Source organism: Cellulomonas sp. WB94 (assembly GCF_003115775.1).
Taxonomy (GTDB): domain Bacteria; phylum Actinomycetota; class Actinomycetes; order Actinomycetales; family Cellulomonadaceae; genus Cellulomonas_A.
This window is the reverse complement of record NZ_QEES01000003.1, coordinates 1-56,788: the sequence shown is the minus strand read 5'-3', so window position 1 is coordinate 56,788 and position 56,788 is coordinate 1. Positions and strand designations below refer to the sequence as shown.

At 73.1% G+C, this 56,788-nt stretch carries 53 protein-coding genes, 4 pseudogenes and 1 riboswitch (1 of these 58 cut by a window edge); of the genes and pseudogenes, 22 read left to right on the top strand and 35 right to left on the bottom strand.

What is annotated here, in order from left to right:
* Both DDP54_RS14195 and ligD read right to left on the bottom strand, forming a co-directional pair.
* On the bottom strand, positions 1–436 hold the 5' portion of the coding sequence (locus tag DDP54_RS14195; protein WP_109132658.1) for a DUF4126 domain-containing protein. It extends 230 nt beyond the left edge of the window; only the first 436 of its 666 coding nucleotides appear in the window; the start codon lies at positions 434–436; its stop codon lies off the left edge, out of view.
* Positions 437–510: 74 nt separating this feature from the next.
* On the bottom strand, positions 511–1,392 hold the full coding sequence (ligD, locus tag DDP54_RS14190) for a non-homologous end-joining DNA ligase (protein WP_109132657.1): 882 nt from the start codon (positions 1,390–1,392) through the stop codon (positions 511–513).
* Between the two features lie 220 nt (positions 1,393–1,612).
* On the opposite strand from ligD, the gene DDP54_RS14185 reads away from it, so the two are divergent.
* The 4 genes from DDP54_RS14185 to DDP54_RS14165 all read left to right on the top strand — a co-directional run bounded on the left by DDP54_RS14185 (position 1,613) and on the right by DDP54_RS14165 (position 4,705).
* Positions 1,613–2,611: a PHP domain-containing protein gene (locus tag DDP54_RS14185; RefSeq protein WP_242448496.1), complete on the top strand. Its 999-nt coding sequence runs from the start codon at positions 1,613–1,615 to the stop codon at positions 2,609–2,611.
* 173 nt (positions 2,612–2,784) lie between these two features.
* Positions 2,785–3,069 carry an HU family DNA-binding protein gene (locus DDP54_RS14180; protein ID WP_109132655.1) on the top strand — a complete coding sequence of 95 codons (285 nt, stop codon included), beginning with the start codon at positions 2,785–2,787 and terminating at the stop codon, positions 3,067–3,069.
* A gap of 123 nt (positions 3,070–3,192) precedes the next feature.
* Positions 3,193–3,603 carry a Fur family transcriptional regulator gene (locus DDP54_RS14170; RefSeq protein ID WP_109132654.1) on the top strand — a complete coding sequence of 137 codons (411 nt, stop codon included), beginning with the start codon at positions 3,193–3,195 and terminating at the stop codon, positions 3,601–3,603.
* Between the two features lie 55 nt (positions 3,604–3,658).
* On the top strand, positions 3,659–4,705 hold the full coding sequence (locus DDP54_RS14165) for a low specificity L-threonine aldolase (protein WP_242448480.1): 1,047 nt from the start codon (positions 3,659–3,661) through the stop codon (positions 4,703–4,705).
* 167 nt (positions 4,706–4,872) lie between these two features.
* Here DDP54_RS14165 and DDP54_RS14160 read toward each other — a convergent pair whose 3' ends face one another.
* A complete protein-coding gene (locus DDP54_RS14160; protein ID WP_242448495.1) occupies positions 4,873–6,708 on the bottom strand; it encodes a DEAD/DEAH box helicase in 1,836 nt (611 codons plus the stop codon).
* A gap of 213 nt (positions 6,709–6,921) precedes the next feature.
* On the bottom strand, positions 6,922–7,317 hold the full coding sequence (locus DDP54_RS14155) for a CoA-binding protein (protein WP_242448479.1): 396 nt from the start codon (positions 7,315–7,317) through the stop codon (positions 6,922–6,924).
* Positions 7,318–7,460: 143 nt separating this feature from the next.
* Here DDP54_RS14155 and DDP54_RS14150 point away from each other — a divergent pair, with 143 nt between their 5' ends.
* The 9 genes from DDP54_RS14150 to DDP54_RS14110 all read left to right on the top strand — a co-directional run bounded on the left by DDP54_RS14150 (position 7,461) and on the right by DDP54_RS14110 (position 14,864).
* Positions 7,461–8,888, top strand: coding sequence for an RNB domain-containing ribonuclease (locus DDP54_RS14150; protein WP_242448478.1), 1,428 nt, complete (start codon positions 7,461–7,463; stop codon positions 8,886–8,888).
* Positions 8,889–8,998: 110 nt separating this feature from the next.
* Complete coding sequence (locus DDP54_RS14145) at positions 8,999–9,586, top strand: CDP-alcohol phosphatidyltransferase family protein (RefSeq protein ID WP_109132650.1); 588 nt, start codon at positions 8,999–9,001, stop codon at positions 9,584–9,586.
* A gap of 47 nt (positions 9,587–9,633) precedes the next feature.
* Entirely contained in the window at positions 9,634–10,503 is an 870-nt protein-coding gene (locus tag DDP54_RS14140; RefSeq protein WP_158274536.1) for a DUF881 domain-containing protein, read from the top strand.
* 82 nt (positions 10,504–10,585) lie between these two features.
* Positions 10,586–10,918, top strand: coding sequence for a small basic family protein (locus DDP54_RS14135; RefSeq protein ID WP_109132648.1), 333 nt, complete (start codon positions 10,586–10,588; stop codon positions 10,916–10,918).
* Positions 10,915–11,994, top strand: coding sequence for a DUF881 domain-containing protein (locus DDP54_RS14130; protein ID WP_109132647.1), 1,080 nt, complete (start codon positions 10,915–10,917; stop codon positions 11,992–11,994). The genes DDP54_RS14135 and DDP54_RS14130 overlap by 4 nt, the downstream gene beginning before the upstream one ends.
* Positions 11,995–12,096: 102 nt before the next feature.
* Positions 12,097–12,633, top strand: coding sequence for an FHA domain-containing protein (locus DDP54_RS14125; RefSeq protein ID WP_109132646.1), 537 nt, complete (start codon positions 12,097–12,099; stop codon positions 12,631–12,633).
* Positions 12,630–13,448 (top strand): MerR family transcriptional regulator, encoded by an 819-nt coding sequence (locus DDP54_RS14120; protein ID WP_347338538.1) that lies wholly within the window; start codon positions 12,630–12,632, stop codon positions 13,446–13,448. The genes DDP54_RS14125 and DDP54_RS14120 overlap by 4 nt, the downstream gene beginning before the upstream one ends.
* Before the next feature lie 118 nt (positions 13,449–13,566).
* Positions 13,567–14,037, top strand: coding sequence for a bifunctional nuclease family protein (locus tag DDP54_RS14115; RefSeq protein ID WP_242448477.1), 471 nt, complete (start codon positions 13,567–13,569; stop codon positions 14,035–14,037).
* A gap of 236 nt (positions 14,038–14,273) precedes the next feature.
* Entirely contained in the window at positions 14,274–14,864 is a 591-nt protein-coding gene (locus tag DDP54_RS14110; RefSeq protein ID WP_109132645.1) for a MerR family transcriptional regulator, read from the top strand.
* Between the two features lie 119 nt (positions 14,865–14,983).
* Here the strand turns inward: DDP54_RS14110 and DDP54_RS14105 are convergent, their stop codons facing one another.
* Positions 14,984–15,760: a ParA family protein gene (locus DDP54_RS14105; protein ID WP_109132644.1), complete on the bottom strand. Its 777-nt coding sequence runs from the start codon at positions 15,758–15,760 to the stop codon at positions 14,984–14,986.
* A 225-nt stretch (positions 15,761–15,985) separates the two neighbouring features.
* On the opposite strand from DDP54_RS14105, the gene DDP54_RS14100 reads away from it, so the two are divergent.
* The 4 genes from DDP54_RS14100 to DDP54_RS14085 all read left to right on the top strand — a co-directional run bounded on the left by DDP54_RS14100 (position 15,986) and on the right by DDP54_RS14085 (position 21,030).
* The gene (locus DDP54_RS14100; RefSeq protein ID WP_109132643.1) at positions 15,986–19,387 is read left to right on the top strand and encodes a pyruvate carboxylase; all 3,402 of its coding nucleotides are present in this window, start codon (positions 15,986–15,988) and stop codon (positions 19,385–19,387) included.
* Positions 19,388–19,434: 47 nt separating this feature from the next.
* Complete coding sequence (locus DDP54_RS14095) at positions 19,435–20,088, top strand: MBL fold metallo-hydrolase (protein WP_109132642.1); 654 nt, start codon at positions 19,435–19,437, stop codon at positions 20,086–20,088.
* Positions 20,089–20,250: 162 nt separating this feature from the next.
* On the top strand, positions 20,251–20,469 hold the full coding sequence (locus tag DDP54_RS14090; RefSeq protein ID WP_109132641.1) for a hypothetical protein: 219 nt from the start codon (positions 20,251–20,253) through the stop codon (positions 20,467–20,469).
* Positions 20,470–20,532: 63 nt separating this feature from the next.
* Positions 20,533–21,030, top strand: a complete 498-nt coding sequence (locus DDP54_RS14085; RefSeq protein ID WP_242448476.1) for a GNAT family N-acetyltransferase — start codon at positions 20,533–20,535, stop codon at positions 21,028–21,030.
* 368 nt (positions 21,031–21,398) lie between these two features.
* Here the strand turns inward: DDP54_RS14085 and DDP54_RS14080 are convergent, their stop codons facing one another.
* A complete protein-coding gene (locus DDP54_RS14080) occupies positions 21,399–21,935 on the bottom strand; it encodes a MarR family transcriptional regulator (RefSeq protein ID WP_109132640.1) in 537 nt (178 codons plus the stop codon).
* An 84-nt stretch (positions 21,936–22,019) separates the two neighbouring features.
* On the opposite strand from DDP54_RS14080, the gene DDP54_RS14075 reads away from it, so the two are divergent.
* The 4 genes from DDP54_RS14075 to DDP54_RS14060 all read left to right on the top strand — a co-directional run bounded on the left by DDP54_RS14075 (position 22,020) and on the right by DDP54_RS14060 (position 26,394).
* Positions 22,020–23,090, top strand: a complete 1,071-nt coding sequence (locus DDP54_RS14075) for an FUSC family protein (RefSeq protein WP_109132639.1) — start codon at positions 22,020–22,022, stop codon at positions 23,088–23,090.
* 49 nt (positions 23,091–23,139) lie between these two features.
* Positions 23,140–25,167, top strand: coding sequence for an ABC transporter ATP-binding protein (locus DDP54_RS14070; protein WP_109132638.1), 2,028 nt, complete (start codon positions 23,140–23,142; stop codon positions 25,165–25,167).
* Positions 25,168–25,260: 93 nt separating this feature from the next.
* Positions 25,261–25,806 carry a hypothetical protein gene (locus tag DDP54_RS14065; RefSeq protein WP_146192441.1) on the top strand — a complete coding sequence of 182 codons (546 nt, stop codon included), beginning with the start codon at positions 25,261–25,263 and terminating at the stop codon, positions 25,804–25,806.
* A 243-nt stretch (positions 25,807–26,049) separates the two neighbouring features.
* Positions 26,050–26,394 (top strand): RNA polymerase-binding protein RbpA, encoded by a 345-nt coding sequence (locus tag DDP54_RS14060; RefSeq protein ID WP_109132731.1) that lies wholly within the window; start codon positions 26,050–26,052, stop codon positions 26,392–26,394.
* Between the two features lie 163 nt (positions 26,395–26,557).
* On the opposite strand, the gene DDP54_RS14055 is transcribed toward DDP54_RS14060, so the two are convergent.
* The 10 genes and pseudogenes from DDP54_RS14055 to DDP54_RS14010 all read right to left on the bottom strand — a co-directional run bounded on the left by DDP54_RS14055 (position 26,558) and on the right by DDP54_RS14010 (position 38,358).
* Positions 26,558–27,346: a polyprenol monophosphomannose synthase gene (locus DDP54_RS14055; protein WP_109132636.1), complete on the bottom strand. Its 789-nt coding sequence runs from the start codon at positions 27,344–27,346 to the stop codon at positions 26,558–26,560.
* Positions 27,343–28,920, bottom strand: coding sequence for an apolipoprotein N-acyltransferase (gene lnt / locus DDP54_RS14050; RefSeq protein WP_109132635.1), 1,578 nt, complete (start codon positions 28,918–28,920; stop codon positions 27,343–27,345). Before lnt ends, DDP54_RS14055 begins: the two co-directional genes overlap by 4 nt.
* A gap of 391 nt (positions 28,921–29,311) precedes the next feature.
* Positions 29,312–30,964 (bottom strand): amidohydrolase family protein, encoded by a 1,653-nt coding sequence (locus DDP54_RS14045; RefSeq protein ID WP_109132634.1) that lies wholly within the window; start codon positions 30,962–30,964, stop codon positions 29,312–29,314.
* A gap of 54 nt (positions 30,965–31,018) precedes the next feature.
* Positions 31,019–33,885 (bottom strand): annotated as a pseudogene (locus tag DDP54_RS18855) (DEAD/DEAH box helicase).
* A gap of 37 nt (positions 33,886–33,922) precedes the next feature.
* Positions 33,923–34,840 (bottom strand): diacylglycerol kinase family protein, encoded by a 918-nt coding sequence (locus DDP54_RS14035; protein WP_109132633.1) that lies wholly within the window; start codon positions 34,838–34,840, stop codon positions 33,923–33,925.
* Positions 34,837–35,610, bottom strand: coding sequence for a twin-arginine translocase subunit TatC (tatC, locus tag DDP54_RS14030; RefSeq protein ID WP_109132632.1), 774 nt, complete (start codon positions 35,608–35,610; stop codon positions 34,837–34,839). The genes DDP54_RS14035 and tatC overlap by 4 nt, the downstream gene beginning before the upstream one ends.
* A gap of 45 nt (positions 35,611–35,655) precedes the next feature.
* Entirely contained in the window at positions 35,656–35,946 is a 291-nt protein-coding gene (tatA, locus tag DDP54_RS14025) for a Sec-independent protein translocase subunit TatA (protein ID WP_109132631.1), read from the bottom strand.
* Between the two features lie 86 nt (positions 35,947–36,032).
* Positions 36,033–36,356: a hypothetical protein gene (locus DDP54_RS14020; protein ID WP_109132630.1), complete on the bottom strand. Its 324-nt coding sequence runs from the start codon at positions 36,354–36,356 to the stop codon at positions 36,033–36,035.
* A gap of 9 nt (positions 36,357–36,365) precedes the next feature.
* Entirely contained in the window at positions 36,366–37,346 is a 981-nt protein-coding gene (locus DDP54_RS14015; RefSeq protein WP_109132629.1) for a WYL domain-containing protein, read from the bottom strand.
* On the bottom strand, positions 37,339–38,358 hold the full coding sequence (locus DDP54_RS14010) for a WYL domain-containing protein (protein ID WP_109132628.1): 1,020 nt from the start codon (positions 38,356–38,358) through the stop codon (positions 37,339–37,341). Before DDP54_RS14010 ends, DDP54_RS14015 begins: the two co-directional genes overlap by 8 nt.
* Before the next feature lie 33 nt (positions 38,359–38,391).
* On the opposite strand from DDP54_RS14010, the gene DDP54_RS14005 reads away from it, so the two are divergent.
* Positions 38,392–39,594, top strand: coding sequence for a DUF3866 family protein (locus DDP54_RS14005; protein WP_109132627.1), 1,203 nt, complete (start codon positions 38,392–38,394; stop codon positions 39,592–39,594).
* Between the two features lie 37 nt (positions 39,595–39,631).
* Here DDP54_RS14005 and DDP54_RS14000 read toward each other — a convergent pair whose 3' ends face one another.
* From DDP54_RS14000 to carB, 19 genes and pseudogenes are all read right to left on the bottom strand, one after another.
* Positions 39,632–40,120, bottom strand: coding sequence for a PH domain-containing protein (locus tag DDP54_RS14000; RefSeq protein ID WP_242448475.1), 489 nt, complete (start codon positions 40,118–40,120; stop codon positions 39,632–39,634).
* 15 nt (positions 40,121–40,135) lie between these two features.
* Positions 40,136–40,981: an ATP phosphoribosyltransferase gene (gene hisG, locus DDP54_RS13995; RefSeq protein ID WP_109132626.1), complete on the bottom strand. Its 846-nt coding sequence runs from the start codon at positions 40,979–40,981 to the stop codon at positions 40,136–40,138.
* Between the two features lie 73 nt (positions 40,982–41,054).
* Positions 41,055–41,318, bottom strand: coding sequence for a phosphoribosyl-ATP diphosphatase (locus tag DDP54_RS13990; RefSeq protein ID WP_109132625.1), 264 nt, complete (start codon positions 41,316–41,318; stop codon positions 41,055–41,057).
* Positions 41,315–41,794, bottom strand: a complete 480-nt coding sequence (ribH, locus tag DDP54_RS13985) for a 6,7-dimethyl-8-ribityllumazine synthase (RefSeq protein WP_109132624.1) — start codon at positions 41,792–41,794, stop codon at positions 41,315–41,317. Before ribH ends, DDP54_RS13990 begins: the two co-directional genes overlap by 4 nt.
* Positions 41,791–43,206, bottom strand: a complete 1,416-nt coding sequence (gene ribB / locus DDP54_RS13980) for a 3,4-dihydroxy-2-butanone-4-phosphate synthase (RefSeq protein WP_109132623.1) — start codon at positions 43,204–43,206, stop codon at positions 41,791–41,793. The genes ribH and ribB overlap by 4 nt, the downstream gene beginning before the upstream one ends.
* Positions 43,203–43,835, bottom strand: coding sequence for a riboflavin synthase (locus DDP54_RS13975; protein WP_109132622.1), 633 nt, complete (start codon positions 43,833–43,835; stop codon positions 43,203–43,205). The genes ribB and DDP54_RS13975 overlap by 4 nt, the downstream gene beginning before the upstream one ends.
* Positions 43,835–44,971: a bifunctional diaminohydroxyphosphoribosylaminopyrimidine deaminase/5-amino-6-(5-phosphoribosylamino)uracil reductase RibD gene (gene ribD, locus DDP54_RS13970; protein ID WP_109132729.1), complete on the bottom strand. Its 1,137-nt coding sequence runs from the start codon at positions 44,969–44,971 to the stop codon at positions 43,835–43,837. Before ribD ends, DDP54_RS13975 begins: the two co-directional genes overlap by 1 nt.
* A gap of 133 nt (positions 44,972–45,104) precedes the next feature.
* Positions 45,105–45,240: riboswitch (FMN riboswitch) on the bottom strand.
* Between the two features lie 77 nt (positions 45,241–45,317).
* Positions 45,318–45,998 (bottom strand): ribulose-phosphate 3-epimerase, encoded by a 681-nt coding sequence (gene rpe / locus DDP54_RS13965; RefSeq protein ID WP_109132621.1) that lies wholly within the window; start codon positions 45,996–45,998, stop codon positions 45,318–45,320.
* An 18-nt stretch (positions 45,999–46,016) separates the two neighbouring features.
* Entirely contained in the window at positions 46,017–47,543 is a 1,527-nt protein-coding gene (locus DDP54_RS13960; protein WP_242448492.1) for a transcription antitermination factor NusB, read from the bottom strand.
* 32 nt (positions 47,544–47,575) lie between these two features.
* Complete coding sequence (fmt, locus tag DDP54_RS13955) at positions 47,576–48,526, bottom strand: methionyl-tRNA formyltransferase (RefSeq protein WP_109132619.1); 951 nt, start codon at positions 48,524–48,526, stop codon at positions 47,576–47,578.
* Between the two features lie 10 nt (positions 48,527–48,536).
* A complete protein-coding gene (locus DDP54_RS13950; protein ID WP_109132618.1) occupies positions 48,537–49,151 on the bottom strand; it encodes an HAD-IA family hydrolase in 615 nt (204 codons plus the stop codon).
* A 49-nt stretch (positions 49,152–49,200) separates the two neighbouring features.
* The gene (locus DDP54_RS13945) at positions 49,201–51,417 is read right to left on the bottom strand and encodes a primosomal protein N' (protein ID WP_242448474.1); all 2,217 of its coding nucleotides are present in this window, start codon (positions 51,415–51,417) and stop codon (positions 49,201–49,203) included.
* 88 nt (positions 51,418–51,505) lie between these two features.
* Positions 51,506–52,708, bottom strand: coding sequence for a methionine adenosyltransferase (gene metK, locus DDP54_RS13940; RefSeq protein ID WP_109132617.1), 1,203 nt, complete (start codon positions 52,706–52,708; stop codon positions 51,506–51,508).
* A 41-nt stretch (positions 52,709–52,749) separates the two neighbouring features.
* Positions 52,750–53,951 (bottom strand): annotated as a pseudogene (gene coaBC, locus DDP54_RS13935) (bifunctional phosphopantothenoylcysteine decarboxylase/phosphopantothenate--cysteine ligase CoaBC).
* Positions 53,952–53,996: 45 nt separating this feature from the next.
* Positions 53,997–54,269: a DNA-directed RNA polymerase subunit omega gene (gene rpoZ / locus DDP54_RS13930; RefSeq protein WP_109132616.1), complete on the bottom strand. Its 273-nt coding sequence runs from the start codon at positions 54,267–54,269 to the stop codon at positions 53,997–53,999.
* A gap of 38 nt (positions 54,270–54,307) precedes the next feature.
* Positions 54,308–54,877 carry a guanylate kinase gene (gmk, locus tag DDP54_RS13925; protein ID WP_109132615.1) on the bottom strand — a complete coding sequence of 190 codons (570 nt, stop codon included), beginning with the start codon at positions 54,875–54,877 and terminating at the stop codon, positions 54,308–54,310.
* Between the two features lie 91 nt (positions 54,878–54,968).
* On the bottom strand, positions 54,969–55,280 hold the full coding sequence (gene mihF, locus DDP54_RS13920; protein WP_109132614.1) for an integration host factor, actinobacterial type: 312 nt from the start codon (positions 55,278–55,280) through the stop codon (positions 54,969–54,971).
* 79 nt (positions 55,281–55,359) lie between these two features.
* Positions 55,360–56,183, bottom strand: a pseudogene (gene pyrF, locus DDP54_RS13915) (orotidine-5'-phosphate decarboxylase).
* 65 nt (positions 56,184–56,248) lie between these two features.
* A pseudogene (carB, locus tag DDP54_RS13910) lies at positions 56,249–56,788 on the bottom strand (carbamoyl phosphate synthase large subunit); the annotation flags it as partial.

Genomic DNA, 56,788 nt, shown 5'->3' with positions numbered 1-56,788 from the left:
GTCCGCCGACCCCGAGCGTGGTCGCGGTGATGATCGGCCGCGAGGTCGCCTTCGCCCCGTGGACGACGAGCGCGAGCGCGATGCCGAGCACCACGGGCAACCACCGGCCGGACGCCGCGAAGGCCCCGGGGTCGCTGACCAGTGCCGTCTGCGACCCCGACCCCGCACCGAACGCGATGCCGCCGGCCGCCGGCCGGACGACCGTCTGCACGACGTCGTTGACCGAGTCCACGACGGGGACCTTGTCCGCCACGACCTCCACCACCAGGAGAACGGCGAGGATCACGAGCACCCAACCGTTCGTCAGCCACTCCCATCCCGTGGGCGGGGTGATCACGTCGGTCCACCTTGCGAGCGCGCCGAGGACGAGCAAGGGCACGTAGGCGTTCAGCCCGGCGGCTGTCGCGAGGCCGGTCCCCGTCAGGATCTCGAGCATGCGGCGATCATGGCATCCCTCATCCGGCCCTGACACTCGAGCGCTCGGCGGGCGGCGAGGCCCGACCGCGGAGCTCAGCGCAGCGGGTCGCCGGTGTCGTCGAGCCGGTGCAGCACCTCGGCGGGTGACAGCTGGACGAGCCCAGGGCCGAGCTCGTCCCAGTAGCGGGGCGCCGCGACGGCCGGTTGCTCCCGGCCGCGCAGCGAGTACGGGGTGATGGTCGTCTTCGCCGGGTGGTTCTGCGACCAGTCGAGCAGCACCTTGCCGCCGCGCAGATCCTTGCGCTGCAGCGCGACGAAGACGTCGGGGTGGCGGTCGGCGAGCTCGTAGGCGAGCGCCCGCGCGTAGGCGCGGACCTCCATGGCCGTGCTCGTGCCGGGCAGCGGGGCGTACAGCTGCAGCCCTTTGCTGCCCGACGTCACGGGGACGGTCTCCAGCCCGTCCTCGCGCAGCCGGTCCGCCACGAGGTGCGCCGCGCTCGCGCACTCGGCCAGCCCCGCCGGGGCGCCGGGGTCGAGGTCGATCACGAGCCGGTCCGGGTTGTGCACGGTGCCGTCCGGGTCGACGCGCCACTGGGGCGTGTGCAGCTCGAGGGCGCCCTGGTTTGCGGCCCACACGAGCGACGGCAGGTCGTCGAGGAACGGGAAGGTCACGTCCTTGCCCTGGTCGGTAGCGCCGGGCGCCGCGGGCATCGTCATCCGACGCACCCAGTCGGGTGCTCCGGCGGGCGTGTTCTTCTCGAAGAACCGTTCGCCGCCGAGACCCTCGGGGAACCGGATCCGCGTCACAGGACGGTTGTGGAGCTGGTGCAGGAGCGCGGGGGAGACGCGGGTGACGTAGTCGATGACCTCGGCCTTCGTCATCCCGTTCGCCGGGTACATCACCCGGTCGAGGTGGCTGAGGCGGACCTGACGGTCGCCGATCGTCACGAGCTGGGGGTCGTCCTTCGGGTTCATGGGTCCTCCTGGTCGCGCATCGGCCCGAGACCTGCTCGCGACGCCTCCCGGTGGCGAGGGCGCCGTCACCGGTCCATCCTGCCCAGAGAGTCCCGGTTCGTCGCGCGCTGAGCGGGTTCGAGCGAGGAGGTGGTCGTCGGTGCCAGAGCGGGACAGCCGGGCCGGAGCGCGGCCGCACGGTGACCGCGCCGCGCCGTCCCCCACCGAGGCTGCGGTCGGCGTGCTGCACAGGGTGGCGTTCCTGCTCGAGCGCGCGCAGGCGGACGAGCACCGCAGCGCGGCCTTCCGGGGAGCCGCGCGCGTGGTCGACGACCTGCCCACGGATGAGCTCGTGGCCCGCGTGGCGGCGCAGACCCTCACCGACCTGCCGGGGATCGGCGCGCGTACCGCCGAGGTCGTCACCGCGGCCGTCCGGGACGAGCGCGTCGAGTATCTCGACCGGCTCGAGCGCGAGGCCGAGCCGGCGCCGGAGGTGGGGTCGTCCCTGCGCCGCCAGCTGCGCGGCGACCTGCACTCGCACACGGACGCGAGCGACGGCCGCACCCCGCTGCGCGACATGGTGCTGGCCGCCGCCGAGCTCGGGCACGAGTACCTCGCGATCACCGACCACTCGCCGCGGCTCACCGTCGCGAACGGGCTGAGCCCCGCGCGGCTCCGGACGCAGCTGTCGCAGATCGCGGGGCTGCGCGCCGGCGGAGGTCCGTTCCGGGTGCTCAGCGGCATCGAGGTGGACATCCTCGACGACGGCTCCCTCGACCAGGACGTCGAGCTCCTGGACGAGCTCGACGTGGTCGTCGCCTCGGTGCACTCGAAGCTGCGCATGGATCGCCCCGCGATGACCCGGCGGCTGGTCGCTGCCGTGTCCGACCCGCGCGTCGATGTGCTCGGCCACTGCACGGGACGCCAGATCACCGGCAAGCTGCGCCCGCCCAGCGAGTTCGACGCCGTCGCGGTCTTCGAGGCGTGCGCCGAGCACGGCACCGCGGTCGAGATCAACTCCCGGCCGGACCGGCTGGACCCTCCGCACGCCCTCCTCGAGCTGGCGGTCGCGGCCGGCTGCGTCTTCTCCATCGACTCCGACGCGCACGCGCCCGGGCAGCTCGACTGGCAGGTCGCCGGGTGCGCGCGCGCGGCTGAGCACGGCCTGCAGGCCGACCGCGTCGTCGACACCTGGCCGGTCGAGCAGCTGCTCGACTGGACGCGCACCGGCTCGACATGACCGCAATTGCGCGTGGCGATGCGCAAACACGGGCTTGCGGAGGTTAGTGTCGTCCGCGACGGACCTGGGTCCACGGGCGCGCCGACTGGGCGCCCGGACCAGGGGTGCTGTCTGTCACCCGTCCGGGCCGGTCGTCCGGGCACGTTCGAACCGACCAACTAGGAGTACATCCCGTGAGCGTGAACCGCACCGAGCTCGTCCAGGCCATCGCTGCCAAGGCGGGCCTGACCAACACCGCCGCTGACGCGGCTCTGAAGGCCTTCCAGGAGGTTCTGGTCGAGCAGCTCTCCGCTGGCGAGAGCGTCACCATCCCCGGCCTGCTCGCGATCTCCCGTGCCGAGCGGTCCGCCCGCACCGGCATCAACCCGCAGACCGGCGAGAAGCTGGAGATCCCCGCGGGCTTCCGCGTCAAGCTCTCCGCGGGCAGCGCCCTCAAGCGCGCCGTCGCCGCCAAGTAGCACGCCGGCGCCGGCAGGTCCGGCGCCACGACGCACGACGACCTCGGGCTCGGCCGCACTCCGGCCGGGCCCGACGTCGTGACGTACCTGTCCCACCTCGGTCACCGAGGAGAGGAGCCCGGCATGACAACGGCGCCACGCCCGACCCGCCAGCGTTCTGAGGTCCTCGCGCTGCTCGACGGGCTCGACGAGTTCAGGAGCGCGCAGCAGCTGCACGAGCTCCTGCGCTCGCGTGGGTCGACGATCGGGCTGGCGACGGTGTACCGCGCCGTCCAGCTGCTCAGCGAGAGCGGCGAGGTCGACGTCCTGAGGACAGAGGACGGCGAGGCCGTCTACCGCAGGTGCGAACGGCGCAGCCACCACCACCACCTGGTCTGTCGGTACTGCGGGCGCACCGTCGAGATCGACGGGCCCGTCGCGGAGTCGTGGGCCGCCCAGATGGCCTCGGCGCACGACTTCACCGATGTCGAGCACACGATCGAGCTCGTCGGGACCTGCTCCGAGTGCCGAGCGGCGCGCGCCGACCGCGACTGACCTCGGGCCGCGGGTCCTGCCGGGAGAAGCGCCCGGGTGGGAGAGACTGGTCGCCGTGAACCGACTGCATGACCCCGACCGCCGCCACTTCGCCTCCGACAACTACGCGGGGGTGCACCCCGAGGTGCTGGCCGCGCTCGCCGAGGCGAACGGCGGCCACGAGAAGGCCTACGGCTACGACACGTACACCGCGCGGCTCCAGGAGGTGCTCGCCGGCCACTTCGGGGAGCAGGCGCACGCCTATCCCGTGCTCAACGGCACCGGGGCGAACGTCCTGGCGCTGCAGGCGCTGCTGCCCCGCTGGGGCGGCGTGGTGTGTGCCGAGACCGCGCACATCAACACCGACGAGAACGGTGCTCCCGAGCGTGTCGGCGGGCTGAAGCTCCTCACCGTCGCGACCCCCGACGGCAAGCTCACCCCGGAGCTCGTCGACCGGCAGGCGTGGGGGTGGGGCGACGAGCACCGCGCCCAGCCCGGGGTCGTGTCGATCACGCAGACGACCGAGCTGGGCACCGCCTACTCGGTGGCGGAGATCCGCGCGCTGGCCGACCATGCCCACGGTCTGGGCATGACCGTCCATCTCGACGGGGCGCGGATCGCCAACGCGGCCGCCTACCTCGGCGTCCCGTTGCGCGCCCTGACGACGGACGCGGGCGTTGACGTGCTCTCGCTCGGCGCGACGAAGAACGGTGTCATGTTCGGGGAGGCGGTCGTCGTCCTGCGGCCTGACGTCGCGCCCGGCGTGCAGTACCTGCGCAAGGTCGACATGCAGCTCGCGTCGAAGCTGCGGTTCGTCTCGGCGCAGCTCCTCGCGCTGTTCGAGACCGACCTGTGGCTCCGGTCGGCGCAGCACGCCAACGCGATGGCCGTCCGTCTCCGGGCGGGGGTCGAGGGCATCGACGGTGTGCGCATCACCCAGCCGACCCAGTCGAACGCGGTGTTCGCGGCGCTCGCACCAGGTGCGGCGGACCTGCTGCGGGAGTCCTACCAGTTCTACGACTGGATCGAGGGTGAGGTCCGGTGGATGTGCGCGTTCGACACGACTCCGGCCGATGTCGACGGGTTCGTCGCCGCGCTCGCTGCCGCGGCCAGGGCGGCCTGAGGTCGTCGGTCGACCGAGAACCGCGGGTGCCTGCCCGCACCCGGTCGTGCGCGGAGGCGCAGCCGGCTGACCGGGGAGCCTCCGCGCAGCGTTGACGGCAACGGCAACGGCAACGGCTCCGACCCGCGAAGCGGACCGGAGCCGTCAGTGCCGGCGACTCTCGTCGCTCAGCGGGCCGTGCTGTGCCGGGGGAAGCGGTCGCGTGAGTCGCTGCGGGGCTCGGGGCGACGATCGCTGCGCGGGGTGGCGCCGGGACCGGTCGGTCGCGAGGCACCGTGCCCGGTCCGGGGCGCGGGTCCCTCGTCGACGCGGATCCGCAGCGGACGCCCGGCGACCCGCGCCCGCCCGATCCGGTCGAACGCGTCGGGCGTGAGCCCGCCGGGGATCTCGACGATGGAGAAGCTCGGGAAGATGTCGATCTTGCCGAGGTCCTTGCCCGTCAGCCCGCCCTCGTTCGTCAGCGCACCGACGATGGCACCCGGCTGGGCGCCGTCGTTGTGGCCGACGGCGACCCGGTAGCGCATGCCACCGTCGGGGCGGTGCGACGTGCGGCGCGGGCCCTCCGAGCGCGGTCCACGATCGTTGTGGTCACCGCCGCGGTCGGGAGCCAGCGTCGCGCGGCTCAGCGCGTCGTCCAGGTCGTCGCCATGGGTCGTGCGCGGCGCGGGTCCCCGGTCGCCCACGGCGAGGGCGGCGACGACGGCGAGCAGCTCGAGCGGGTCGAGGTCCGGGTTGGCGGCGAGGTGCTCGGCGATGGCCGTGCGGTACAGGTCGAGGCGACCCAGCTCGGCGCGGGCGGCGACATCCGTCAGGAGGCGCTCGACCCGGTGGGCCGAGACGTCCGCAGGCGACGGGATCGCGATCTCTTCGATCTTCTGGCGCGTGAGCCGCTCGATGGAGCGCAGGCGGTGCTGCTCGCTCGGCGTGACGAACGTGAGCGCCTCGCCCGACCGTCCGGCGCGACCGGTGCGGCCGATGCGGTGCACGTAGGCCTCGGGCTCGGTCGGCACGTCGAAGTTCACGACGAGACCGATGCGGTCGACGTCGAGGCCACGAGCGGCGACCTCGGTGGCGACGAGCACGTCGAGCGCACCGCTGCGCAGCCGCTCCACGATCTTCTCCCGGTCACCCTGGGCGACGTCACCCGAGATGAACGCGGCGGAGATGCCGCGCTCGATGAGCGCGCTGCCGACCTCCTCGGCCGCACCGCGGGTACGCACGAAGACGATGGCGGCGTCGGCGTCCGAGACGGCGAGCACCCGCGCCAGCGCGCCGGCCTTGTGCCGGAACGGCACCACGGCGTACGTCTGGCGCACGCTCGTGACCGTCGACGACTGCCGCGAGACGGCGATCTCGACCGGGTCGGTCAGGTGCTGCGCGGCGACGCGACGGATCCCGGGGGGCATGGTCGCGGAGAAGAGGGCGACCTGTCGCTTCGCGGGCGCTGCGCCGAAGATCTTGTCGACGTCCTCGGCGAAGCCCATGCGGAGCATCTCGTCCGCCTCGTCGAGCACCAGGAACTTGACGGCGTCCAGGTGGAGCGTGTGGCGCTCGAGGTGGTCGATGACGCGGCCAGGCGTGCCGACGACGACCTGGGCGCCGCGCGTCAGGGCGCGCTGCTGGGGGAGGAACGGCGAACCGCCGTACACCGCGATGACCTCGAGGCCGGGGATGTGCGCCGCGAACGACTCGATCGCCTCGGCGACCTGCATCGCGAGCTCGCGGGTCGGCGTCAGCACGAGAGCCTGGACCGCGCGGAGCTGCGGGTCGATCGACGCGAGCAGCGGGAGGCCGAAGGCGGCCGTCTTGCCGGTCCCGGTCTGGGCGACGCCGGTGATGTCGCGACCCGAGAGCAGGGCTGGGATGGCCTCGGTCTGGATCGCGGTCGGGATCTCGAAGCCGAGGTCGGCGACGATGCGCTCGAGCGTCTCGGGCAGGCCCAGGTCGGCGAAGGTGAGCGCTTGTCGCGACGTCTCGGTCGTGGGCGCACTGGAAGAAGGCATGGTCGTCATGGGGGCACCGTTCGGGTTGCGGGAGTCACGTGCGGCACGGCCAGGGGGGCCGTTCCGGAGGTCGCATTCCCGAACACATCACCAGCGGTGACACCGGTACACATACACGAGGGACGCGCGACGAACTCCAGGTTCACCAGCCAGTGTACCCGGACGACCGTCGGGACCCGGGGCCCGCCCCAGGTGATCTCGCGCACACGGGTCTCAGCCCAGGCCGAGCCGGGGCCCTTCGATCGCCGGACAGGCATCCATGACCACGTCGAGTCCCGCCGCCCGAGCACGGTTCGCGGCCGCGTCGTCGATGACGCCGAGCTGGAGCCACACCGCGCGTGCGCCGATCGCGATGGCCTCGTCGACCACCGCACCGGCCAGCCGCGCGTTGACGAACACGTCGACGACGTCGACCGGTCCGACGATGTCGGCGAGCCGGGTCACGCCCTCCGCGCCGTGCACCGTCTCGCCGTGCGGGTGCACGGGGACGATCTCGTGCCCGAGCGAGTCCTTGAGGTAGGCGGCCACACCCCACGCGGCGCGAGCGGTGTTCGTCGAGAGGCCGACGACGGCCCACCGACCGGGCGTCGCGAGCAGCCGTCGGATCACGGCGGGGTCGTTCGGTGTCCGGTCGTTCGGTGCTGGGTCGTTCGGTGCTGGGTCGCTCGCGGTTCGGTCGTTCGCTGTGGTCACCGGGCAAGCCAAGCACAGCTGCCCGAGCGGCACGGTGCCCGCCCGCTTATCGTGAGGGCGTGCCGACCCGCAAGCTGATCCTGCCGTCCGACGGCGCCGAGCTGCGGGCAGGTTTCGCCGCCGTCCGCACCGCGCTCGACGTCCCGGTGACCTTCGATCTCGCGGCCCTCGCGGAGGCTCGCACCGCGGCACGTCACCCGGCGACCGTGCGCGACCGCAGGGACCTGCGCGACATCGCCTTCGTGACGATCGACCCCCCAGGTTCGACGGATCTCGACCAGGCGGTCGAGCTCGAGCGACGGGGGACCGGCTACCGCGTCCGGTACGCGATCGCCGACGTGGCGTCGTTCGTCGCGCCCGGCGGGCCGCTCGACGCGGCGAGCCACAGCCGGGGAACGACCGTCTACTGCCCGGACACCCGCGTGCCGTTGCACCCGGTCGAGCTGAGCGAGGGCGCGGCGTCGCTCCTGCCGGGCCAGGACCGTCCCGCGATCGTGTGGACCATCGACCTGGACGCGGACGGTGGCGTCGACGGCGTCGAGGTCGAGCGGTCGCTGATCCGCAGCCGCGCGCAGCTCGACTACCCGGGCGTGCAGCGGGAGCTCGACGCCGGCACCCCGTCGTCCGATGCGGACGAGCTGCCCCAGCTCCTCGCCCGGATCGGCACCCTGCGAGCCGAGCAGGAGCGCGCCCGCGGCGGTCTGTCGCTCGGCCGGCCCGAGCAGGAGGTCGTGCCCGACGGGGACGGCTGGCGCCTGACGTTCCGCGCGCCGCTCCCGGTCGAGGACCACAACGCGCAGATCTCGCTGCTCACGGGCATGGCCGCGGCTCGGATCATGCTCGACGGGGGGATCGGGATCCTGCGCACGATGCCCGCCGCCGCCGACGACGCCCTCCGCCGCCTGCGTCACCAGGCTCGCGCTCTCGGCGTCGACTGGCCGACCGGCGCGACCTACGGCGACGTGCTGGCGCGCCTCGACCGCTCGCAGCCACGCGCCGCGGCGTTCCTGGCGGCGGCGACGTCGCTCTTCCGTGGCGCGGCGTGGACGCCGTTCGTCGGTACCCCGCCCGAGCAGCCGAGCCACGGCGCAGTCGGTGCGCCGTACGCGCACGTCACCGCGCCCCTGCGTCGGCTCGTCGACCGGTACGGTCTCGAGATCGCGGTCGCGCTCCACGCCGGCCGCGACGTGCCGGACTGGGTGCGGTCCGCGCTCCCGGCCCTGGGGGACGACATGGCGTCGGCGGCGCGACGTGCCGCTGCGGTCGACCGGGCGTGCACCGACCTCGTCGAGGCCACGGTCCTCGCGCACCGCGTCGGCGAGGTGTTCGAGGGTGTCGCGCTCGACCGGGACACCGTCCAGCTCCAGGACCCGGCGGTCGTCGCGGACTGTGACGGCGCTGACCTGCCCGAGGGTGAGGCGGTGCGCGTCCGTCTCGAGGTGGCCGACCCGACGACTCGAACCGTCCGGTTCGCGATCGCCACCTGAGGCTGCCACCTGCGAGAAGGCCGCGACGCTCCCACCTCGTGCGGCGATCGTCCGCCGACGCACCCCCTAGGATCGATACGTTTGGGGTGAGGTCGGCGACGGGGGAGGCAGTGAGCGAGCAGGACGCTGTCTCGGACCGTGTGCTCACGATCCCCAACGTCATCAGCCTGGCGCGGCTGATCATGGTCCCCGTCTTCGCGGTGCTGATCGTCTCCGGCCACGACGGCTGGGCGCTGATCGTGCTCGCGGTCTCGGGCGCGAGCGACTGGCTCGACGGCGTGCTCGCTCGGCGGCTCGGACAGGTCTCGCGCCTCGGCCAGATGCTCGACCCCGCCGCTGACCGCCTGTTCATCCTCGTGACGCTGCTCGGTCTCGCGTGGCGTGGATCGGTGCCGTGGTGGGTCGTCGGCGTGCTCGTGCTCCGCGACGCGCTCCTGCTCGGTCTGCTCGGTGTGCTGGCACGCCACAGCTACGGACCGCTGCCGGTCCACCTCGCGGGCAAGGCGGGCACCTTCGCGCTGCTGTACGCCTTCCCGCTGCTCCTGCTCGCAGCGTGGCACGAGCCCATCGGCTCGGTCGCCTACGTCCTCGGCTGGGCGTTCGCCTGGTGGGGCATCGCGCTCTACTGGTTCGCCGGGGGGCTCTACGTCGTGCAGGCGCGGCGGCTGCTCGCCCGGGACGGTGCGGGCGCGGCATGACGTCGCGGCACGGAGACTCACCCACGGTGCGCGTGCCGGACGCGTCCATGAGCCTGCTCAACGACGTGGCCCGCATGCCCCTGGAGCCGGCCTACCGGATCGTGGCGGACCAGCGGGCTCGCGAGGGACGTCGTCGGGTGACCATGAGGCACCGGACCCTGAGCGCACTCCTGGCAGTGACGCTCGGTCTGGCCACCACCTCGGCGGCGCTCGCGCTGCGCGCGCCCCAGCCCGCCGTGCTCGCTGCTCGCGCGATCATCGAGAAGCAGATCGCCGAGCGGACGGCGGCCGTCGACAGCTTGCGGCTGCAGAACGCGGAGTCCGCTCAGCAGATCGCGGCGTTGCAGGCCACGGTGCTCGCCGCGCGGGACTCGCCGCTCGTCGACCAGCTCGCCGCGGACTCCGTGATCTCCGGTGCGAGCGCGCTGACAGGCCCGGGTCTGCGCATCACGTTGTCCGACGCGCCGGACGTGGGGGGTGTCGTCGACCCCGATCGGCGGGTCCAGGACGTCGACCTGCAGATCCTGGTCAACGGCCTGTGGGCCTCGGGTGCCGAGGCCATCGCCGTCAACGACCACCGCCTCACGACGACGACCGCGATCCGCAGCGCCGGCAGCGCGATCCTCGTCGACCTCAACCCCCTCGTCGGCCCGTACGTCGTCGAGGCGATCGGCGACGGGGCCGACCTCCAGACCCGGCTCGCGCGTGTGAGCGCCGGGCAGCACCTCGCGACTCTCCGCACGACCTACTCGATCGGGGTGGACGTGAGTGCGACCCGCTCGCTCGAGCTGCCCGCCGCGAGCCTGCCGGAGCTGCGGTTCGCGGCCGTGCCCGCGGGCGTGCCCCTCATCCAGGGATCCACCGGCACCGGGACCCCGACGGGCTCGGGCTCGCCGTCCGGGACGGGTGCGGGGTAGTGGGTCCCGATGGACGTGTCGGAGTCCAGGCGTGCGTGTGTGACAGTGTCGGCAGCGTCGTGGAAGAGATGAGGGATCGCACGTGATCGCAGTTCTCGGTCTGGTCATCGGGGTGGTCGCCGGTCTGGTGTTCGAGCCGACCGTGCCCGTCAGCCTCCAGCCGTACCTGCCGATCGCCGTCGTCGCCGCGCTCGACGCCCTGTTCGGTGGGCTGCGGGCGCTGCTCGACGGGATCTTCGACGACCGCGTGTTCCTCGTCTCGTTCCTGTCCAACGTCGTCGTCGCCGCGCTCATCGTGTTCCTCGGTGACCAGCTCGGTGTCGGGTCGCAGCTGTCGACCGGCGTCGTCGTCGTCCTCGGGATCCGCATCTTCTCGAATGCCGCAGCCATCCGCCGGCACCTGTTCAAGGCATGAGCATGTCGATCGACCCGGTCGAGCCCCCCGTTCCTGCCGGCCCGCGCGACGAGGTGGCGCAGCCCGACGGCACGGCGCAGCCCGACGACACGGCAGTCCTCGACGACACGTCAGCTCCCGAGTCCGACGTGCTCCCTGGCCACGCGGATCCGTCCGACGTCGCGGAGCCGACCGGCGACGAGGCATCGCCCGGCGACGCGGTGATCGCCGACGAACCAGAGGACTCCGGGCACCCGGTGCGCGACGACGAACCGGCGGCGACCGGCGTGCCTTCCCCGATCGGTGCGGACGTCGGCCACGAGTCGACGGAGCCGGTGACCTCGGACGCGCCCGTGCCACACCCGGCACCGCCCGGCGCATGGCACACCCTGGTGCGAGCCCTCCGGCCCCGGGGCACGCGCGCCCAGGTCCTCACCGCGGTGCTGTGCGGGCTGCTCGGGTTCGCGGTCGTCGCCCAGGTCCGGCTGACCCACGACACGAGCCTGTCGACCCTGCGGCAGTCGGACCTGGTCGAGATCCTCGACCAGGCGACCCGCCAGGCCGACGAGCTCCAACGTGAGGCCGCAGCGCTCGAGCAGACCCGGCAGGAGCTGGAGTCGGGCTCCAACAGTCGGCAGGCCGCCCTCGACGCTGCGACCCGGAGTGCTGCGACCCAGGGGATCCTGACCGGTCGGCTGCCCGCGGAGGGTCCGGGGATCGTCGTGACCCTCACCGAGCCGGACGGCTCGATCCGCGCTCTGACGCTGCTCAACTTCCTCGAAGAGCTGCGCAACTCGGGTGCGGAGGCGGTGCAGCTCAACGACCAGCGTCTGACGGCGAGCAGCTACTTCGTCGCGTCGACCGATGGTGACGGCGTCGTCGTCGACGGGAACACGCTGCACGCGCCGTACCGATGGACCGTCATCGGGGACGCAGACGTCATGGCCACGGCGCTCGACATCCCGGGCGGAGCGCTCGCGAGCGTCCGGAACGACGGCGGTCGGGGGTCCGTGCTGCGCAAGGAGCTCGTCTCGGTGACGGCGACCCGGAGCGTCCAGACCCCGGTCAACGCGACACCGGTTCCGCCGAAGGGCTGACGACGCTCCCGGGTGCTGCACGGGGGCCGTTCGTCCGCATAGGCTGTCCAGGACCCCCGCGACAGTGCTGCGGGTCTGCAGGAGCAGGGCACGGGAGGCAGCATGAGCGACGATCGGCAGCTACCGACGGACCGGCGCGAGGACGACCTTCGCGACGACCTGCGGGTGCAGGGGCGCGGCGCGTCCGACACGACCGTCAGCTTTGGCAGCCTCGGCGCCGCCGACCTGGACCTCGTGGCGCCGGCCGGACTGACGTCCGACGAGCTGGCCGCCGTCCAGGCGCTCCCGCCGACGTCCGCCCTCCTGATCATGCAGCGCGGGCCGAGCGTGGGTGCGCGCTTCCTGCTCGACGCGGAGCGCACCGTCGCGGGCCGCAGCCCGGATGCCGACATCTTCCTCGACGACGTGACCGTCTCGCGCAAGCACGCGGAGTTCGTCCGTGAGCTCGACGGATTCGTGGTCCGCGACATCGGCTCGCTCAACGGCACCTACGTGAACCGCACACGGATCGAGTCCGCGGTCCTGCGCCCGGGCGACGAGGTGCAGATCGGCAAGTACCGTCTGACGTTCCACCCGAGCCCGGGCCGCGACGCCGGTCGTCACGAGCGCCCCGACAGCCCGAGCGACTTCCGCCCATGAGCTCGCGCGAGCGAGCCTCAGGGCTCGCGACCGCGGCGCGCGAGCCACTCGACGGCATGCGGCGGGACGGTGCGGACGACGGTCGCAGCACGTCGCCGCACGCGGTCGAGCCCTGGCCCCGGGGCATCTCGCGGCAGGCCACGATGCGGATCTCCGACGTGCTGGCCTCGCTGCAGATCGAGTTCCCGGCGGTGACGAACTCCAAGCTCCGGTTCCTCGAGGAGCAGGGGCTCGTGGAGCCCGTGCGGACCGCCTCGGGCTACCGGCAGTACAGTCCCGCCGATGTCGAGCGGCTGCGCTACGTGCTGCGCCAGCAGCGGGACCGCTACATGCCGCTCAAGGTGATCGGTGCGCAGCTCGCGGCGCTCGACGCGGGCGAGGACGACGAGCCCCCGGCCCGCGCGCAGCTGGCGACGAGCGACGGGGTCCGCGCCGCGCCCGCGCTCGTGGGCCGCTACACGGCGGCAGCACTGGCGCGGGAGGCGGGCGTCGACGAGGCGGTCGTCGAGGACCTCGTGAGGTCGGGCGTGCTGCGCGCAACCTCCGCGGGGCACTTCGACGCCTGGGCGCGCGACGTCGTCGTGCTGGCGGCGGCGCTGGGGGAGCACGGCATCGACGCGCGGCATCTGCGCATGTTCCGCGCAGCTGCGGACCGCCAGGCCGACCTGGTCGACCAGGTCGTGGCTCCGTGGCGAGGTCATCACGCGGCGTCGTCCCGCGCCCGTGCCGGCACGCTCGCGGCCGAGGTCGGTGAGCTGTGCACCCAGCTGCACACCGCGATGATGCGTGCCGCGGTCGCCGAGCTCGCACCCTGACCCACACATCCGGGTCCGTCACGAACCGGTCGAGCTTCGAAGAGCCGCGCGGCGCGAGTGGTCGTACCGTGAGCGTGTGGGGGATGGCGAGGAGCTGGTGACGGTCGAGGTGGTTGGCGTGCGCCAGCACCTGGTCGATGACGAGATCGTCGTGCTCCTGCTCGACCCCGCGGCCGAGCTGTTCATCCCGATCCTGATCGGTCCTGCCGAGGCGAGTGCGATCGCGACGGCGCAGGCCGGTGTCGTGCCGCGGCGTCCGATGACTCATGACCTGCTGTGCGACGTCATCGCGGCCGTCGGCGAGTCGCTGAGCCAGGTGGAGATCACGAGCCTCGAGCACGGGGTCTTCCACGCCGCGCTGGTGCTGGGGAGCGGTGCGCGCGTCGACTCCCGGGCGTCGGACGCCGTGGCGCTCGCCGTGCGGGTCGGGTGCCCGGTGCTGTGCTCGGCAGAGGTCGTTGCCATCGCCGGGGTCGAGGCGTCGCCGGGACCCGCGGAGCAGGAGCTCGAGCGGTTCCGGGAGTTCCTCGACCAGGTGACCCCCGAGGACTTCGAGTCCGGTCAGGAGCCCGGCACCGGCTCGGGATGACACGGTCTCAGGTTGAGGTCGAACGTGAGACACGCCGGGGCAACACTCCGTTGCGGCGCGCCGGGCAGCGTCGTTGACGACCCCATGGCGGACGCCTAGCGTGACACGTAGACATCCGAAGCCCGAGGTCATGATGGTGGGACACTTCATTCAGGCAGATCTTGCCTGCAAGGTAGTCGTACCGACCACGACGGGCGCCGAGCACGGCGGATGCGTGGGCAGTGAGTGGAGGACTCGTGACCGGCAGCGGTGACAGCGTGGAAGCCGGCAGCGGCATTCCGCAGCGCGCGCAAGGTCTGCTGTTCGGCGACGAGCTGCCCGACCTGGACATCACCACCGGCTACCGCGGCCCGACGGCCTGCGGTGCTGCGGGGATCACCTACCGCCAGCTCGACTACTGGGCTCGGACGGGCCTCGTCGAGCCGACCATCCGGCCCGCGACCGGTTCAGGCACGCAGCGCCTCTACTCGTTCCGCGACATCCTCGTCCTGAAGGTCGTCAAGCGACTCCTCGACACCGGCGTGTCCCTGCAGCAGATCCGCACCGCGGTGTCCCACCTGCGTGAGCGTGGTGTCGAGGACCTCGCCCAGATCACCTTGATGTCCGACGGTGCGAGCGTGTACGAGTGCACGTCGGCCGACGAGGTCATCGACCTGGTCCAGGGCGGGCAGGGCGTGTTCGGCATCGCCGTCGGACGCGTGTGGCGCGAGGTCGAGGGCACCCTGGCCCAGCTGCCGACCGAGCGTGTCGACGACGATGCCCACGGGCAGTCCAGCACGCACCTCGACGAGCTCGCGGCCAGGCGTCAGGCGCGTACCGCGGGCTGATCCCGCTGATGTCGGGGACGTTCTGACCCGCGCGGTCAAGGAGCTGCTCTATCGCTTCGTTGTGCCCGTCAGCGAGTGGCGCCTGTCAGCGAAGGGTGCCCGTCAGCGAAGGGTGCTTGTCAGCGCGTGGCCGGCGCCCTGAGCGCACGATCCAACAGCTCGTCGAACACCCTGGCGAGCTCGGCGGCCGCCTGTCCGGGCCACGCGTGGACGGGCTGGGCGGCACCCTGGGCCTGCTGCAGAGCCGCCCGCTCCGGGATCTGCGGCGCGAGCACCAACGGGCCGTAGAGGCTGCGCAGCTCCTCGAGCCGGAACGCCTGCTCGACCGAACGAGCGCGGACCCGGTTGACGACGACCCCGAGCGGCTGCAGCGCCGTGGCGGGGCCGCGGCGGAGCTCGTCGATGGTGCGCATCGCACGCCCGACCGCCATGACCGAGAAGAGCCCCGGCTCCGTGACGACCACGGCGCGGTCGCTCGCGGTGAGCCCCTTGCGCGTCAGTCCACCGAGCGACGGCGGGCAGTCGATGAGGACGAGGTCGTAGCCGTTGACCCACGACAGCGCGAACCGGAGGCGGTCGACGTCGCGGCCCGCGTCGTCGATCGCGTCGTGACGCATCCCGGCGGCGGAGCCGACGAGGACGTCCAGGCCGCCGTCGGCCCAGCCGCTCGCCGCGATCGCCCCGAGCACGGTCTCGGCCCGGGGGTCGTCGAGGACGGCGGCAACATCGAGGGGGGTGCCGGGCGCGACGGCGAGGGCGAGCGTCGAGTCGCCCTGCGGATCGAGGTCCACGACGAGGGTCCGCAACCCCCGTTCGAGGGCGGCCGAGGCCAGCCCGAGCGTCACCGAGGTCTTGCCCACGCCACCTTTGAGACTGCACACACCCAGCACCAGCACGGCGCCAACGGTAGCCGCCCGCGCGCGGACCCGGAAACGCACGAGCAAGCAGGCGGACCTGCGGACAGAGCGCGCGCCGCGACCGAGGTCGGGCACCACGGGGAGAAGCGGTTCATGGGAGGATCGCGGACAGCGTCGCGATCTGCGTGATCGGCATGCGGGCGCGCACCGACCCCGCCGGGCATCACCAGTACCGTGCTGCCGGACCACAGGATGGAGTCACACGTGTTTTCTAAGGTCCTCGTCGCGAACCGGGCCGAGATCGCTGTTCGCGCCTTCCGCGCGGCGTACGAGCTGGGTGCCCGGACGGTCGCCGTCTTCCCGTACGAGGACCGGAACTCGGAGCACCGCCTCAAGGCCGACGAGGCGTACCCGATCGGCGAGCAGGGGCACCCTGTGCGTGCCTACCTCGACATCGCCGAGATGATCCGGGTCGCTCAGGAGTCCGGTGCCGACGCGATCTACCCGGGCTACGGGTTCCTGTCGGAGAACCCTGCGCTCGCGCGGGCTGCCGTGGCTGCCGGTCTGACCTTCGTCGGCCCGCCCGCGGAGGTGCTCGAGCTTGCCGGCAACAAGGTGCGAGCGCTGCAGTCGGCACGCGAGGCAGGTCTGCCGGTGCTGGCGTCCTCCGCCCCGTCCGCCGACATCGACGAGCTCCTTGCCGCCGCCGACGTGGTCGGGTTCCCGATCTTCGTCAAGGCCGTGGCCGGTGGCGGTGGTCGTGGCATGCGCCGGGTCGACACGCGCGACGACCTTCCCGAGGCCCTCGCGGCCGCGATGCGCGAGGCCGACGGGGCGTTCGGCGACCCGACTGTGTTCGTCGAGCGTGCTGTCCTGCGTCCGCGGCACATCGAGGTGCAGATCCTCGCGGACGGTGCGGGCAACGTCGTCCACCTGTTCGAGCGGGACTGCTCGCTCCAGCGGCGGCACCAGAAGGTCATCGAGATCGCCCCGGCCCCCAACCTCGATCCCACGATCCGCGACGCGATGTGCCGCGCGGCCGTCGCATTCGCCCGGCACATCCGGTACCAGAACGCGGGCACCGTCGAGTTCCTGCTCGAGACCGTCGGCGAGCACACGGGCGAGTTCGTCTTCATCGAGATGAACCCGCGCATCCAGGTCGAGCACACCGTGACCGAGGAGGTCACGGACATCGACCTCGTCTCGGCGCAGATGCGGATCGCGTCGGGGGAGACCCTCGCGGACCTCGGGATCAGCCAGGAGAAGGTCAGGATCAACGGCTCTGCGCTGCAGACCCGCATCACGACGGAGGACCCCGCGAACGGGTTCCGACCGGACACGGGACGCATCATCGCGTACCGGTCGCCCGGTGGCGCCGGGGTCCGGCTCGACGGTGCGACGGCGACGGCAGGCTCGGAGATCTCCGGGCACTTCGACTCGATGCTCGTCAAGCTCACGTGCCGCGGCCAGGACTTCCCGACGGCGGTCCGCCGTGCGCGTCGCGCGCTCGCCGAGTTCCGCATCCGTGGCATCCGGACGAACATCCCGTTCCTGCAGGCCGTGCTCGCCGACCCGGAGTTCGCTGCGGGTCAGGTCTCGACGTCGTTCATCGACGAGCGCCCCGAGCTCCTCGCGGCGCGCGAGAGCGCCGACCGCGGCACCCGGCTGCTCGCCTACCTGGCCGACGTGACCGTCAACAAGCCGCACGGCGTCCGCCCCCGTGACGTCATCGACCCCCGGCTCAAGCTGCCGCCGCTCGACCTGGCTGCCCCGGCGCCCGACGGGAGCCGTCAGCGGCTGCTCGCCCTTGGCCCCGAGGGCTTCGCTCGGGCCCTGCGCGAGCAGTCCGCGGTGGCCGTGACGGACACGACGTTCCGCGACGCGCACCAGTCGCTGCTCGCGACCCGGGTGCGCACGCACGACCTGCTGGCCGTCAGTGCGTCGGAGGCGCGCGCTCTCCCTGGGCTGCTCTCGGTGGAGGCATGGGGTGGCGCGACCTACGACGTGGCGCTGCGGTTCCTCGGGGAGGACCCGTGGGACAGGCTGGCCGGGTTGCGCGCCGCGATGCCGAACATCGCGCTCCAGATGCTCCTGCGCGGCCGCAACACCGTCGGGTACACGCCGTACCCCACCGAGGTCACGACGGCGTTCGTGCGCGAGGCCACCGACACCGGCATCGACATCTTCCGGATCTTCGACGCCCTGAACGACGTCTCGCAGATGAGGCCCGCGATCGACGCGGTGCGCGAGGCGGGCACACCGATCGCCGAGGTCGCGCTCTGCTACACGGGCAACCTGCTCAACCCGGCGGAGGACCTCTACACGCTCGACTACTACCTGCGCCTCGCCGACCAGATCGTCGCGGCGGGCGCGCACGTCCTCGCGATCAAGGACATGGCGGGCCTGCTGCGGCCCGCGGCTGCTGCGCGGCTCGTGACTGCCCTGCGGTCGCGGTTCGACCTCCCGGTCCACCTGCACACGCACGACACGACCGGCGGGCAGATGGCGACGCTGCTCGCGGCGGCCGACGCCGGCGTGGACGCGGTCGACGTGGCGAGCGCGGCGATGGCCGGCACGACGAGCCAGCCGCCCATGTCCGCCCTCGTGGCGGGCCTCGAGCACACTCCGCGCGACACCGGGCTGAGCCTGCGAGCGGTCTGCGACCTCGAGCCGTACTGGGAGGCGGTGCGCCGGCTGTACCGGCCGTTCGAGTCCGGACTGCCCGGCCCGACGGGACGCGTCTACGACCACGAGATCCCCGGCGGCCAGCTGTCCAACCTCCGCCAGCAGGCGATCGCCCTCGGGCTCGGCAGCCAGTTCGAGCAGATCGAGGAGACCTACGCCGCCGCGGACCGGATCCTCGGTCGGCTCGTCAAGGTGACACCCTCGTCGAAGGTCGTGGGCGACCTCGCGCTGCAGCTCGTGGCGCGTGGGGCCGACCCCGCGGACTTCGCCGCGAACCCGCAGAGCTACGACATCCCCGACTCCGTCATCGGCTTCCTGTCGGGTGAGCTCGGAGATCCGCCGGGGGGCTGGCCGGAGCCGTTCCGCACCAAGGCGCTCGCCGGGCGGGTCGTCCGAACCGCGACCGAGGCGCTCGGCGAGCAGGACCGGGCCGACCTTGCCGGCGACTCGGCGACCCGCCGCGACCGGCTCAACCACCTGCTCTTCCCCGGGCCGACGAAGGAGCTCGAGACCTTCCGGAGCACCTATGGCGACGTCAGCGTGCTCGACACGACCCGCTACCTGTACGGGATGACCAAGGGCGACGAGGCCGAGATCCTCATCGGCAAGGGTGTGCGCCTCCTCGTCGGTCTCGAGGCCGTCGGTGAGCCCGACGAGCGGGGTATGCGGACCGTCATGTTCACCCTCAACGGGCAGATCCGCCCGCTGCAGGTCCGCGACCGCACGGTCGAGGTCGACCTCGCGACGGCGGAGAAGGCGGACCCGGGCGCACCCGGTCAGATCGCCGCGCCGTTCGCCGGCGCGGTGACCCCGGTCGTCCAGGAGGGGCAGCGCGTCGAGGCCGGTCAGACGGTCGCGACGGTCGAGGCCATGAAGATGGAGGCGGCGATCACGACGCCGGTCGCTGGCAAGGTGCAGCGGCTCGCGATCGGGGCGGTGCAGCAGCTCGAGGGTGGCGACCTGGTGATGGTCATCGCCTGACGCGGCTCGGCCTCGCGCCGTCGGGCGGCGCGAGGCATGCTGCTCGGATGACGACTGTGACGTGCTGGGGCCATGCCTGCGTCCGGCTCGAGCGGGCCGGGGCTCGCCTCGTGATCGACCCCGGCACGTACAGCGACCTCTCGGTGCTGGACACGGCCGACGCCGTGCTGGTGACGCACGAGCATCCCGACCATGTGGCTGTGGAGCAGCTGAGGGACGCACTTGCGACTCGTTCTCATCTTGAGGTCTGGGCTCCGACAGCGGTCGTGGAGCGGCTCGACGCCCTGGGCATCGCTCCCGGGCGGGTGCACGCGGTCCGGTCCGGCGACGCCTTCACGGCCGCAGGGTTCGCCGTCGTGGTGGTGGGGGAGTGGCACGAGGTGGTCCATGCGGACGTGCCCAGGGTCGCGAACGTGGCGTACCTCGTCGACGGCGCCGTGCTGCACCCGGGCGACTCGTTCACGCTCCCGCCGGCGACGACGGGCGTCGACGTCCTGCTCGCCCCGGTGGGTGGGCCGTGGCTCCGGCTCGCTGAGGTCATCGACTACGTCCGGGCCGTGCGCCCGCACATCGTGGTGCCGATCCACGACGCCTCGCTCAGCGCCATCGGCACGGCGACGTCCGACCGGCTGGTGGCCTCGCTCGGCGGGTCTGGCGAGTATCGGCGGCTCGGACCCGGTGACGAGCTGACGCTCGGCTGACTGGTCGGCGGCGCGAACGCGGTCGGACGGTCACGTTCGACGGGGGAGTGCACGCGTAGGAGCGCGCGGGCGGGGGCGCGGAGGTGTGGCGACGATGCCGCGGTGCCGCGAGAGCCGTCCGGATCTACGGTGGGACCACGACCACGATCGAAAGGTGCCCGCATGTCGATCCCTACGCCCCAGGACCCCGACGCCGCGCCGGACCGGTTCGACGAGATCGGGCTGCTCGAGTTCGACGAGACCGTGCCGCCTCGACCGGAGGAGGAGGTGGCTGACGCGGCCCGCTCTGTCCCCGACCGCGCGGGTCACGGTGGGTCACCCGATGACACGGAGCGCGGCGACGCGGCCGAGTCCGGCACGACGGGATCCGCCGCGCCCTGACGGCGGTCGCCCGCCCGCGCGTCGATCGACGGCCAGATGCCGGCCCCGGGCATGCTGTGACCCGTGATCGACATCGAGCTGATCGGCGAGGACGACTGGCAGGTCGTGCGCGACGTCCGGCTGCGCGCCCTGCGCGACAGCCCGCTCGCCTTCGGATCGACGCTGGCGCGTGAAGAGGGCTTTCGCGAGCAGCACTGGCGGATGCGGCTGCGTTCGAGCCCGTGGTGGGTCGCCCGGCGGGTGCGGCCATCCGACGGCAGCGTCGTCGGGCTCGTCTCGATGATCTCCGAACCAGGATCGACGTCCGACGATCGCCACGTCGTCGGCCTGTGGGTCGAGCCCGACGCACGCCGTGAGGGCGTGGGAACTGCCCTCCTGGCAGCCGTCGTGGCCGCTGCACGGGCGGAGGAGGCGTGCACGGTCTCCCTGTGGGTGGCGGACGACAACGACGCCGCGACGGGGCTCTACGGTCGTCTCGGTTTCGTGCCGACGGGAGAGCGGCAGCCGTTGCCCAGCTCGCCGGGGCGCTCCGAGTCTCGTCACGAGATGCAGCTCGGCTGACGGCCTCGGCCCGGCAGGCAGCCCACGCACCTGCGGGGCGATTGCGTCGAGGCAGGAGCCGGATACTGGGCCCTACAGCCGGGGGTTCGAGACGCAGTTCCGCAAGGCAGGTGTCCGGGCCAGGCACGTCCACCGCGAGTACGTCGACCTGCGCTGACCGTCGCGACGTCGGTCACGTGCCTGCGACCATGAGGGTCATCGTGAGGCGAAGCTGCGGGGACGGGCTCCGGGCGCGGCGTGAGCGCCGACGCAGGGTTTCTTGGGCAGGATTGTCATAATGTCCATTATCGGCGTTAAGGAAGAGGGCTCCGGCCTGGCCCGAGTGGGCCCGATTGCCGACTGGCGGGCTTCGTGTCAGGTGCTCTGGGTCAGGCGTCCCAGTCGACGAGCAGCCGGCGCAGCGTCGCGGCCAGCACGGTGCGTTCGTCGTCGTCCAGCACGCCGACGAGTGACGCCTCGAGCCCGAGATAGCCAGGCAGCAGCTCGGCGAACCGGCGTGCACCGTCGTCGCTCGCGACGATCAGGAACCCGCGGGCGTCGTCAGGGTTGACGCTGCGGGCGATCCAGTCGGCGTGCTCCAGACGCCTCAGGCGCTTCGTGGTGGCCGGTCCGGTGAACATCAGCTGGCGCGTGAGGTCGCCGGGACTGATCGGTCCGTCGCTGCGGCACAGCGCCGAGACGATGTCGAACTCGGCGCGGCTGAGGTCGAACGGCTCGAGGTACGCCTCGCAACGCGCCATGACGAGCTGTGCAGCCCGCAGCAGTCGTCCCACGACGCCCAAGGGTGCGAGGTCGAGCTCTGGTCGAAGCTCGGCCCAGCGGGCCTGCGTGTGGTCGATCCAGTCGCGCGGCCCGTCGCCGAGACCGCCGACGTCGCCGGTTCCCCGCGGTGTGACGCTCGTCATCAGCCCTGTCGCTCCGATCGCAATAGTTTACTGGTAAACTATCAGAGTTCCCCCAACCTGTCCCCCCGTGGAGGTAGCCCCGCTGTGCCCCTTGTCGCCCATGCTCCCCGCCCCCGTGACCTCGTCCGGTTCGGACCGCACAACGAGAGCCACTGGGTCGCGCTGCGGGCGGGCGTGTCGGTGGGTCTCCCCCTCGTCCTGCTCACGGCGACGGGCCACCGGGGCTGGCTCGCGTACGCCGCGTTCGGCGCGTTCACCTCGCTGTACGGCCGGGGCGAAGGCTACCGCCGGCGCCTGCACACCCAGCTCGCCGCCGCCGTGACGCTCGTCTTCGCGGTGGGGCTCGGGACCGCGGTCTCGGCCGTCGTTCCGGACGGACAGCTTGCCCGGTGGGCGATCGTCGCGGCCTCGGTGCTGACGGCGATCCTCGGCTCGCTCGTCGGAGACGCCACCGGTTGGCGCCCCGCCGGTCCGCTGTTCTCGGTGTTCGCCGTCGCGACGTGCGCCGGCGTGCCCGCGGTGCCGGCCGATGTCCTCGCCGCTGTGGCCGTCGCGAGCGCCTCGGCCGGCCTCGCGCTCCTCGTCGGGCTCGGGGGCGCTCTGAGCCCGGCGCGGCGTGCCCGCGAGCGGGCCTCGTCGCCGCCGTTCGGGGTGCGACGGCTCGTCGAGGAGAGCACGCTGCGCCGCCACGCGCTGCGGTACGGGATCGCCGCGCTGGCCGCGGGCGGTGTCGCGACCATCGCCGGGATCGGCCACCCGGGATGGGCCATGGTCGCCGCCGTCGTGCCGCTCGCCGTGTCGGACACGCCAGGCCAGCTCCTGCGCGCGAGCCACCGTCTCGCCGGCACCGCCGTCGGGCTGGTCGTCGCCGCCGGTCTCTTCGCACTTCATCCGGCCGGCTGGGTGCTCGTGCTCGTCGTCGTGGCGCTCCAGACCGTGGCCGAGCTGTTCGTCGTGCGCAACTACGGGTTCGCGATGATCTTCATCACCCCGCTCGCCCTGCTCATGAACCTGCTTGTCGGCAGCGTGCCCGCCGACGTGCTGCTCCGGGACCGCGCCCTCGAGACACTCATCGGCGCGGTCATCGGGACCGGCGTCGCGCTCGTCTCGACGCGACGAGCCATCGCCGGTGGCGTTGTGACGCAGCTCGCCTGACCCGGCCCTGGGTTCGCGGCCGCGTGCGGGGACGGGTGAGACTGTCCGCATGACGCCGACCCCGACCGCCTCGGACGTGCCCGCGCGGGGCACGGCCCTGGCAGACCCGATCCTGCGCAGGATCTGGGCGCTCCTCTCGCCCTACCGCGGGGAGCTCCTCCTCGTCGCGGTCTCGATCGTCGTCGCGTCGCTGCTCGGCATCGTCACGCCGTTCCTCACCCAGCGCGTCTTCGACGATGCGCTGTTCCCGGCGGACGGCTCGGGGGTGCACCTGCGTCTGCTGGTGATCCTGGTCGCGGCGATGGTCGTCATCCCGCTGCTCAGCGCCGCGATCGGCGTCGGGCAGACGTTCCTGACGACGAAGGTCGGCAACCTCGCGATGGCCGACCTGCGGGGACGGCTGTTCGAGCACCTCGAACGCATGGAGCTCGCGTTCTTCACGGCGACGAAGACCGGCTCGATCCAGTCGAGGCTGGCGAACGACGTCGGCGGCGTCCGCTCGGTCCTGACGACGACAGCGTCGTCGATCCTCTCGAACACCGTGACCGTGCTCGCCTCCACCATCGCGATGCTGCTGCTCAGCTGGCAGCTGACGCTCGTCGCCGTGGCCCTGATGCCGCTCTTCATCGTCCTGCAGCGGCGGGTCGGCGCACGACGGCAGGCGATCGCGCGGGCCACGCAGGAGTCCTTGTCGGACATGACGGCGATCACCGAGGAGGCCCTCAGCGTCTCCGGGGTCCTGCTGACCAAGGTGTTCAACCGTTCCGATGCCGAGATCGCCCGTTACCGGGCGGAGAACGACCGCCAGGTCGACCTGCAGGTGCGGCAGGCGATGGCCGGTCAGGGCTTCTTCGGCGTCGTCACCGCGTTCATGGCCGTCACGCCGGCGCTCGTCTACCTCGTCGCCGGGTCGATGATGACAGGCTCGTTCGGGGGCGGGGTGCTCACGGCGGGGACGCTCGTCGCGTTCTCGACCCTCCAGGCCCGCCTGCTGATGCCGGTGATCTCGCTCATGCGGATCGCCCTCGATGTGCAGACGTCGCTCGCGCTGTTCCGGCGCATCTTCGAGTATCTCGACCTCACGCCCGCGATCACCGACCGGTCGGAGGCTGTGGCGCTGACCCACGCCGGCGAGGCCGGGCGGGTCGAGCTCCGGGACGTCTGGTTCCGCTACCCCGCTCCCCCACGGCTCGTCCAGCCGCCCCCGCTGCCGGGCCGGTGGAGCGGCAGGCACGGCGCGCCGCTCGGTGTCGCGACGCCGACGCGCCGCATCGAGCCGATGCCCGAACCCGAGCGGCCCGCTCGGGCGCGCTCGTGGGCGGTCCGTGGCGTCTCGCTCACCGTCGAGCCCGGCCAGCTCGCCGCGTTCGTGGGCCCGTCCGGCGCCGGCAAGACCACGCTGAGCTACCTCGTGCCCCGCCTGTACGAGATCGATGAGGGCGCCGTGCTCGTCGACGGCCACGACGTGCGTGACCTCACGCTGTCGAGCCTCGCCAACGCGATCGGGATGGTGACGCAGGACCCCTACCTGTTCCATGCGTCGATCGCCGACAACCTGCGGTACGCACGCCCCGACGCGACCGACGACGAGCTCGTCGAGGCCTGCCGAGCGGCGAACATCCACGACCGGATCGAGGCGTTCGAGAACGGCTACCGCACGCTGGTCGGCGAACGTGGCTATCGGCTCTCCGGCGGTGAGAAGCAGCGCATCGCGATCGCTCGGGTCCTGCTCAAGAACCCCCGGATCCTCATCCTCGACGAGGCGACGTCGGCGCTGGACTCGTCGTCCGAACGGCTCGTCCAGTCGGCGCTCGCGCGCGCGGTCGACCAGCGCACGACCCTCGCGATCGCCCATCGGCTCTCGACGATCCGCCACGCCGACGTGATCTTCGTCGTCGACGAGGGGCAGGTCGTCGAGCGCGGCACGCACGACGAGCTGGTCCAGGTGGCCGACGGGCTCTATGCGCGCCTGTACGCCGAGCAGTTCGGTGGCGGACGCGTCGAGGCGCGATTCAGCGACGGGATCATGTTCACGGACGGCGTCGTGCTGTCCCAGCCGAGCACCGCTGCCGGGTAACCGGGCCACCCACAGCCTCTCGACGCCTGAGCTGCGCCAGCGCTCAGCGCGTGCGCGCCGTCGGCGACACGGCGGGTGAGCCAGGGTCAGGTCATGACCGACGATGCGACGCGCCACCCGGTGGCGAACCACGAGCTGTTTCCGGGCACTGACGGGCACTGGGCCGCCGATCCCGACGACGACCTGGCGGACGTCCCCTGGCTCGACGGCGACACCGGGACCGACGACGACTCCCTGCCCGTGACCGGCCGTACCCTCGACGACGCGCGGGACGCCCTCGACGTGCTGATGCGTGTCGTCGGTCCCGAACGCGACGGACCCCCCGCGTTGTGGTTCCTGGTGCTCGATGCCGCCGACCAGGTCCTGCCGCTCGTCCTTCCGATCGCCGAGGTGCCCACCGTGCCGGACGCTGTCGTCGCGGCCAATCTCGTGCACGTCCTGGCCTCCGTCCTCGAGCATGACGCGCCGGGCGGATCTGTCGTCGTGGGCTACGTGCGGCGCGGTGGTGGCGACCTCGGCGCATTCGAGGCCGGATGGTCGTCGGCGCTGCACGTCGGTGCGCATCGGGAGGCCGTCCGGATCCGGGCCGAGGCGGCCATCGGGCGGGACCGCGCACGGATCCTGAGCACCTCGTGGTGAGCGTGCTCGCCCCGCGCGCTCCCCCGCTGCGACCATGCGCGGCCTCAGCTCGTCCCTCGCCCGACGCGCGTTCACGAGACCTTCACGCCACACTGGAACATTGAGGGCGGCCTGGTCGTTGAGCCTCCTGGAAGTCACTGCTCGGGAACCGCACGGCAGGCGGTTCGATGCGGGCGGTTCACACCGAGACGTCAGATGGCGGCGAACGACGCCCCACGGCACGGCAACGCACGGAGGTCCTACATGTCGAACCGGTCACTGCGCGGAATGCGCATCGGTTCCCACAGCATGGAGACGGAAGAGGGCGTCGAGTTCGCCCCTCGTCTTCAGGCTCACTACGACTGCCCCAACGGACACACGATCATCCTGCCGTTCTCTGTCGAGGCGGACGTTCCGGTCACCTGGGAGTGCCGCTGCGGCGAGGAGGCGCTCCTGCGGGACGCGTCCAAGCCGGAGCCCAAGGCGGGCAAGGCCCCGCGCACGCACTGGGACATGCTCCTGGAGCGTCGGACCGTCAAGGAGCTCGAGGAGCTCCTCGACGAGCGGCTCGACCTTCTCCGCGCCGGCAAGCTGCGCCGGAGCGCCTGAGATCCACCGACCGGCTCGCAGCTCTTGCGCCGCGAGCACGGCCCAGCAGAACGGCCGCCAGCCCTCACGGGACGGCGGCCGTTCTGCTGCGTCTCTGGCGGGTGGGAGGAACAGAAGCCGTTCCGGGGCGGTCAGCTGCGGCGCAGGTCAGCTACGGCGCAGGTCAGCGGCGGCGCAGTCGGCGCACGGCAGCGCCCAGCTGACGTGCGCGCTGCTCGACACCCCACACCGTGACGTTGGCGAGGGCCTCGACGACGATCGCGCGGCTCATCTTCGACCGGCCGAGCTCGCGCTCGACGAACGTGATGGGCACCTCCACGATGCGGCCGCCGGCCCGCTGCACGCGCCAGGCCATGTCGACCTGGAAGCAGTACCCGGCGGAGGCGACCTCGTCGAGCGCCATCGTCGCGAGGGTCTCGGCGCGGAACGCTCGGAAGCCTGCCGTCGCGTCCCGCAGCGGCAGCCCCAACGCGAGCCGGGTGTAGGTGTTGCCGCCGCGGGAGAGGAGCTGACGGCTGACCGGCCAGTTGACGACGCTCCCGCCGGGCACCCAGCGCGATCCGATCACGAGGTCGGCACCGGCGACCGCGTCCAGCAGGCGCGGCAGGTCCTCGGCGCGGTGCGAGCCGTCGGCGTCCATCTCGACGATCACGTCGTAGCCACGCTCGAGCGCCCACCGGAAGCCGGTGATGTAGGCGGTGCCGAGGCCGAGCTTGCCGGTGCGGTGCAGCACATAGATGGTGGTGCGGCCTGACGCCTCTTCGTCCTGTGCGGCGATCTTCTCGGCGAGCTCGCCGGTGCCGTCGGGCGAGCCGTCGTCCACGACCAGGAGGTCGGCGTCGGGCACGCTCGCGCGGAGCCGTTCGAGCGCCGTCGGGAGGTTCTCCCGCTCGTCGTACGTCGGGATGACGACGAGCACCCGGGGCTGGGTGTCGGCGTTGTCGGCGGTCATGAGACTCCTTCGGTGCGGTTCTCGCGGCGGATGCGCAGCGCACCAGCCATCCCGGTCACGACGACGCACAGGGCGAGTGCGTCGGCAATCCACGCAGGCCAGTCTCCGAGCCGGGCGGCAGGCGTGAGGGAATGGCGCAGCGGCAGCGTAGCCACCAGCTGGCCGGAAGTGAAAAGCGCTGTCTGGTGCGAGACGGCGCCGTTGGGCTCGATGATCGCGCTGACGCCGACAGTGGAGATCTGGACGGTCGCTCGACCGAGCTCGATCGCGCGCAGCCGGCTCATCGCCAGCTGCTGCGTGGACTCCGCGGTGAACCCGAACGAGGCGTTGTTCGTCTGGACGACCAGCAGCTCGGCCCCGGCCAGGACCGCCGCGCGAGGCAGAGCGTCGTAGGCCACCTCGAAGCAGATGACGTCCCCGATCCCGACGGTGCGCCCGAGTCGAGCGGACTCGAGCGGCACGAGCCCGACCTTGGTCCCGGCGATCATGTCCTGGGTGACGAGGTCGACGGCCGAGGAGAACGGACGCACCAGGGAGCGGAGCGGGATGTACTCGGCAAACGGCGCCGGATGCTGCTTGGAGTACTGCGCCACGACACCTTGTCCGGGAAGCCACAAGACTGCGGTGTTGTAGCGACCGCCGCTCGGCGGGTACTGGACGGTGCCGACAAGCATCGGTGCCTGCACGGCCCGTGCCGCGGCGTCGATCTCGTCGGCTGCTGCTCCGTCCGCCTGCGGGTCGACGTCCGTGCCGTTCTCGGGCCACAGGACCAGGTCGAGCTGCCCCGGCTCGACCTGGTCGAGAAGGGCGAGCGTCCCGGCCACGTGGTTGCCGAGCACGACGCGGGCCTGCGCGAAGGCGTCCAGACCGGCGTTCGGCACGTTGCCCTGCACGGCGCCCACCGCGAGCGTGCCGGCCTCGGCGCGCGTGTCGAGCGGCACGAACAGGCCCGCGACGAGCACGGCGCCGGCCAGTGCGAGCCGGACGAAGACCCGGGGGACGACGAGGCGCCGCGCAGCCGTCCACGCCTGGGCGAGGAGGATGCCGGCAAGGGCCACCGCCGCCGAGACGAGGGGCGCGCCGCCCAGCCAGGCCAGCGCCGAGACGGGCGAGTCGGCCTGGGAGAACGCCAGCCGTCCCCAGGGGAAGCCCCCGAACGGCCACGCGGAGCGGAGCTCCTCCATGGCGACCCAGAGGACGACGAACACGATCACCTGGAGCCACCTGTTGCGCCAGACGGCGTTGCCGCGCCGGGCCCAGGTCCACGCGGCACCGAAGAGGGCGACATACCCGGCCTCGAAGGCGGCAAGGGCGAACCACGGGACCCGCCCGACGGCGTAGTCCGCCCAGGTGATGTGAGGCAGGAAGAAGGTGAGGCCCCAGACGAGCCCGATCAGGGCGTTCCAGCGCGCGCTGTCGCGACGCAGGGCGAGGACGAGCAGCCCGACCCCAGGAGCTGCGGCTCCCCACCAGCCGAGGTCGGGGAACGATGCCCACGTGAGCGCTCCCCCGGCGACCGCGAGGGCCAAGGACGACCAACGGGCGGGCTCGCGGGTGGGCTCGCGGAATGGCACCGCTGAAGACTACGTCAGCGTGCCGGACCACGATGTCAGGGGCGCTGCGCGCCCCGTCGACCGGCCCGCGTGTCCTTCGTGCCGGACGTCGCCGTGAGGCGTCCCGTCCGTTTTCTACTGAACACGCGGGCCTAGCCGGGGTCCTCCCCTGCAGGCCGCACCCCGAGGATGAACCTCAGGTGACCGGTCATCCGCGGGGGCGGAACACTCAGTGAACCTACCGGGTCGGCAGAGAGTGTCAAGCGGCCATCGACGCAGGTCACACGAGTACGTGCAGGTCACCACTCCGGTGGTTGCTCCCGGTTCGCACGAATCGCCGCGGCGTGTCGTGCGGCGTGTCGGCGCCGCGCCGAGTGACCCACCCGTTCGAGTGAACTTCGTGCGACGGGCGTCAGCCGAGCTCGTCGTGCAGGACGACACCGGCCCGCACCGTGCGCACGCAGACGGGGGTGGCGGCCTGCGGATCCAGGTCCGGAAGGAGGGGGGTCCCAGCCCGCGCATCGGTGCTCCACCCCGAGGTGGCGCGACCGGCGCCCTGCACGGCGAGGTTCTCGGCCCGCCACACGGCGAGGTGCGCCGGGGCGCCGACCCGGAGCTCGCCGGCGCCCGTGTGGTCGAGATGGGCGGCGCGCCAGCCCCCGCGGGTGTGCGCCCGGAAGGCTGCGCGCGCGGAGATCCGCTGGTCGCGCTGGTGGTGACCGACCGCGGCCCGGACCGCGGCCCAGGGGTCGATGCGGGTGACGGGCGAGTCCGAGCCGAACGCGACGGGGATGCCGGCTGCGGCGACGTCCGCGAACGGGTTGAGCGAGGCCGCGCGACCGGCGCCCAGGCGGGCCGCGTACATCCCGTCCGGGCCACCCCAGGCCGCGTCGAACGCCGGCTGCATGCTCAGGTGCACCCCCAGCAGGACGAGACCGGCCAAGGTCATGGCATCGATCATCTCGGCGTGCTCGAGCCGGTGACCCGCACCGCGGATCGCGTCGATGCCCTCGACGTCCACGGCGGCCCGGAGCCCGAGCATGAACTCGTCCATCGCGCGGTCGCCGATCACGTGGAACCCGGCCTGGACCCCGGCGCGCGTGACAGCCGCCACGTGGTTGCAGATCTGCTCGGCGCTCAGGAACAGCGTCCCGCGGTCTCCGCCGGGCACATCGACGTACGGTGCGCGGAGCGCGGCCGAGTGCGAGCCCAACGAGCCGTCGACGAGGAGGTCGCCCCCGATGCCGGCGAGGCCGGGGATCGCTGCCATGATCTCGTGCGCGTCGTCGCTCGTGACGCACGCCTCGCCGCGGTACCCGACGACGTGCGTCAGACCGCTCTCGGCATCGGCCGTCATCGCCAGCAGCGCAGCGAGACCGTCGCGGGTGTCGGTCGACGGCGTGCTGTGCTCGTGCAGCGAGACGACGCCCGCCGCGGCAGCCGACCGCAGCGCGAGGCGGTAGAGCTCGTCGCGACGACCCGTGGGGACGTCACGCGCAACCTCGCGCGCCCGCGCATGGGCCGCGCCGTCGACCCGTCCGTCGTCGTGCCAGCCGGCCAGGCCACGCAGTCCGGCGACCTCCGCGAACGATGACGACACGACGCCCGAGTGGGCGTCCGCGCGAGCCAGGTACACCGGCGCCCCGCCGCCGGCTCGGTCCAGGTCGTCGACCGAGGGCGCCCGGCCCTCCGCCCACCCGTGGTCGTCCCAGCCGAACCCGAGCAGCGGCTGCGCCAACGCGTCGGGCGATCCGTGACGGGCGTCCTCGGCCGCACGGTGGACGGATGCCAGGACGTCGGTGAGCGACCCGCCGGCCGCACCGGGCGAGAGGTCGAGTCCCTCGATCGCGAGACCGGTTGCGAGGACGTGCGCGTGCGCATCGACGAAGCCGGGGGCTACGAGAGCGCCGTCGAGGTCGACCACCTCGTCCGCCCGGGCCGCCAGGCCGTCAGCCGTGTCGTCGGCGCCGATCCAGGCGATCGTGGCACCGTCGACGAGGATCGCCTCCGCGAACGGGTCGGCAGCCGAGTGGATGACGCCGCGGCGGTACAGGGTTGAGGTCACATCGGACAACCCTAATGACGACGGAACGCGCCCACCCGTCGAGCCGCCGTACGGTCACAAGGACGAGTACGCGACGACCCCCCGGCGGAGCGCCGAGACGGCCTGGTGGGCCGTGTGCGCGAGGGTCGGGTCGGGTGCCGCCTGCGACAGCTGGTCGAGCAGGTCGATGACCTGCTTGCACCACCGCACGAAGTCCCCGGCCGCGAGGTCGCTGCCCCGCAGCACGGCGTCGAGGCTGCGGCCCGCGGCCCAGCGGTGCACGGACTGGACGAGCCCCAGGTCGAGCGGGACGGTCGCCTCGAGCCGGTGCGCGGCCTCGAAGTCCTCGAGCTCCGACCAGATGCGCACCGTCTGCTCGAGGGCCCGACCGAGCTTGCCCTGCGGTCCACCGGGCACCGCCGGTTCCGACTCCCGGTCGTCGCGCCGCGAGGAGTACACGAGGGTCGAGACGGCCGCGGCGAGGGCCGGCGCGTCCAGATCGTCCCAGGCGCCGCGCCGCAGGCACTCCGCGAGCAGAAGGTCGTTCTCGGCATACAGGCGGCGTAGCCACTGACCCTCTGCGGTCACGACCATCCGGTCGCGCGCCTCGCCCGGCCCCTCGGGGACGACGAGGTAGCCGAGCTGCTGCAGCACGTCGCAGATCCGGTCGAACACCTTCGCGATCGAGCCCGTCCGGCCCTCGATGCGGTGCACGAGCGCGTCGTGCTCGGTGCGCAACCGGGCCCACCGCTCGGCCCACCGGGCGTGCTCCTCGCGATCGGGGCAGCCGTGGCACGGGTGGGCACGCAGGCGGCGGCGCAGGTCGGTCAGCACCGCGTCATCGGCCGAGCTCGCGCGGCGGTTCGCACGCCGTCCGGAGCCTCGGACGGGTGCGGCACCGTGGTGGCCGCCGTCGGGCACGGAGGCACGCAGCGCCGCGGCGAGGTCGCGGCGCGCTGCTGCGACGCGGGAGTTGAAGCCCCGAGGGACCCGCAGGTAGCCGACGGTGCGAGCACCGGTCCCCACATCGGCGACCGCCAGGCGCCGGATCTGCCGGTCGGTCGTCAGGACCGTCGGCCGAGGCCCCTCGAAGCCGCCGGGCGTGCCGGGGTCGAGGACGACGGCGTGCGCGGGCCGGCGCCCGGCGGGCAGCTCGAGCACGTCACCGACCCGGAGACCCTCCAGCGACCGCGCGACCTCGGCGGCCCGCGCCGCCGATGCCTGCCGGGTCAGCTCGCGCTCACGGTCGGTGATCGCGCGGCGCAGGCCGGCGTACTCGGCGAAGTCGCCGAGGTGGCACTGCATCGCCTTGGCGTACCCGTCGAGCGCCTCGGCATGGCCCTGCGCCTGGCGCGCCAGCCCGACGACGCCGCGGTCGGCCTGGAACTGCGCGAACGACGTCTCGAGGACCTCGCGTGCCCGGTCCCGGCCGACCTGGGCGACGAGGTTCACGGCCATGTTGTAGGTCGGGCGGAAGCTCGACCGGAGCGGGTACAAGCGCTTGGAGGCGAGCCCGGCGAGCGCGACCGGGTCCAGCCCGGGGTGGGCGACCACGACCGCGTGGCCCTCGATGTCGATCCCGCGCCGTCCCGCGCGCCCGGTCAGCTGCGTGTACTCCCCCGGGGTGATGTCGACGTGCGCCGACCCGTCCCACTTGACGAGCTTTTCGAGGACCACGGACCGCGCGGGCATGTTGATCCCCAGCGCGAGCGTCTCGGTCGCGAAGACGGCCCGCACGAGCCCGCGGGCGAAGAGGTCCTCGACGGTCTCCTTGAAGAGCGGGAGCATCCCGGCGTGATGGGCCGCGACGCCGCGCGCGAGCGCCTCGACGAAGGCCCAGTACCCGAGGACGTCGAGGTCCTCGTGCGGGATCGTCGCGCACCGCTCCTCGACGGTGTGCCGGATCTCGGCCTCCTGGGCCGGTGTCGTGAGGCGCACCCCCGCCGCGAGGCACTGCGAGACGGCGGCCTCGCAGCCGACGCGCGAGAAGATGAAGAAGATCGCGGGCAGCAGCTCGGCGTCCTCGAGCAGGTCGACGACGGCGAACCGCGGGGTGGGTCGGCCGAGGCCGGGCCCAGGCCCGCGGCCGTGACCGCGCGCCCCGTGTTCCCCACCACCGCGCCGGCCACGGTGCAGCGGCCCCTCCTCGCGCTCGACCCGGTGCAGCAGGTGCGCGACCTCAGGGTTGATCGGCGGGTGCACGCCCGGGTCGGTCGGGTCGACCGGACCGGCGTACAGGTCGTGGAGCCCGCCGCGGACGAGCACGTGCTGGCTCAGGGGCACCGGGCGGTGCTCGCTGACGACGACGGCGGTGTCGCCGCGCACCATCGTCAGCCAGTCGCCGAACTCCTCGGCGTTGGACACCGTCGCGGACAACGACACGAGCTGGACGTCGTCGGCCAGGTGAAGGATGACCTCCTCCCAGACGGGGCCGCGGTACCGGTCAGCGAGGTAGTGCACCTCGTCCATGACGACGAACCCGAGACCGTCGAGCGTCGGCGAGCCCGCGTAGAGCATGTTGCGCAGCACCTCGGTCGTCATGACGACGACGGGGCCTCGCCGTTGACGGTCGTGTCCCCCGTGAGCAGCCCGACGTTCGGTGCACCGTGGCGACGGACGAGGTCGCCGTACTTCTGGTTCGAGAGCGCCTTGATCGGCGTGGTGTAGAACGCCTTGCGCCCCGTCGCGAGCGCCAGGTGGACGGCGAACTCGCCGACGACGGTCTTGCCGGCTCCGGTCGGCGCTGCGACCAGCACCCCGCTGCCGCGCTCGACCGCCTCGCACGCCTCGACTTGGAACTCGTCGAGCTCGAACTCCAGGCTCGCGCGGAACGTCGCCAGCTCGGTGCGGGCGGCCGACTCGCGTCGCCGAGAGCTGGCGTACCGCTCCGCAGGTGACCCTTGGGCGGGGTCCGGTGCTTGCCTGCTCGTCGTGGGTGCCACGTCCTTCACCCTAGGTGACCGGGCGCACGCAGGGCCGTCAGGCGAGCACGTGGACGGCGCCCGGGTGCACCTGGGCGAGCAGCGGGACCGGGCCGAGCCGCTCCCCGTCGGCGAACGCATCCGGAGGTGTGCCCCCGAGCGCTCCGACCGGCTCGATCAGGACCGTCCGGGACCGGAACACCTGGACGGCCGGGTGGTGGACGTGGCGTCCGGAGTAGATGCTCGGGAAGATCTGGACGACACCACGCTTCGTGAACGGTCCGGCCACGACGACGTCGAGCAGGCCGTCGTCCGGGAGCGCGTCCGGGGCGATCTTCATGCCGCCACCGAACCACGGCGTGTTCGCGACGGCGACGAGCGTCCCGGCGGACTCCCACACCAGGTCGTCGAGGGTCAGTCGGTAGCCGTACGGGCGGAACCGGCCGAGCTCGGTGCCGAGCGCCCGCACGTAGCGGGCACCGCCGCGCGGCCAGGTCAGGGCGTTCGCCCGGGCATTGATCGCCGCGTCGATCCCGCAGGAGAGAACGCCCAGGTACCACTCGTGCGCCGAGTGGAGCGGGGGGCGGACGCTCACGGCGTCGATGGCGCGCGGCCCGTGCGTCAGGCCGTGCTCGATCGCGGTCACCGCGGCGTCGATGTCGCCGAGCGGGAGCCCCAGGGCGCGAGGCAGGTCGTTGCCCGTCCCCGCCGCGACGATCCCGAGCGGCAGGCCCGTGTCCGCGACGACGTTCGCCCCGAGGTGGACCATGCCGTCGCCGCCGACGACCACCAGCGCGTCCAGGCCGTCGACCGCCGCGTGCCGGGCCCGCGCGGTGGCCGCCTCGAGGTCAGGCGCCGAGAGGTCCTCGACCGTGTGACCGCGGCGCCGGAGCGTCTCGATCGCGTGCGCGCCCGCTCGGCGGCCGTGACCGCGGTCCGCCGTCGGGTTGACGACGACCCCCAGAGTCGTCGTCATCCGCCGTCCGGTCGTGTGCCGTCGAGCCGGGGCAGTCCGTCGGCGACGCGCTTCTTGTCGGTCCGCCGGTCGTGGATGAAGCAGACACCCAGCGCCGCGAAGTACAGCACGACGATGGGCAGTGCCATGGCGATCATCGTGATTGCGTCGGGGGTCGGCGTCATCACCGCCGCGAACACGAACGAGAGCAGGACTGCCCAGCGCCATCCCTTGGCCCACGAGCTGGCTCGGACCAGGCCGGCGAAGTTCACCGCGACCATCACGACGGGCAGCACGAACGCCAGGCCGAACGCGATGACGAACCGCATCACGAAGCTCAGGTACACCTGGGCGTCGATCAGGTTGGCGGCGCCTTCGGGGGTGAAGTCCGTGAGCACCCGGACGGCCGTCGGCAACGTCCACCAGGCGAGCCACGAGCCGGCGAGGAAGAGCGGCACCGCGGCGCCGAGGAACCCGATCGCGTAGGTCCGCTCACGCCGCGTCAGGCCCGGGGTGATGAACGCCCACAGCTGGTAGAGCCACCACGGGCTCGTCACGATCATCCCGAGGAAGAGCGAGACCTTGATCTTCATGTCGAAGGCCGTCGCGAGACCCGAGAAGTTCACCGAGATGAAGCCGTCGCGATGGGCGGCAGTGTCAAGGAGAGGCTGCTGCAGCGCCTTGAAGACCGGGTCGTACAGGATCCACCCAAGGACCGCGCCGACGGCCAGGCCGCACGCAGCGAGGAACAGCCGCTTGCGCAGCTCGCGCAGGTGCTCCCGCAACGGCATCCGACCGTCGAGATCTCCTCGACGGCTCTGGGGTGGCACCGGAGATCAGGTGCGTGGCGGGGTGCTGCCGTCGAAGCCCTCGTACGGCGGCGGCAACGTAGCCGGCGGTGCCGTGTCGGGAGCCGCAGCAGGAGGAGTGACAACGGGCGGCGTGGCGACGGGCGGCGTTGCCGGGGTCGACGGCTTGTCGTCCTCGGTCAGGTCCTTGAGCTCGCTCTTGAAGATCTTCAGGGACTCACCGACGCTCTTGGCGAGGTCCGGAAGCCGCTTCGCCCCGAACAGGAGCAGGACGACGACGAGCAGGACGATGACATGCCACGGCTTCAGTGCGTTCATGACGGTCTCTCCATCGGGATCGATTGGTGCTGCGGAGATAGTAACCGGGTCCAGCGCACGGTCCCGAATGCTCCGGGGTCAGGCGGTCAGCGACTGTAGGCGCGCCACCGCGCGAAGGTGGCGACATGACGCTCCGCCCGGAGCGCAGCACGCTCGCGGCGGGCCGCACGGAGCTCGTCGACCCGCAGCCGCAGCGCAGCGCGGTCGTCGAACAGCTGGGCGTGGATCGGCGGGACGCCGTCCGGGGTCGCTGCCTGCTCCGTCGCGTCGGCGAGCCGACCGAACGCGTCCGCCGCACGGCCCAGCTCGCTCAGGAGCGCCCCTGCCTTGCGCCACAGGTCACGCCCGAGGAAGAACGCGCCGAGGAGCGTCCCCACCACGAGGACGGTCCACACCGCGAACCAGAGCATCAGGGCAGCCTAGCCGCGGTCCGGCTCGGCGAACGGGCCGTACGCGGCGAGGGCCGAGCGGGCGACCGAGGCGACGTCGTGCGCGACGGACGCGGGCCGGACCTCGAGGACCTCCCCGGCTGCCTGGAGCAGGAGGTGGCGGAGCCAGGCCTGGTCGACGACCCGGAGGTCGACCTCGAAGGTGCCGTCAGCCAGGTTCCGCACGTCCTCCACGGGGACGCTCTCGGCAACCCAGCGGCCGCGGCTCGTCAGGTGCAGCGTGACGAGGCCCCCGGTCGGGTCGGGGTGGAACTCGACGGAGCGCGCACCTGAGGTGTGACCGGCGTCGACCAGGTCGTCGAGCACCTCGGCACCGAGGACCCGGTCGAGCCGGAACAGCCGCTCGGCGCCGGCCCGGTAGCACCAGCCGAGCAGGTAGGAGCGCTCGTCGTCCGTGATGAGCCGGATCGGGTCGACGTCGCGCTCGCTCGTCACGTCCGCGGCGTTGACATACCGCAGGCGCAGCCGGTGGCCGGCCTGCAGGGCCGTCCCGATCGCTGCCACGACGGCCGGCGAACCGTCCACCGCGAGCCGGACGTCGACCGCCGCCGCGGCCTCACCGGTCGCGGCCGTGAGCTTCTCGAGGGCCGAACCGAGGACCCGGGCGCGTTCGGGGTCGAGGCTCGGACCGAGCGCGGCGGCCATGGCCCGCAGCGCTGCGACGAGGACCACGGCCTCTCGCGTGCCCAGGCGCAGCGGTCGGGTCATGCCGCGGGACTCGGTCAGCCGGACGACGCCCTGCTCGTACGACGCGGCGTCGAAGTCGATGAGGTCGTGGGGGAAGTAGCCGGGGGTCCCCGTCATCCACAGGGTGTCGACGTCGCTCAGCACCTGTCCGGGCGTGACGGCGAAGTGCTCGGCGATCTGCTCGACCGGGACGCCGGCGTGCCGGTCGAGGTAGGTGATCATCCCCAGCATGCGCAGCAGCCGGTCGCTCGCCCGCTCAGCCATGCGTCCCCCCGTGTTCGTCGAGGGTCGCGGCGACGCGCAGCAGCCGGAGCACCGTCTCACGCACGGCGCGCGGTGCCAGCACGACGACGGCGTCGCCGTAGCCGACGACCTCCTCGGCGAGCTCCCACGCGGACGTGAACGGCACGTGCACGACGTCGCGGTCGGCGAACACCCGGGCGAGCCCCGGTTCAGTGAGGTCGAGCTCGTCGGCGGCGTCCACCGCCCGGGCTCGCAGGGCCTCGGCCCGCTCCGGTCGCACGGCGAGCGTGGCGACGCGCGACTCCCCCGCGCTCCACGACGCCAGGACGTCGGCCAGCGCTGCGGCGTCCGGCTCGCCGAAGGCGTCGGCGGGGCCGACCGTGCGGACCCTGCCCTCGATACGGCTGAGCCGGAACGACCGCGGCGCCTGCCGGTCGCGGTCGCGTCCGACGACGAACCACCCGCCGCGTCGGGCGAGCAGCTTCCAGGGTTCGACGACGCGCGTCAGGACCTCTCCGCTGCTCGCCGCGCGGTACCGGAACGTCACTGCCTGACGGGCCTGCACCGCGTCGAGCAGCGGCGCGAACGCGTCCCCGCCGGCGCTCACGCGCGGAGCGAGGCCGGCGACGAGGTCGGTCGCCTCGGGTGCCGCCCCCACGGCGCGTAGCTTGGTGATGGCGCGCGACGTGTCCGCGCGGGCCGACGAGTCCTGCCAGAACTGCGCCGCGAGGGACAGGACCCCGAGCTCGGCCGCCGTGAGGTCGATGGGCGGCAGCGCGTACGCCTCCTGGTCGATCCGGTAGCCGATGTCGTCGCCGTGGCCCGAGCCGGTGACCGTGAGGATCGGGATGCCGAGCTCACGCAAGGTGTCCTTGTCGCGCTCGAACATCCGCTCGAAGGCGTCGTCGGAGGCAGCGTCGGCGTAACCGGCGACGCTGCGACGGATCTGCTCCTTCGTCATGCGCGCCGACGTGTTGACGAGCGCGATGACCAGGTTGAGCAGCCGTTCTGCGGGATGGATCTGGTCGGGCATCGGGTCAACGGTAGTGGCCGGTAGCGTGGGCGCGTGATCACGTGGCGTGCAGGTGTCGTGGTGTCGCACGGTCCACGGTGGCGCGGGGCGGCGGAGCTGGGGGTCGAGCTCGACACGGCGCTCGACATCGACGGTGCCGCCGGGCTCGCGTCGGGTGCCCTCGTGCGGGCGCTCGCGTACCCGTCGCTCGTGGGTGTGCCCGACGTCGGGACGCGGGTCCTGCTCAACGTCACGGCCCTGGCGCGGGGCCTGGGCACGGGCGGTTACGCGCTCGTCGTGGCCCCGACCGACCCCCTTCCGGCCGATCCCCCGCCGTCCCCGGGCCACCTCGTCAAGGCGCGCTACACCCCGCTGCAGGCGATGGTGCTCGGGGTCGACGACCAGGAGTCCCCGCACCACGAGACGCTCCGCGACGCCGACGACCTCGGAGGGCTGCCCGTCGTCGTGGCCGACCTCCACTCGGCCCTGCCGGCGATCATCGCGGGCGCCCGGCTCGGCGCCGCCCTCCACGGCCGGCCCGTCCCTCGGATCGCCTACGTGATGACCGACGGCGGAGCGCTTCCTGCCGGGTTCTCCCGGACGGTCTCCGGGCTCGCGGACGCGGGCTGGATCGACGCCTGCATCACGACCGGCCAGGCGTTCGGCGGCGACCTCGAGGCCGTGACCGTGCACACCGGGCTGCTCGCCGCGAGGCTCGTCGTGGGCACGGACCTCGTCGTCGTCGCGCAGGGGCCAGGGAACCTCGGCACCGGCACACGGTGGGGGTTCTCGGGGGTCGCCGCCGGCGAGGCGATCAATGCGGCAGCGGTCCTGGGCGGTCGCCCGGTGGCGTCGCTGAGGGTGTCCGGTGCCGACGCGCGCGAGCGTCACCTCGGGGTCTCGCACCACTCGCTGACCGCGTACGGACGGGTCGCGCTCGCCCCCGCCGACGTCGTCGTGCCGGTCTTCGCAGCGGGGTCGGTCGTCGGCCGGCCCGATCGCGACGGCCCCCCGACCGGGGTCGACGGGTCGCTGGAGGCGCTGGGCCGACGCGTCCGTCAGCAGGTGCTCACGCTCGTCGCACCGCACGGGCGTCACCGGCTCGTCGAGGTCGACGCCGGCGACGAGCTCCTCGCAGCGCTCGCCGGCGCACCGGTGAGGCTGTCGACGATGGGACGCGGGCTCGAGACCGACCCCGCCGCCTTCCTCGCGGCCGCCGTGGCCGGCGTGCACGCCGAGGCGCTCACGTCGCTCTGAGCACTGCCTGGCGCTCTGAGCACTGCCTGGCGGAGTCTCAGTCGTCCCGAGCCGTCCGCGAGTGCAGCTCGACGAGCGTCGCCAGCCGGCGGGCCTCGGCATCGGCGCGGGCACCGTCGGCGCGCTGGATCCCCATCACGGCGAGCGTGTCCCCGTCGGCGAGGTCCAGCTGGACCCACGGACGGCCGCCACCGAACCGCACCGAGACGATCTCGGCCCACGCGAGCCGGCGCGAGACCACGAGGTTGCGGATGGTGAGCCCGGTCTCGTCGGGGCGCGCTGAGACCGACGCCTGCCGCCAGCAGAACCAGGTGATCGCCAGCCCGAGCAGGGCGATGCCGGCCTGGTCTCCGGGACCGTACTCGGGTGCGATGCTGGGCAGCGCCGCGACCAGGGCCGCGGTCAGCAGCGCGACGAGCACGGCGAGGCCGAGCGTCACGACGCGCGCAGCCTGCGGCCGGAACGGTGCGTGCAGCCCCGCGCGCGCGTCGTCCGGCGTCCTGCCGGTGCCGGACTCGTCACTCACCGCGGAGCCCTCGGGTCAGAGCCGGCAGGCGTGGATCGACGTCACGAGGATCGCGCGGGCCCCGACGTCGTACAGCGAGTCCATGACGCGGTTCGTGTCGACCCGCCGCACCATCGCCCGCACGGCCGCCCAGTCACGGTTGTGCAGCGGGGACACCGTCGGCGACTCGAGGCCGGGGGTGATGGCGACCGCCTGATCGACCAGCGCGAGCGGCACGTCGTAGTCCATGAGCACGTACTCGCGGGCCGTCAGGACACCCTGGATCCGCCGTGTCAGCACGTCGAGGCCGGCCGGCTCGGCACCCGTCCGTCGCACGAGGACCGCCTCGGAGCGCAGCAGCGGCTCACCGAAGATCTCCAGGCCCGCGGCGCGCAGGGTCGTGCCCGTCTCGACGACGTCGGCGATGACGTCGGCGACGCCCAGCCGGATCGCCGTCTCGACCGCGCCGTCGAGCCGCACGACCTCGGACGCACGCACGCCCCGCTCACCGAGGTAGGCCTGCACGAGCACCGGGTACGACGTCGCGACCCGGCGACCGGCGACCTGGGAGACGTCGGTCATCGAGCCGGCGGGTGCGGCGAACCGGAACGTCGACCGCGCGAACCCCAGCTCGAGGTGCTCGGTCGCCGACGACGCGGAGTCGAGCAGCAGGTCGCGGCCCGTGATGCCGACGTCGACGGTGCCCGCGCCGACGTAGACCGCGATGTCGCGCGGACGCAGGAAGAAGAACTCCACGTCGTTGTCCGGGTCGGGCAGGACCAGCTCGCGCGAGTCCCGGCGCTGGCGGTAGCCCGCCTCGCGCAGCATGTCGGCGGCGGGCTCGGACAGGGAGCCCTTGTTGGGGACGGCGATCCTCAGCACGTGATCCTCACGGGTGGGTCGAAGCGGCGGTGGGGTCGAAGCGGCAGGGGTGGTGAACGAGGCCCTGGGCCGCTCAGAGATGGGTGTAGACGTCCTCGAGGCTCAGTCCGCTCGCGACCATGAGCACCTGCAGGTGGTAGAGCAGCTGCGAGATCTCCTCGGCCGTGCGGACGCCGCCCTCGTACTCAGCAGCCATCCAGACCTCGGCCGCCTCCTCGACGATCTTCTTGCCGATCGCATGGACGCCCGCATCCAGCTCGGCGACCGTGCCGGAGCCGGCGGGACGGGTGATGGCCTTCTCGGCGAGCTCCGCGAACAGCGAGTCGAACGTCTTCACGCCCCGAGCCTAGACGCCCGCAGGGCCACGACCGTCGCGACGGCCGCCTGGGCCGCCTCCGCGCCCTTGTCCTCGTGGGAGTCGGGCAGCCCCGCGCGGTCGAGGGCCTGGGCCTCGTCGTCGCAGGTCAGCACGCCGAAGCCCACCGGGATGCCGGTCTGGACGGCGACCTGCGTGAGCCCGAGCGTCGCAGCCTCGCAGACGTACTCGAAGTGCGGGGTCCCGCCGCGGATGACGACACCGAGCGCGACGACGGCGTCGGCGCCGTGATCGGCGGCGTGCTTGGCGGCCACGGGCAGCTCGAACGTGCCCGGCAGCCGGACGATCGTGACGTCGTCGACGTGCGCCTCGGCGAGCGCACGGACTGCGCCGGCCAGGAGACCGTCCATGACGACGGTGTGCCAGCTCGCGGCGACGACGGTCACCCGCAGCCCGGTGCCGTCGACCGTCAAGGTGGGTGCGCCTGCGCCGCTCATGCGGTGGTCTCCTGGTTCGTGGGGTCGACGGCCAGCACCTGGCCGTCGAGGATGTGGTCGGCGGTGTCGACGTCCGGGGCGGCGGGCGCCGCCTGGACGGGGTCGAGGTGGATCGGGGTGCCCTGGTGGATCCCGGGCTCGAGGTGCAGCACGTGGCCCATGGAGACCGCCTTGGTGTGCAGGTAGGCGGCGTTGTGCGGGGTCCGGCCGACCTCGAGCCCGCGGATCTCGGCGACGTCGATGCCGTGGGCACGCAGGCCGGCGACCTTGGCGGGGTTGTTGGTCAGGAGCGTGATCCGGTGCGCGCCCAGCCCTGCGAGGATCGCGGCCGCAGCGCCGTACTCGCGGCGGTCGGCCTCCCACCCCAGGTCGAGGTTCGCCTCGACCGTGTCGCGCCCCTGGTCCTGCAGCGCGTAGGCCGCCACCTTGGCGAGCAGCCCGATGCCCCGACCCTCGTGGCCGCGCAGGTAGACGACCGCGCCGCCCTGCTCGGCGGCCATCGCGAGCGAGGCGTCGAGCTGCGGTCCGCAGTCGCAGCGCGCCGAGCCGAACGCGTCGCCCGTGAGGCACTCGGAGTGCACGCGCACGACGGGCTGGTCCGCGAGGCCGCGGGTGGCGACGAGCGCCACGTGCTCCGCGCCGGTACGCAGGTCGCGGTACCCGTGGATCCGGAAGTCCCCGTGCTTGGTCGGGAGGTAGGCCGTGTGGGTCTCGTGGACACGCGGCTGGGTGCCGAGCTCGTCAGCGACGGCGTCCTTGGCCTCGACGGTGTCTCCGTGCGACGTCCGCCAGGCGATGAGGTCGGCGATCGTGACCAGGACCAGCCCGTTGTCGACCGCGATGCGTGCGGCGGCCTCGAGCCGCACCATCGTGCCGTCGTCGTTCACCAGCTCGGCGATCGCCCCGACGGGTGCGAGGCCCGCGAGGCGGCACAGGTCGACGGCCGCCTCGGTGTGGCCCGCGCGGTGCAGCACCCCGCCGGGCACGGCCCGCAGCGGCAGGACGTGGCCGGGGCGGATGAGGCTCTCCGGGCCGGACGACGGGTCGGCGAGTGTCAGGAGCGTGTGCGAGCGGTCGCTCGCCGAGATGCCGGTCGTGACGCCCCGGGCCGCGTCGACGGAGACCGTGTACGCGGTCCGCCGCGGGTCCTGGCTCTGCGGGACCATGAGCGGCAGCCCGAGCGCATCGGCCCGCGAGGCGGGCATGGGCGCGCACAGGTAGCCCGACGAGTGCCGGATGGTCCAGGCCACCCACTCCGGGGTCGCCAGCTCGGCCGCGAGGATCACGTCGACCTCGTTCTCGCGGTCGGGCGAGTCGGCGACGATGACGGGACGCCCTGCGCGCAGCGCGTCGAGGGCCTCCTCGATGGTCCCGAACGTCGCATCGACGAACCGGTCGGTGTCGAGCGTCATCGTGTCACCCCATCTGTCGCGAGCAGTCGTTCGACGTACTTCGCGAGGACGTCGACCTCGATGTTGACCTGGGCGCCGGCTGCCAGCCGGCCGAGCGTCGTGGCCTCGAGCGTCGTCGGGATCAGGGAGATGCCGAAGCCGTCGTCGCGCACGTGCGTGACGGTGAGCGAGACGCCCGAGACGGTGACCGAACCCTTCTCGGCGACGTACCGGGCCAGCTCGGGTGCGAGGTCGATCTCGACGTCGTCCCAGCGAGGACCTGGTGTCCGGCGCACGATCGTGCCGACGCCGTCGACGTGACCCTGGACGATGTGGCCGCCCAGCCGGTCGTTGGCTCGCACCGCCCGCTCGAGGTTGACCGGGCTGCCCACCTTCAGGTAGCCCAGCGCGGTGCGCCGCAGCGACTCGGGCATGACATCGACCGTGAACGTGCCGTCGCCCGGGAGGTCGGTGACCGTCAGGCACACGCCGCTGACGGCGATCGAGTCGCCCAGCCGTGCGTCCGACGCGACGAGCGGGCCACGCACCGTCAACCGTGCGTCGCTGCCGTCGGCGGGCGCGGCGGGTGTGCCGCCCCCGCGCGAGAGCGCCTCGACGGTGCCGATCTCCTCGACGATCCCCGTGAACATCAGATCTCCTTGGTGCTGGCGGTACCCGGCACGGCAGTGCCCGGTTGGGACGTGCGTGGTGCTGCCGTGGTCGGTGTGGCGACGATGAGGACGTCGGGGCCGAGGTGCACGACCTCACGCAGGTCGAGGCGGACGGCGTCGGCGATCGTCCCGATCCCCAGGTCGGCGACCGCGGACAGCCCCGAGCCGAGCAGGACGGGTGCGACGTACGCATGCACCTCGTCGACGAGCCCCGCGCCGAGGAACGCCGCCGCGAGCCGCGGACCGCCGTCGACAAGAACGTGGCGCACCTCGCGGGCTGCGAGCACCGCGAGGACCTCGGCCGGATCGTGCGTCCGGACGTGGAGCAGCTCGCCGCCCGGGCCGCGCAGGCGGGCGCCCACGGGCACGTCGCGCAGACCGACGACGACGCGCAGCGGCTGGTGCTCGGTCAGCTCCCCGCTCGCGGTCCGGGCGGTGAGCGACGGGTCGTCGGCGAGCGCCGTGCCGGTACCGACCGCGATCGCGTCGACCTCCGCGCGCAGCCGGTGCGCGTGCGCCCGGGCCACGTCCGACGTGATCCAGCGACTCGTGCCGTCGGCAGCAGCGACCCGGCCGTCGAGCGACGCGGCGAGCTTCAGGGTGACGAACGGGCGACCGCGCTCGACGGCCGGCAACCACGCCCCGAGGACCTCGATCCCCTGCTCCTCGAGGATCCCCTCGACGACGTCCACGCCGGCGCCGCGCAACCGGTCGGCGCCGCCCGCCGCGGCCAGGTTGGGATCCGCGACGGAGATGACGACCCGGCCGATGCCTGCCTCGAGGAGCGCGATGCTGCACGGGCCGGTCCGACCGGTGTGGTCGCACGGTTCGAGGGTCACGACGGCAGTCGCGCCGCGCACGTCGGCCCCACGCCTCTGCGCGTCGGCCAGGGCGGCGACCTCCGCGTGCGCGGTCCCTGCGCCGCGGTGCCATCCCTCCCCCAGGACGGCCCGCTGTGCCGCGCTCGGACCGTCGCGCCCGTCAGACCCGCCGGGCGCGAGGATGACGCACCCGACGCGAGGATTCGGGCCGTGAGCGGGGCCGCGTCGCGCGAGGTCGACCGCCCGGCGCATGGCCTCGAGCTCCGTGAGGGAGGCAGCACGCGGCGACGCCATCGGCGTTGCGTCAGTCAGGAGCTCGTTGCTCACCGCTACCTCCCGTGCCTCGAGGGCCCCGGGGTGCGGTCGGAGGCGACCCGAGGGTCACCCGCGCCGACGGCGAGCACGACCTTGCGGGCCGAGCGCGCCGCCACGTCTCCTCCCATCCGGACTTTCACCGTCGGTCCCGGAGTTTCACCAGGTCAACCGCTTGTCCCCTCGCGGGAACGCACGGGTCGCGGACTGTCACCGCCGGCTCGGAATTGCACCGACCCCGGAGCACGTGTGCGTTGTGCTGTATGCGTACTGCGCAACGATCTTGCCACAGTCAGCATTCCCTCCGCGCCCGAGGGCGTCGCGGCCCCTACTGGTGCGGGACGGCCCCGGCGGTCGCGGCCTCGGCGAGCGTGCGCAGCGCGATGATCTCGGCGGCGACGTCGGGCGCGCCGTAGACCGCGGATCCGGCCACGAACACGTTGGCACCCGCCTCGGCGATGCGCCCGATCGTGTCCCGCGACACTCCCCCGTCGACCTGGATCCACGTCGCGGCACCGGCCGCGGTGATCGCCGCGCGCGCACGACGGATCTTCGCGAGCGTCCCCTCGATGAAGGACTGGCCCCCGAACCCCGGCTCGACGGTCATCACCAGGATCATGTCGAACTCGTCCACCAGGTCGAGGAACGGCTCCACGGGGCTCGCCGGTCGCACCGCCACACCCGCGCGGACACCGAGCCTGCGCAGCTCGCGGGCGAGCCGGACGGGCGCCTGGGTCGCCTCGGCGTGGAACGTCACCGACGCGGCCCCGGCCTCGGCGAACGCGGGGGCCCACCGGTCGGCGTCGTCGATCATGAGGTGCACGTCGATCGGTACGGGCGACACCTCGACGAGCCGGCGCACGACGGGGAGCCCGAGGGTCAGGTTCGGCACGAAGTGGTTGTCCATGACGTCGACGTGCGCGTAGTCCGCACCGCCGATGACGGCGAGGTCGCGCTCGAGGTTCGCGAAGTCTGCCGACAGGATGCTGGGGCTGATCAGAGCGGGCATCGTGCCAGCGTATCCGCGCTACGCGTTCCGGCGCAGGAGCGTCAGGTGCATCGCGTCGGTCCCGTGCACGTGCGGCCAGAGCTGCACGTCCGGCCTGTCGGCCAGCTCGAGCCCGGGTGCCAGGGAGCGCAACGTCTCGCGCGCGTCGATGAGCTCGATCACGTCGCCGCGCCGCGCCGCCGCGCGCAGCACGTCCTTGACCACGAGCTGGGTCTCCGCGAGGTGCGGGGAGCACGTGACGTACGCGACCACGCCTCCGGGTCGGACGGCCTGCAGCCCGGAGGCCAGCAGCGCCCGCTGCAGGTCGCCGAGCACCGCGAGGTCCGCCGGGGTGCGGCGCCACCGGGACTCCGGGCGGCGGCGCAGCGCGCCGAGACCCGTGCACGGTGCGTCCACGAGCACCCGGTCGTACGCCCCCGGCTCGTCCTCGCCGAGCGTGCGGCCGTCGCCGGTCCGCACGGCCTCGACGGCATCGGCAGGCAGAGCCGCCAGGGCGTGCTCGACGAGTCGCGCCCGGTGCGGCAGCACCTCGTTGGCGACCAGCCGTGCGCCGCGCTGGGCAGCCAGGGCGCCAAGGAGCGCCGCCTTGCCGCCAGGTCCCGCGCACAGGTCGAGCCACCGCTCGTCGGGCCCGTCCAGCGGTGCGTCCGCGAGGGCCAGCGTGACGAGCTGGCTCCCCTCGTCCTGGACGCCCGCGCGTCCGTCCCGCACCGCGTCGAGAGCTGCCGGGTCGCCGCCGTCGAGCACGAGGGCGGTCGAGGCCCAGCGGCCAGGACGGCTCGCGGCCGCCGCCGGGGTCGCTGCCAGCTCCGCGGTCGTGACGAGGCCGGGCCGGGCGACGAGCGTGACGTGCGGCGGTGCGTTGTCGGCCTCGAGCAGCGCCGGGAGCTCGTCGGCGGTGCGGCCCGCACCGACCAGCGCCTCGCGCATCGCGCGCACGATCCATGCCGGGTGGCTCTGGGTGACCGCGAGCCGAGCCAGCGGGTCGGCACCGTCCGGGTCTGCCGCGTCGCCGATCCGCTCGAGCCACGTCTCCAGGGGCGCCTTGCTGACCGCCCGCAGGACCGCGTTGACGAACTGGGACGCACCCGTGCCGACACGTTCACGCGTCAGCCCGACCGTCTCCGAGACGGCCGCGTGCGCCGGGACCCGCATGCCGAGGAGCTGGTGCACGCCGAGGCGCAGCAGGTCCAGCACCGGTCCGTCGATGGAGTCGGCCGAGCGCGCCGCGCACAGCTCGATGATCGCGTCGTAGCGGCCGTGCAGGCGCAGCGTCCCGTAGGCGAGCTCGGTCGTGAAGCCCGCGTCGCGTCCCTGCAGCCCCCGGTCGCGCAGCATCGGCGGCAGCACGAGGTTCGCGTACGAGTCGGATGCCGCGACGGCCCTCAGCACGTCGAAGGCGACCCCGCGTGGCACGTCAGCACCCTTGCGCCGGGCGGAGGGCGCCGCCGCGGTCCGCTGCTGCTGACCCGCCGCGCGAGCCGGACCGCGCTCACGGCCGCCGCGGTCCCGCCGACCGTCGCCCCGGGAGCTCTCCGAGCCCACACCCGGTGCCCGACGTCGACCCTGGTCGCCGCTCACGCCGCACCGGCCCCGTGCGCGCCGAGAACCGTGGCCGCGTCCAGTCGAGCACCGCGCGCCCAGTCCCCCGCCGGCATCGTCCGCTTCCCGGCCGGCGTCACCTCGCCGAGCCGCACGGCGTGCGAGCCGGTCCCGACGTGGACGGCCTGCTTGCTGATGCGCAGCTCGCCGGGTGCAAGGTCCGTCACCTCGGGATCGGGGACCACGGGCCCCAGGCCGAGCCGCTCACCGTCGGGCAGTCGCGTCCACGCGCCCGGGGCGGGGGTGCAGCCGCGGACCAGCCGGTCGACGATGTGCGCGGGGCGGCGCCACTCGACGAGCGCGTCGTCGACCTCGAGGCGCGGCGCGTGGCTGACACCGTCGGGCGATTGAGGCACGGCCCGCAGGATGCCGTCCTCGAGCGCGTCGAGCGTGCGCACCAGGAGGTCTGCGCCGGCGCCGGCCAGCCGTGACAGCAGGTCGCCCGCGGTGTCCCGCGGGCGGATCGTCTCGGTCAGCATGCCCAGCACGGGACCGGTGTCGAGCCCCTGCTCGATGCGGAACGTGCTCGCGCCGGTGACCTCGTCGCCCCCGATGATCGCGTGCTGCACCGGCGCCGCACCGCGCCAGGCAGGCAGCACGGAGAAGTGCAGGTTGATCCACCCGAGCCGGGGGACGTCGAGCACGGACGGCGGCAGGAGGGCCCCGTAGGCGACCACCGGGGCGGCATCGAGGTCGAGCTCCGCGAGGCGCGCCCGGAAGGCCTCGTCGCGCGGGGACGCCGGCGTGAGGACCTCGAGGCCGGCGTCGAGAGCGCGTTCCTTGACCGGGCTCGGGTGCAGCTGCCGGCCGCGGCCGGCACGAGCATCGGGGCGCGTCAGCACCGCGACGACCTCGTGGCGCGAACCGAGGAGCGCGTCGAGCGACGCCACCGCCACGGCAGGGGTTCCGGCGAAGAGCAGTCGCATGGCGACGATCTTAGGCGGCGGGGATGGGCAGCCCTCTGCGGACCAGGTCGGCGCGCAGCCTGTCGGCGTCGGTGAAGAGCACGGCGTCGAAGCCCTCGGCGGCAGCCGCCGCGACGTTCGGCGCGGAGTCGTCGGTGAACACGGTGCGTCCGGGCTCGAGCTCGTAGCGGCTCGCGAGGAGTCGGAAGATGCGCAGGTCGGGCTTCGCGATCCCCACGTCCCCCGACACGAGCACTGCCTCGAGGAGCCCGATGGCGGGGGCCGCAGGTTCGGCATGGTGGAACGTCTCGGCCGACCAGTTGGTCAGGCCCAGGACCCTGATGCCGGCGCCCACGAGGTCCCGGACGAGCCGCGCTGAACCGTCGACCGGGCCGGGGATCGCGTCGGCGAAGTGCTCACGGTAGAAGTCGAACGCGTCGGCCCGGTGCGGGTAGCGGCGCAGGACCTCCGCACGGGCCTCGGCCCAGGGCCGTCCGGCGTCCAGGCCGTGGTTGATCGTCGGGAAGTCGATCTCGTCGAACATGGCCTCGACCTCGGCCCGGTCCATGCGCCCGACGAACGGGAGGTAGGGGTCCCACCGCACGAGCACGTTGCCCAGGTCGAACACCACGGCGTCCACGCTCATCGGAGCACCAGCTCGCCATCGACCCGACGGGACGTGGGTCGGCATGCGTTCATACGAGCTCCTCGGGGTCGACGCGTACCCGGACGCTGCCGCCCTCGCGGCGCGCGCTGCGCACCGCGACCGAGGCTGCGAGGGTCCGGGCGAGCTCGGCGCTGGCGGCGAGCGGTGCGCGGACCAGGACGCGCACCTGCGGGTCGAGCGAGGCCTGGGCGGGAGCGCGAGCCGCCGAGGACCGTCGACCAGCGCCGGCGCCCCGGGCCCATCCGGTGCCCGGCGCGTCCTCGAACGGCTCCCCCGCCCCGGTCGCCACGGGCACCGGTCCGAGGACGTCGGCGCCGGGCGGCAGGTCGAGACGGTCGACGACCGCCTGGACGGCCTCGCGCGTCCCCGTCACGGACGCGACCCGCACGGCCGGCGGCAGCGCGAGCTCGGCACGCTCGGCGAGCTCGCGTGCGGCGAACCCCGCCGGGTCCCAGCGCACGAGCGCCTGGGTCGGCCCCGGGGCGCCGTCGCCGACGAGCAGCACCTGGCCGCCCGCGTAGTTGCCCCGCACGAGCGCTGCGGCGGCGAGCCATCGGCGGACGGCCTCCTCCCCCGCGCGGAACGACGTGGAGGCGGACGCAACACCGGCGTCGAGCAGCACCGCCGCGGCGTAGCCGGCCACGCAGACCGGTTCCGCGCCGGGCGTCGAGACGACGAGCGCCGGGGTGTCGGGCACGGTCGCGAGCACACCACCCTCGGCGCGCGCGCCCGACGAGCGCACGGGGACGCCCGGGAACGCCCGGCCGAGCTCCTCGGCCGTCCGGCTCGACCCCACGCGGACCGAGCGCAGCGACGCGTACCCGCACTCCCCGCAGCGCCAGTCCGTCGCGAGGCGCCCGCACCACTCGCACTGGGGCACCCCCGCGGCGGACTCGAGCGCGAGCGAGCCGTGGCAGGTGCCGCACCGTGCGATGGCGCGGCATCGTCCGCAGGCGACGACGGGCAGGTACCCGGACCGTGGCACCTGGACGAGCACCGGGCCCACCGCGAGCTGGTCGCGGACGACCCGCCACGCCTCTCCGGGCAGCCGCGCCGCAGCCGCGGGCCCCTCTCTGGCGAGCTCGACGCTGGTCAGCGCGCGGACCCGAGGGGTGCGGGCACGGACTGTCGCCCGGTCAGCGGCGACCTCGCGGGCCCAGCCCGACTCGACGAGCCCTTGTGCCTCGACCGTCCGCCCGTGCGCGGCGACGAGGAAGGCCGCCTGCTCGTGGGCCGAGCGGAGCATGAGCACCTCGCGGACGTGGGGGTACGGGCTGCGCGGCTCCGCGTGGAGGTCGTCCCCGTCGTCCCAGCACACGACGAGGCCGAGATGGGCGACCGGCGCGAACGCGGCCGCCCTCGTCCCGACGACGACATCCGCGTGCCCGCGCAGCGCGGCGAGGTAGGCCCTGTACCGGGGGGCGGGGCCGTCGTCCGCGGTCAGGCGCACGTACCCGCCCGCGGCTCCTGGCACCCACGCGGGCACCCCGGCCACGTCGAGAGCGGCGCACACGCGCGCCACGTCGCGCGCGTCGGGGACGACGACGAGCGCGCCGCGCCCCCCGACGACGCAGGCCGCGACCGCCTGGGCGACGGCGTCCGGCCACCGTTCACCCTCCGGCCCCGGCAGGGCGGTCAGGACCGCCCGCGGCGCCCCGCCGGCCGTCAGGTGCTGGAGGAACGCCGGTCCCCCGCGGTACGGCAGCCACGCACTGGCGGTCAGCGTGCCCGGTGCCCGGACCGCCGCTTCTGCCTCCGGCTGCGCCTCGTTCTCCACGCGCGCATGGCGCGGAGGGATCGCGAGCCGCAGGACGTCGGCCAGGGTCCCGGCGTACCGGTCGGCCACGGCCCGGGCCAGGTCGCGGACGGCGGGTGTGAGGACCGGCTCGGCCGAGACGACGCGGCGCAGCGGGATGAGCCGCCCCTCGTGCTCGGCACGGTCGACACGATCGAGGACGTATCCCATGACGTCCTGGCCGGCGAACCGGACCCGGACCCGCGTTCCTGGCTGGGCGCCGTCCGACATCGGCTCCGGGACCAAGTACTCGAACGGTCGATCGAGGTGCGGCAACGGCAGGTCGATGCAGACCCGCGCCACCGGGCGGTCGGCGGCGGCCTGGACCGCGTCAGCGCGGGCGGCGGACCGACGGCCGGTGACAGGTGCAGGTGAGGTCAGGCCCGCGAGGGTCAGCTGCTCACCCCACGCGCCCGCGCCCTGTGCCACCGGCTCCCCTGTCACGTCCACGCGCCCATCTCATCACCCGGCGGCGACGTGGCGAGCCGGTCGTCCCCAACGTGGCGGTCGCCCCGAGCCGGGGACACGTGCGGTGGTGTCAGCCGACGGCCGACTGCAGGTCGCTGACCCGGTCGGTGCGCTCCCAGGTGAACTCGGGCAGCTCGCGGCCGAAGTGCCCGTAGGCCGCGGTCCGCTGGTAGATCGGTCGGAGCAGGTCGAGGTCACGGACGATCGCGCCGGGACGCAGGTCGAAGACGTCGCGGATCGCGGCCGTGAGCCGGTCGACGGGGACGGTCTCGGTCCCGAACGTCTCGACGTACAGCCCGACGGGGTGCGCCTTGCCGATCGCGTACGCGACCTGGACCTCGCAGCGCCGCGCGAGGCCCGCAGCGACGACGTTCTTGGCGACCCACCGCATCGCATAGGCCGCGGAGCGGTCCACCTTCGAGGGGTCCTTGCCGGAGAACGCACCGCCGCCGTGCCGCGCCATGCCTCCGTAGGTGTCCACGATGATCTTGCGTCCGGTGAGCCCGGCGTCGCCCTGCGGGCCACCGACGACGAACGTGCCGGTCGGGTTGACCAGGAGCTGGTGCCCGCGCACGTCCAGGTCGACCGTCGCCAGGACGGGAGCGACGACGTGCTCGGCGACAGCGCCGGCAAGGTACGTCTCGAGCTGGATGTCCGGGTCGTGCTGCGTCGAGATGACGACGGTGTCGAGACGGACCGCGCGGTCGCCGTCGTACCCGATGGTCACCTGCGTCTTGCCGTCCGGGCGCAGGCCGTGGATGACGCCCTCCTTGCGGACGAGCGCGAGCCGCTCGGCGAGCCGGTGCGCCAGCCACACGGGCAGCGGCATGAGGCTCGGGGTGTCGTCGCTCGCGTAGCCGAACATCAGCCCCTGGTCGCCGGCGCCCTGCAGGTCGAGGGGGTCGTGGTCGGAGCTGTCGACCCGCACCTCGAGCGCCTTGTCGACGCCCTGGGCGATGTCGGGCGACTGCTGGCCGATCGACACGGAGATGCCGCACGAGTCGCCGTCGAACCCGATCCTCGACGAGGTGTAGCCGATGGCCCGGACCACCTGACGCACGATCTGCGGGATCTCGACGTACGCGCTCGTCGTGACCTCGCCCGCGACGTGCACCAGGCCGGTGGTCACCATCGTCTCGACGGCGACGCGCGCGGACGGGTCCTGCTCGAGCATGGCGTCGAGGATCGCGTCGGAGATCTGGTCGCAGACCTTGTCGGGGTGCCCTTCGGTCACGGACTCGGACGTGAAGAGGCGAAGGTCGCGTGCAGTCATGGGGCACAGATTAGTGCCACGGGCAGCCACGCCGGGTCGGGCTACCGCAGAGTGGCGACCGCGTCCCACACCGCGTGGGCGACCGCGGCCTTGCTTCCCGCGGCGCTCACCACGACGTCGCCGTGCGCATCGAGGATCGTCACGGAGTTGTCGGCCGTGCCGAACCCGCGACCGTCTCCGACCGCGTTGACCACGAGCAGGTCGGCGCCCTTCCGTCGCGCCTTGGCGCGACCGTGCTCGAGAACGCTCGCGTCGGAGTCGCCGGTCTCGGCGGCGAACCCGACGACGAGCTGACCGGGCCGCAGCCGCTCGGCTGCGAGCTCCGCGAGGATGTCGGGGGTCTCGACGAGCTCGAGGACGGGGGCCGAACCGTCGGGGCGCTTCTTGATCTTCGTCTCGGCCGTCGTGGCCGGACGGAAGTCGGCGACTGCCGCAGCCATGACGACCACGTCGGCGTCCTTGGCCGCGGCACGCACGGCGTCGCGCAGCTCGGCGGTCGTCTCGACGGCGACCACGTCGGCACGCGCGGGCGCGGGAAGCGTCACGTTGGCTGCCACGAGCGTCACGCGGGCCCTCGCGCCAGGGCGGTCTCGGCCAGGGCGAAACCCTGCCTGCCCGACGAGCGGTTCCCCAGGAAGCGCACCGGGTCGAGCGGTTCGCGGGTGCCGCCGGCCGAGATGACGACGTGCTGACCGGCGAGGTCGTGCGGCGCGTCGGTACCCCCGACGAGCGCGAGCGCGGCGGCGACGATGTCCTCGGGCTCGGGGAGACGCCCGCGGCCCGTGTCCGCACCGGTGAGCCGGCCGGACGCGGGCTCGAGCACCTGGACGCCGCGCGACCGCAGCGTGGCGACGTTCGCGCGCGTCGCGGGGTGCTCCCACATCTCGGTGTGCATCGCCGGGGCGAGCAGCACCGGGCATCGGGCGGTCAGGAGCGTGGCCGTCAGCAGGTCGTCGGCGCGACCCGTCGCTGCCCGTGAGAGCAGGTCGGCTGTCGCCGGTGCCACCACGACGAGGTCGGCGCCCTTGCCGAGCTCGACGTGAGGGACGTGCGGGACGTCCTCGAAGACGTCCGACGGCGCGGGCTCACCGGACAGGGCCTCCCAGGTGGCCCGTCCGACGAACTCGAGCGACGCGCGGGTGGGGATGACGCGCACGTCGTGGCCCGCCTCGGTGAGCAGGCGCAGCACAGATGCGGCCTTGTAGGCCGCGATGCCGCCTGCGACGCCGAGGATGATGCGCATGCCGGACCGGACGCTCGGAGCGGTGCCGCGCGAGGCGGCGCCCGCTCAGGCCTCGGGAGCCTCGACGGTCTCGATCGTCAGCAGGCCCGCGTCGATCTCGCGCATGGCGATGGACAGCGGCTTCTCCTGCGGGCGGGTGTCGACGAGCGGCCCGACGTTCTCGAGCAGACCCTCGTTGAGCTGCGAGTAGTACGCGTTGATCTGGCGCGCGCGCTTGGCCGCGAACACGACGAGCTGGTACTTCGAGTCGGCGCGCTCGAGGAGCTGGTCGATCGGGGGCTTGGTGATGCCGATCGGATTGGCGATGGTTCCAGACACGTATGACTCCCGCAGGTCGAGGGTGGGCTTCGTTGATCTTACCTGGTCGGCAGGCCCATGACCTGGATCAGCTCGTCGGTGGCCCGGTGCACGTCGTCGTTGACGATCACATGGTCGAACTCGGACTCGGCGGCGAGCTCGACGCGCGCCGTCGCGAGCCTGCGCTGTCGCTCGGCGGCGTCCTCCGTACCGCGTCCCACGAGCCGGCGCTCGAGCTCCTCCCACGACGGCGGCGCGAGGAACACGAAGCGAGCCTCGGGCATCGTCGCCCGCACCTGACGCGCACCCTGCAGGTCGATCTCGAGCAGCGCGGGCTCCCCCGCCGCGAGCCGCTCCTCGACCGGCCCGCGGGGCGTTCCGTACCGGTTGCGCCCGTGCACGACGGCCCACTCGAGGAGCTCGCCGTCCTCGATCATCGCGTCGAACTTCTCCGGGCTGACGAAGTGGTAGTGCACGCCGTCGACCTCCCCCGGTCGTGGCGGGCGGGTCGTGGCGGACACCGAGAGCCAGACGCGGGGGTACCGGGCCCGCAGGTCAGCGGACACCGTCCCCTTGCCGACGGCGGTCGGTCCGGCGAGAACGGTGAGCCGGGCAGGCGTCGTCGTCATAGGTGGTGCGCATCTCCTGGGTCAGCCCGCCTCGCTGTGCCGACGGGTCCGGCTGGTGCCTGGGGGCTGAGGATACGTCCCCCCGGCCCCGTCAGCCGAAGCGCTCGATGAGTGCCTTGACCTGGTGCGGTCCCAGCCCCCGGACCCGCCGGGTCTCGGAGATGCCGATGTCGGCGATGATCGCGTGCGCCTTGACCTTGCCGACACCGGGCAGGGACTCGAGCAGGGCGAGCACCTTGAGCTTGCCGATGACCTCGTCCTTCTGACCCTGTGCGATCACCTCGGAGAGCGTTCCCTGGGAGTACTTGAGGCGGTTCTTCACCTCGGCCCTGGCCTGCCGGGCGGCGGCCGCCTTTGCGAGCGCGGCTGTGCGTTGTTCAGGAGTCAGCGGGGGGAGTGCCACGCGAGTCACCTTCTCGTCAGCGGGACGTGATCGTGAGTCCGAACCTAGCGACCATGTGGTGACCTCGGCAACGCGAACGTCAACTCAGTGCGGCGCGCGCCTCCGCTGCTGCCGTTCGCGCCGCTGCCAGCAACGATGCCCGATCCGGCCCCGCGGCGAGAACCCCGCGGGAGGACGACGCCAGGACCGTGCCTCGTGCGCCCCCGAAGACCGCTCTGAGCTCCGTCGGACCCGCCCCTGGGCACCGACCCCAGGTGCCAGCAACGGGCCGCGTACGACCGCCAGGTCGATGCCGAGGCGTTGGGCTGCGGTGCCGATCGTGGCGCCGACAACGAGTCCCACGGAGCCCATGGCCGCGCCGGACACCGCGAGCTCGCGCGCGTTGAGCTCGGCGGCGTGCGCCGCGATGCGCGCCGCGACGGCGACGCCCTCGGCGTCCCGGGCGTGCTGGACGGCCGCACCCTCGGGGTTCGACGTGAGCGCGAGGACGAAGAGTCCGCGGCCTGACGCGGCGGCCGCGTCCACGGCCGGCGCGAGCGACCCGAAACCCAGGTACGGCGACACCGTCAGTGCGTCCACGGCGAGCGGCGAGCCGTCGCGCAGGTAGGCGTCGGCGTAGGCCGCCATCGTCGACCCGATGTCGCCGCGCTTGGCGTCGAGGATCACGAGGGTCGTCGTGGCCCGCGCGGCCGCGATCAGCTCCTCGAGGACCGCGATCCCGGCCGAGCCATGGCGCTCGAAGAGCGCCGACTGCGGCTTGACCGCCGCGACGTGGCCGCCGACCGCGTCGAGCACCGTGCGGGAGAACTCGCGCAGGCCGCGCACGTCGTCGGGCAGACCCCAGGCCGCCAGCAGCGCCGGATGCGGGTCGATGCCCACGCAGAGCGGACCGTGGGCCTCCATGGCGGCCCCGAGCCGCGCACCGAAGGTGGTCACGGATCCCCCGCCGCCGCTCGAGCCGTCGCTGCTCACGCGCCCGCCCGGGCAGTGCGACGCGCGGCGGCGGCGGCGTTGTGCTCCTGGAGGCTCGTGACCGAGAACGGGCCCGACAGCGTCGCCTCGATGCCCTGCACGGCCGCGCCCAGCTGCTGCACGGTCGTGACGATCGCCTTGTCGGCCGCGGTCGTCGCCGCACGGATGGCGTACCCGTCACGCCGCCCGCCCTGCCCGGACGGGGTGTTGACGACGATGTCGACCTTGCCGTCGGTGATGAGGTCGACGATCGTCGGCTCGCCGTCCTCCCCGACGCCGCGCGAGTACTTGCGCACCGTCCGGGACGCGATGCCGCTGCGGCGCAGCACGACCGCGGTGCCCTCGGTGGCGAGGATCTCGAACCCGAGCTCGACGAGGCGCTTGACGGGGAACACGATCGAGCGCTTGTCGCGGTCGGCGACCGAGATGAACGCGGTGCCCGACGTCGGCAACCCGCCGAACGCGGCGGCCTGCGACTTGGCGAAGGCCGTCGGGAAGTCGACGTCGAGGCCCATGACCTCGCCCGTCGACCGCAT

Excerpts from the sequence above, each read along its gene's own strand:
- ribB (WP_109132623.1), bottom strand. The coding sequence starts at position 43,206 with ATGACGCTCGACACCGACCGGTTCGTCGATGCGACGTTCGGGACCATC.
- DDP54_RS14055 (WP_109132636.1), bottom strand. The coding sequence starts at position 27,346 with ATGACCGCCGACAACGCCGACACCCAGCCCCGGGTGCTCGTCGTCATC.
- DDP54_RS14170 (WP_109132654.1), top strand. The coding sequence starts at position 3,193 with ATGACAACGGCGCCACGCCCGACCCGCCAGCGTTCTGAGGTCCTCGCG.
- DDP54_RS14080 (WP_109132640.1), bottom strand. The coding sequence starts at position 21,935 with ATGACGAGCGTCACACCGCGGGGAACCGGCGACGTCGGCGGTCTCGGC.
- DDP54_RS13950 (WP_109132618.1), bottom strand. The coding sequence starts at position 49,151 with ATGAGCGTGGACGCCGTGGTGTTCGACCTGGGCAACGTGCTCGTGCGG.
- DDP54_RS14120 (WP_347338538.1), top strand. The coding sequence starts at position 12,630 with ATGAGCTCGCGCGAGCGAGCCTCAGGGCTCGCGACCGCGGCGCGCGAG.
- ribH (WP_109132624.1), bottom strand. The coding sequence starts at position 41,794 with ATGAGCGGCGCAGGCGCACCCACCTTGACGGTCGACGGCACCGGGCTG.
- DDP54_RS14035 (WP_109132633.1), bottom strand. The coding sequence starts at position 34,840 with ATGACGACGACTCTGGGGGTCGTCGTCAACCCGACGGCGGACCGCGGT.
- DDP54_RS14090 (WP_109132641.1), top strand. The coding sequence starts at position 20,251 with ATGTCGATCCCTACGCCCCAGGACCCCGACGCCGCGCCGGACCGGTTC.
- rpe (WP_109132621.1), bottom strand. The coding sequence starts at position 45,998 with ATGCCCGCTCTGATCAGCCCCAGCATCCTGTCGGCAGACTTCGCGAAC.
- gmk (WP_109132615.1), bottom strand. The coding sequence starts at position 54,877 with ATGACGACGACGCCTGCCCGGCTCACCGTTCTCGCCGGACCGACCGCC.
- DDP54_RS14020 (WP_109132630.1), bottom strand. The coding sequence starts at position 36,356 with ATGCTCTGGTTCGCGGTGTGGACCGTCCTCGTGGTGGGGACGCTCCTC.
- DDP54_RS14060 (WP_109132731.1), top strand. The coding sequence starts at position 26,050 with ATGTCGAACCGGTCACTGCGCGGAATGCGCATCGGTTCCCACAGCATG.
- DDP54_RS14065 (WP_146192441.1), top strand. The coding sequence starts at position 25,261 with ATGACCGACGATGCGACGCGCCACCCGGTGGCGAACCACGAGCTGTTT.
- ligD (WP_109132657.1), bottom strand. The coding sequence starts at position 1,392 with ATGAACCCGAAGGACGACCCCCAGCTCGTGACGATCGGCGACCGTCAG.
- DDP54_RS14070 (WP_109132638.1), top strand. The coding sequence starts at position 23,140 with ATGACGCCGACCCCGACCGCCTCGGACGTGCCCGCGCGGGGCACGGCC.
- tatA (WP_109132631.1), bottom strand. The coding sequence starts at position 35,946 with ATGAACGCACTGAAGCCGTGGCATGTCATCGTCCTGCTCGTCGTCGTC.
- ribD (WP_109132729.1), bottom strand. The coding sequence starts at position 44,971 with ATGGCGTCGCCGCGTGCTGCCTCCCTCACGGAGCTCGAGGCCATGCGC.
- fmt (WP_109132619.1), bottom strand. The coding sequence starts at position 48,526 with ATGCGACTGCTCTTCGCCGGAACCCCTGCCGTGGCGGTGGCGTCGCTC.
- DDP54_RS14015 (WP_109132629.1), bottom strand. The coding sequence starts at position 37,346 with ATGGCTGAGCGGGCGAGCGACCGGCTGCTGCGCATGCTGGGGATGATC.
- tatC (WP_109132632.1), bottom strand. The coding sequence starts at position 35,610 with ATGCCGTTGCGGGAGCACCTGCGCGAGCTGCGCAAGCGGCTGTTCCTC.
- DDP54_RS14095 (WP_109132642.1), top strand. The coding sequence starts at position 19,435 with ATGACGACTGTGACGTGCTGGGGCCATGCCTGCGTCCGGCTCGAGCGG.
- DDP54_RS13975 (WP_109132622.1), bottom strand. The coding sequence starts at position 43,835 with ATGTTCACGGGGATCGTCGAGGAGATCGGCACCGTCGAGGCGCTCTCG.
- metK (WP_109132617.1), bottom strand. The coding sequence starts at position 52,708 with ATGACTGCACGCGACCTTCGCCTCTTCACGTCCGAGTCCGTGACCGAA.
- DDP54_RS14130 (WP_109132647.1), top strand. The coding sequence starts at position 10,915 with ATGAGCATGTCGATCGACCCGGTCGAGCCCCCCGTTCCTGCCGGCCCG.
- DDP54_RS14125 (WP_109132646.1), top strand. The coding sequence starts at position 12,097 with ATGAGCGACGATCGGCAGCTACCGACGGACCGGCGCGAGGACGACCTT.
- DDP54_RS14010 (WP_109132628.1), bottom strand. The coding sequence starts at position 38,358 with ATGCCCGACCAGATCCATCCCGCAGAACGGCTGCTCAACCTGGTCATC.
- DDP54_RS14140 (WP_158274536.1), top strand. The coding sequence starts at position 9,634 with ATGAGCCTGCTCAACGACGTGGCCCGCATGCCCCTGGAGCCGGCCTAC.
- DDP54_RS14160 (WP_242448495.1), bottom strand. The coding sequence starts at position 6,708 with ATGCCTTCTTCCAGTGCGCCCACGACCGAGACGTCGCGACAAGCGCTC.